Annotated in this window: 51 protein-coding genes and 4 pseudogenes (1 of these 55 only partly in view); 33 read left to right on the plus strand and 22 right to left on the minus strand. The window is 62.2% G+C overall.

Going from position 1 to position 56619, the window contains the following annotated elements; genetic code table 11:
* Both RS027_RS05330 and RS027_RS05335 read left to right on the plus strand, forming a co-directional pair.
* A pseudogene (locus RS027_RS05330) lies at positions 1-104 on the plus strand (IS5/IS1182 family transposase); the annotation flags it as partial.
* Positions 105-242: 138 nt separating this feature from the next.
* Positions 243-1631, plus strand: coding sequence for an IS1380 family transposase (locus tag RS027_RS05335; RefSeq protein ID WP_311954892.1), 1389 nt, complete (start codon positions 243-245; stop codon positions 1629-1631).
* 255 nt (positions 1632-1886) lie between these two features.
* On the opposite strand, the pseudogene RS027_RS05340 reads toward RS027_RS05335, so the two are convergent.
* From RS027_RS05340 to RS027_RS05345, 3 genes and pseudogenes are all read right to left on the minus strand, one after another.
* A pseudogene (locus tag RS027_RS05340) lies at positions 1887-2177 on the minus strand (transposase); the annotation flags it as partial.
* Position 2178: 1 nt separating this feature from the next.
* A pseudogene (locus RS027_RS13525) lies at positions 2179-2280 on the minus strand (IS30 family transposase); the annotation flags it as partial.
* A gap of 313 nt (positions 2281-2593) precedes the next feature.
* Positions 2594-3505, minus strand: coding sequence for a LysR family transcriptional regulator (locus RS027_RS05345; RefSeq protein WP_311954893.1), 912 nt, complete (start codon positions 3503-3505; stop codon positions 2594-2596).
* Between the two features lie 296 nt (positions 3506-3801).
* Between RS027_RS05345 and RS027_RS05350 the strand changes: the two genes are divergently transcribed.
* The 6 genes from RS027_RS05350 to ltrA all read left to right on the plus strand — a co-directional run bounded on the left by RS027_RS05350 (position 3802) and on the right by ltrA (position 9890).
* Positions 3802-4095 (plus strand): GNAT family N-acetyltransferase, encoded by a 294-nt coding sequence (locus RS027_RS05350; RefSeq protein WP_376717580.1) that lies wholly within the window; start codon positions 3802-3804, stop codon positions 4093-4095.
* On the plus strand, positions 4092-4487 hold the full coding sequence (locus RS027_RS05355) for an ectoine synthase (RefSeq protein WP_311882924.1): 396 nt from the start codon (positions 4092-4094) through the stop codon (positions 4485-4487). Before RS027_RS05350 ends, RS027_RS05355 begins: the two co-directional genes overlap by 4 nt.
* A 5-nt stretch (positions 4488-4492) precedes the next feature.
* Positions 4493-5347, plus strand: a complete 855-nt coding sequence (locus RS027_RS05360) for an EamA family transporter (protein WP_311954895.1) — start codon at positions 4493-4495, stop codon at positions 5345-5347.
* Positions 5340-6656, plus strand: a complete 1317-nt coding sequence (locus tag RS027_RS05365) for a phenylacetate--CoA ligase family protein (RefSeq protein ID WP_311954896.1) — start codon at positions 5340-5342, stop codon at positions 6654-6656. The genes RS027_RS05360 and RS027_RS05365 overlap by 8 nt, the downstream gene beginning before the upstream one ends.
* Positions 6657-7125: 469 nt before the next feature.
* Positions 7126-7979 (plus strand): IS5 family transposase gene (locus RS027_RS05375; RefSeq protein WP_311954897.1). Its coding sequence is split into 2 segments (ribosomal slippage): positions 7126-7468 and positions 7468-7979, totalling 855 coding nucleotides; the frame shifts between segments, so codons are not numbered across the junction.
* A gap of 645 nt (positions 7980-8624) precedes the next feature.
* A complete protein-coding gene (ltrA, locus tag RS027_RS05380) occupies positions 8625-9890 on the plus strand; it encodes a group II intron reverse transcriptase/maturase (protein WP_311883597.1) in 1266 nt (421 codons plus the stop codon).
* Between the two features lie 84 nt (positions 9891-9974).
* Here the strand turns inward: ltrA and RS027_RS05385 are convergent.
* Positions 9975-11527, minus strand: a pseudogene (locus RS027_RS05385) (IS3 family transposase).
* Positions 11528-11770: 243 nt separating this feature from the next.
* Between RS027_RS05385 and RS027_RS05390 the strand changes: the two are divergent.
* Positions 11771-12160, plus strand: coding sequence for a hypothetical protein (locus RS027_RS05390; protein WP_311954898.1), 390 nt, complete (start codon positions 11771-11773; stop codon positions 12158-12160).
* A gap of 110 nt (positions 12161-12270) precedes the next feature.
* Positions 12271-12744 carry a HEPN domain-containing protein gene (locus tag RS027_RS05395; protein ID WP_311954899.1) on the plus strand — a complete coding sequence of 158 codons (474 nt, stop codon included), beginning with the start codon at positions 12271-12273 and terminating at the stop codon, positions 12742-12744.
* Between the two features lie 222 nt (positions 12745-12966).
* Here the strand turns inward: RS027_RS05395 and RS027_RS05400 are convergent, their stop codons facing one another.
* Positions 12967-14214 (minus strand): dicarboxylate/amino acid:cation symporter, encoded by a 1248-nt coding sequence (locus RS027_RS05400; RefSeq protein ID WP_311954900.1) that lies wholly within the window; start codon positions 14212-14214, stop codon positions 12967-12969.
* A gap of 313 nt (positions 14215-14527) precedes the next feature.
* On the opposite strand from RS027_RS05400, the gene RS027_RS05405 reads away from it, so the two are divergent.
* The 3 genes from RS027_RS05405 to RS027_RS05415 all read left to right on the plus strand — a co-directional run bounded on the left by RS027_RS05405 (position 14528) and on the right by RS027_RS05415 (position 16877).
* The gene (locus tag RS027_RS05405) at positions 14528-14902 is read left to right on the plus strand and encodes a DUF6746 family protein (protein ID WP_311882911.1); all 375 of its coding nucleotides are present in this window, start codon (positions 14528-14530) and stop codon (positions 14900-14902) included.
* Between the two features lie 101 nt (positions 14903-15003).
* Positions 15004-16032 (plus strand): CNNM domain-containing protein, encoded by a 1029-nt coding sequence (locus RS027_RS05410; protein WP_311954901.1) that lies wholly within the window; start codon positions 15004-15006, stop codon positions 16030-16032.
* A 68-nt stretch (positions 16033-16100) separates the two neighbouring features.
* The gene (locus tag RS027_RS05415) at positions 16101-16877 is read left to right on the plus strand and encodes a ZIP family metal transporter (protein WP_311954902.1); all 777 of its coding nucleotides are present in this window, start codon (positions 16101-16103) and stop codon (positions 16875-16877) included.
* A 30-nt stretch (positions 16878-16907) separates the two neighbouring features.
* Here RS027_RS05415 and RS027_RS05420 read toward each other — a convergent pair whose 3' ends face one another.
* Positions 16908-17840 (minus strand): NAD(P)-dependent oxidoreductase, encoded by a 933-nt coding sequence (locus tag RS027_RS05420; protein WP_311954956.1) that lies wholly within the window; start codon positions 17838-17840, stop codon positions 16908-16910.
* Positions 17819-18838 (minus strand): isocitrate dehydrogenase, encoded by a 1020-nt coding sequence (locus tag RS027_RS05425; protein WP_311954903.1) that lies wholly within the window; start codon positions 18836-18838, stop codon positions 17819-17821. The genes RS027_RS05420 and RS027_RS05425 overlap by 22 nt, the downstream gene beginning before the upstream one ends.
* A gap of 182 nt (positions 18839-19020) precedes the next feature.
* Between RS027_RS05425 and RS027_RS05430 the strand changes: the two genes are divergently transcribed.
* The 5 genes from RS027_RS05430 to cfa all read left to right on the plus strand — a co-directional run bounded on the left by RS027_RS05430 (position 19021) and on the right by cfa (position 24593).
* Positions 19021-19860, plus strand: a complete 840-nt coding sequence (locus RS027_RS05430) for a slipin family protein (RefSeq protein ID WP_311954904.1) — start codon at positions 19021-19023, stop codon at positions 19858-19860.
* The gene (locus RS027_RS05435) at positions 19857-20774 is read left to right on the plus strand and encodes a DMT family transporter (RefSeq protein WP_311954905.1); all 918 of its coding nucleotides are present in this window, start codon (positions 19857-19859) and stop codon (positions 20772-20774) included. Before RS027_RS05430 ends, RS027_RS05435 begins: the two co-directional genes overlap by 4 nt.
* A 103-nt stretch (positions 20775-20877) precedes the next feature.
* Positions 20878-22362 (plus strand): SulP family inorganic anion transporter, encoded by a 1485-nt coding sequence (locus RS027_RS05440; RefSeq protein WP_311954906.1) that lies wholly within the window; start codon positions 20878-20880, stop codon positions 22360-22362.
* An 81-nt stretch (positions 22363-22443) separates the two neighbouring features.
* A complete protein-coding gene (locus RS027_RS05445; protein ID WP_311954907.1) occupies positions 22444-23304 on the plus strand; it encodes a universal stress protein in 861 nt (286 codons plus the stop codon).
* Between the two features lie 140 nt (positions 23305-23444).
* Entirely contained in the window at positions 23445-24593 is a 1149-nt protein-coding gene (cfa, locus tag RS027_RS05450; RefSeq protein WP_311954908.1) for a cyclopropane fatty acyl phospholipid synthase, read from the plus strand.
* 7 nt (positions 24594-24600) lie between these two features.
* Here the strand turns inward: cfa and RS027_RS05455 are convergent, their stop codons facing one another.
* Together RS027_RS05455 and RS027_RS05460 are read right to left on the minus strand one after the other, a co-directional pair.
* On the minus strand, positions 24601-25707 hold the full coding sequence (locus RS027_RS05455; RefSeq protein ID WP_311954909.1) for a pyridoxal phosphate-dependent aminotransferase: 1107 nt from the start codon (positions 25705-25707) through the stop codon (positions 24601-24603).
* Between the two features lie 37 nt (positions 25708-25744).
* On the minus strand, positions 25745-26917 hold the full coding sequence (locus RS027_RS05460) for a UbiH/UbiF/VisC/COQ6 family ubiquinone biosynthesis hydroxylase (protein ID WP_311954910.1): 1173 nt from the start codon (positions 26915-26917) through the stop codon (positions 25745-25747).
* A 95-nt stretch (positions 26918-27012) separates the two neighbouring features.
* On the opposite strand from RS027_RS05460, the gene RS027_RS05465 reads away from it, so the two are divergent.
* The 4 genes from RS027_RS05465 (at position 27013) to RS027_RS05480 (ending at position 30813) form a co-directional block, all read left to right on the plus strand.
* Positions 27013-27879 (plus strand): NAD-dependent protein deacetylase, encoded by an 867-nt coding sequence (locus RS027_RS05465; protein WP_311954911.1) that lies wholly within the window; start codon positions 27013-27015, stop codon positions 27877-27879.
* A 63-nt stretch (positions 27880-27942) separates the two neighbouring features.
* Positions 27943-29412 (plus strand): protein adenylyltransferase SelO, encoded by a 1470-nt coding sequence (locus tag RS027_RS05470; RefSeq protein WP_311954912.1) that lies wholly within the window; start codon positions 27943-27945, stop codon positions 29410-29412.
* Positions 29413-29445: 33 nt separating this feature from the next.
* Positions 29446-30492, plus strand: coding sequence for a DNA polymerase IV (gene dinB / locus RS027_RS05475; protein WP_311954957.1), 1047 nt, complete (start codon positions 29446-29448; stop codon positions 30490-30492).
* Positions 30493-30561: 69 nt separating this feature from the next.
* Complete coding sequence (locus RS027_RS05480; protein WP_311954913.1) at positions 30562-30813, plus strand: YkoF family thiamine/hydroxymethylpyrimidine-binding protein; 252 nt, start codon at positions 30562-30564, stop codon at positions 30811-30813.
* 7 nt (positions 30814-30820) lie between these two features.
* Here RS027_RS05480 and RS027_RS05485 read toward each other — a convergent pair whose 3' ends face one another.
* On the minus strand, positions 30821-32086 hold the full coding sequence (locus tag RS027_RS05485; RefSeq protein ID WP_311954914.1) for a cytochrome D1 domain-containing protein: 1266 nt from the start codon (positions 32084-32086) through the stop codon (positions 30821-30823).
* Positions 32083-32499, minus strand: coding sequence for a c-type cytochrome (locus tag RS027_RS05490; RefSeq protein ID WP_311954915.1), 417 nt, complete (start codon positions 32497-32499; stop codon positions 32083-32085). Before RS027_RS05490 ends, RS027_RS05485 begins: the two co-directional genes overlap by 4 nt.
* A gap of 350 nt (positions 32500-32849) precedes the next feature.
* Here RS027_RS05490 and RS027_RS05495 point away from each other — a divergent pair, with 350 nt between their 5' ends.
* From RS027_RS05495 to RS027_RS05535, 9 genes are all read left to right on the plus strand, one after another.
* Positions 32850-34574, plus strand: a complete 1725-nt coding sequence (locus RS027_RS05495) for a cytochrome D1 domain-containing protein (RefSeq protein ID WP_311954916.1) — start codon at positions 32850-32852, stop codon at positions 34572-34574.
* 75 nt (positions 34575-34649) lie between these two features.
* Positions 34650-35216, plus strand: coding sequence for an Lrp/AsnC family transcriptional regulator (locus RS027_RS05500; protein WP_311954917.1), 567 nt, complete (start codon positions 34650-34652; stop codon positions 35214-35216).
* A complete protein-coding gene (gene ahbB, locus RS027_RS05505) occupies positions 35213-35704 on the plus strand; it encodes a siroheme decarboxylase subunit beta (RefSeq protein ID WP_311954918.1) in 492 nt (163 codons plus the stop codon). Before RS027_RS05500 ends, ahbB (RS027_RS05505) begins: the two co-directional genes overlap by 4 nt.
* Positions 35701-36186 (plus strand): Lrp/AsnC family transcriptional regulator, encoded by a 486-nt coding sequence (locus tag RS027_RS05510; RefSeq protein ID WP_311954919.1) that lies wholly within the window; start codon positions 35701-35703, stop codon positions 36184-36186. Before ahbB (RS027_RS05505) ends, RS027_RS05510 begins: the two co-directional genes overlap by 4 nt.
* Positions 36161-36706 carry a siroheme decarboxylase subunit beta gene (ahbB, locus tag RS027_RS05515; protein ID WP_311954920.1) on the plus strand — a complete coding sequence of 182 codons (546 nt, stop codon included), beginning with the start codon at positions 36161-36163 and terminating at the stop codon, positions 36704-36706. Before RS027_RS05510 ends, ahbB (RS027_RS05515) begins: the two co-directional genes overlap by 26 nt.
* A 16-nt stretch (positions 36707-36722) precedes the next feature.
* The gene (nirJ, locus tag RS027_RS05520; RefSeq protein ID WP_311954921.1) at positions 36723-37925 is read left to right on the plus strand and encodes a heme d1 biosynthesis radical SAM protein NirJ; all 1203 of its coding nucleotides are present in this window, start codon (positions 36723-36725) and stop codon (positions 37923-37925) included.
* A 27-nt stretch (positions 37926-37952) separates the two neighbouring features.
* A complete protein-coding gene (cobA, locus tag RS027_RS05525) occupies positions 37953-38804 on the plus strand; it encodes a uroporphyrinogen-III C-methyltransferase (protein WP_311954922.1) in 852 nt (283 codons plus the stop codon).
* Positions 38801-40381 (plus strand): cytochrome D1 domain-containing protein, encoded by a 1581-nt coding sequence (locus RS027_RS05530; protein WP_311954923.1) that lies wholly within the window; start codon positions 38801-38803, stop codon positions 40379-40381. Before cobA ends, RS027_RS05530 begins: the two co-directional genes overlap by 4 nt.
* A 97-nt stretch (positions 40382-40478) precedes the next feature.
* Positions 40479-40871 (plus strand): ribonucleotide reductase subunit alpha, encoded by a 393-nt coding sequence (locus tag RS027_RS05535; protein WP_311954924.1) that lies wholly within the window; start codon positions 40479-40481, stop codon positions 40869-40871.
* Between the two features lie 23 nt (positions 40872-40894).
* Here RS027_RS05535 and RS027_RS05540 read toward each other — a convergent pair whose 3' ends face one another.
* From RS027_RS05540 to RS027_RS05570, 7 genes are read right to left on the minus strand one after another with little or no spacing between them, the layout of a single operon-like run.
* On the minus strand, positions 40895-41425 hold the full coding sequence (locus RS027_RS05540) for a nitrous oxide reductase accessory protein NosL (protein ID WP_311954925.1): 531 nt from the start codon (positions 41423-41425) through the stop codon (positions 40895-40897).
* 39 nt (positions 41426-41464) lie between these two features.
* Positions 41465-42289: an ABC transporter permease subunit gene (locus RS027_RS05545; protein WP_311954926.1), complete on the minus strand. Its 825-nt coding sequence runs from the start codon at positions 42287-42289 to the stop codon at positions 41465-41467.
* Positions 42286-43200 (minus strand): ABC transporter ATP-binding protein, encoded by a 915-nt coding sequence (locus RS027_RS05550; RefSeq protein WP_311954927.1) that lies wholly within the window; start codon positions 43198-43200, stop codon positions 42286-42288. Before RS027_RS05550 ends, RS027_RS05545 begins: the two co-directional genes overlap by 4 nt.
* A complete protein-coding gene (locus tag RS027_RS05555; protein WP_311954928.1) occupies positions 43197-44537 on the minus strand; it encodes a nitrous oxide reductase family maturation protein NosD in 1341 nt (446 codons plus the stop codon). Before RS027_RS05555 ends, RS027_RS05550 begins: the two co-directional genes overlap by 4 nt.
* A 5-nt stretch (positions 44538-44542) precedes the next feature.
* On the minus strand, positions 44543-46417 hold the full coding sequence (gene nosZ, locus RS027_RS05560) for a TAT-dependent nitrous-oxide reductase (RefSeq protein ID WP_311954929.1): 1875 nt from the start codon (positions 46415-46417) through the stop codon (positions 44543-44545).
* Positions 46418-46420: 3 nt separating this feature from the next.
* Entirely contained in the window at positions 46421-48559 is a 2139-nt protein-coding gene (nosR, locus tag RS027_RS05565) for a transcriptional regulator NosR (RefSeq protein ID WP_311954930.1), read from the minus strand.
* 34 nt (positions 48560-48593) lie between these two features.
* Complete coding sequence (locus RS027_RS05570) at positions 48594-48788, minus strand: c-type cytochrome (protein ID WP_311954931.1); 195 nt, start codon at positions 48786-48788, stop codon at positions 48594-48596.
* Positions 48789-49215: 427 nt separating this feature from the next.
* Here RS027_RS05570 and hemN point away from each other — a divergent pair, with 427 nt between their 5' ends.
* Both hemN and ubiT read left to right on the plus strand, forming a co-directional pair.
* Complete coding sequence (gene hemN, locus RS027_RS05575; protein ID WP_311954932.1) at positions 49216-50601, plus strand: oxygen-independent coproporphyrinogen III oxidase; 1386 nt, start codon at positions 49216-49218, stop codon at positions 50599-50601.
* 19 nt (positions 50602-50620) lie between these two features.
* On the plus strand, positions 50621-51109 hold the full coding sequence (gene ubiT, locus RS027_RS05580) for a ubiquinone anaerobic biosynthesis accessory factor UbiT (RefSeq protein ID WP_311954933.1): 489 nt from the start codon (positions 50621-50623) through the stop codon (positions 51107-51109).
* On the opposite strand, the gene RS027_RS05585 is transcribed toward ubiT, so the two are convergent.
* The 4 genes from RS027_RS05585 to RS027_RS05600 form a co-directional block, all read right to left on the minus strand.
* Entirely contained in the window at positions 51079-52014 is a 936-nt protein-coding gene (locus tag RS027_RS05585) for a U32 family peptidase (protein WP_311954934.1), read from the minus strand. The two genes, ubiT and RS027_RS05585, sit on opposite strands and share 31 nt — an antisense overlap.
* A gap of 8 nt (positions 52015-52022) precedes the next feature.
* On the minus strand, positions 52023-53018 hold the full coding sequence (gene ubiU, locus RS027_RS05590) for a ubiquinone anaerobic biosynthesis protein UbiU (protein WP_311954958.1): 996 nt from the start codon (positions 53016-53018) through the stop codon (positions 52023-52025).
* Between the two features lie 145 nt (positions 53019-53163).
* The gene (locus tag RS027_RS05595) at positions 53164-55116 is read right to left on the minus strand and encodes an aconitate hydratase (protein ID WP_311954935.1); all 1953 of its coding nucleotides are present in this window, start codon (positions 55114-55116) and stop codon (positions 53164-53166) included.
* A 168-nt stretch (positions 55117-55284) separates the two neighbouring features.
* A protein-coding gene (locus tag RS027_RS05600; protein WP_311954936.1) for a penicillin-binding protein 1A crosses the window boundary here: on the minus strand, positions 55285-56619 show its 3' portion. The gene runs 1170 nt beyond the window's last position; only the last 1335 of its 2505 coding nucleotides appear in the window; its start codon lies off the right edge, out of view; its stop codon occupies positions 55285-55287.

Genomic DNA, 56619 nt, shown 5'->3' on the forward strand with positions numbered 1-56619 from the left:
GATTGAAACCGTATCGCGCCATTGCGACGCGCTACGATAAGCTCAAACGAAATTACGAAAGCATGGTGGCCTTGGCATGCGGCTTTTTATGGCTACCAATGTGAAACGTCAACAGGCCCTAGGGTATTGCACATGATCCCTGGATATTCACCGGGCAGTCCTGGAAAAGAAGATGGCGGATGGTATCCTCTTGATAAATCAGAAAATTCGACCAAGAGCCTGATTCCAGAGGACCAACCGCCATGGGTGAAACCCTAACGACCTGGTCGCCCTCCTGCAACGGCTCCATCAACGTCCAGCTCAGCGGCGCCGCGACCACCAGTGATGCCGGCACCTTGTTGCTCCGTGAAGCCCTCGATCGCAGCGGTGTCATCGAGGCCATGGAAGACCACCTCATCGACCCGCGTGACCCGCTGCGGGTCCGCCATTCGTTGGCCCGTCAGATCCGCACCGTGGTGCTCCAGCGCGCCATGGGCTGGTACGACCTGAGCGATACCGGCACGCTCCAGCAGGACCCGCTCTGGCACTTGGCATGTAGCGATGCCCGTGGACTGACCCCCCTGGGCCAGGCGTGTCCCTCCCAAGCGACCCTGTCACGGCTACTCGGCTGTCTGGGGATGGATGACAACATCGATACGCTCCACGAGGGCTTGCTGCGCCTGGCCATCTGGCGACTGCGCTCGCTATACAGCGGTAAACGGCCCAAGCACTTGACCCTGGATATTGACGGCCTGCCGATCGAGGTCTTTGGTCACCAAGGTGGCTCCGCCTTCAATCGCTATGCCAGGGCCCGCATTTACTCGCCGCTGATTGCCTCCATCGCCGAGACCGGCGACATGCTGGGCGGCCTGTTGCGCGAGGGCAATGTCGGACCGGCCGAGGATGCCGATACCTGGATTCCCCATCTGGTGCAGCGCATGGCGGAAGGCCTGAATCTGGACGTGGCGCAGATCCGGGTGCGCCTGGATGCCGGCTTCACCGATGGCGAGACGCTGCGTGCCATGGACGCCCGGGACATCGCCTATCTGGGGAGGCTGAAGAGCAACTCGGTATTGCAGGCCAAGGCAGAGCCTTACCTCACCCGGCCGCCTGGCAGACCGCCCGAGACACCCCGCGAATGGTGCCATGACCTGGAATACCAGGCGGAGAGTTGGGCGTCACCGCGCCGCGTGGTGCTGGTGGTTCAGGAGAATCCCGACAATCTGTTGTTCCACGCCTTCTTCCTGGTCACCAACCTCAACAAGCTCGATTATCCACCGGAGACGGTGTTAGCGCTGTACCGCAAGCGTGGCAAGGCCGAGGCCCACATGGGGGAGCTGAAGTCGGCCCTCAACGTTCACCTCTCGTCGACGGATCGCGGCGCCTCCACGGTGCAGGACGTGATGGCACGCAACCAGGTCAACCTGTTGCTGAGTCTCTGCGCCTACCAGGTCTTGCATGGGCTGCGCTGCCTGATCGAGGGTCAGACGCAGCAGGGCTGGAGCCTGATACGGCTGCGAGAGCAACTGCTCAAGGTCGCGGCGACGATCACGGTGCACGCCCGGCAGATCACGCTGCGGCTGGGCGCCGCCGCAAACCGATGGTGGCCCTCGGCGCTGAAGGCGCTACCCCGATGGGGCGCCTTAGCGTAGCTCACGCCACGACAGCACGAATAGCTACCGAGATCGGCGTCTCGCCGAGCATCGCCCGTGGCCGATCGACAGCGATCAATAGCTGAGGGCAATAAAATCGACAGAAATGAAAACTAAAGGCTATCAATGCCGCGCTGTTCGGAGACGGAATTCAGCGGTCACTCAGTCAGCACCGTCGGGAAGCCCCGAAATGCCGCTCGGCGAAGGCTGTGATGAAATAGGCGGGATAGACCACTACACCTCGGGACTAAACAATTAGGTTTTGTCTGAAAAGTCGACTCTCATACACCGCTCAATGCAAGCCAGCGTCACCATCGCTCTGTAACTGCTGGCGAGCTTATCGTACCGAGTATTAAGTTGGCGTTTTTCCTTGAGCCAGCCAAAGAGCCACTCTACCATATTATGCTGGCGATACTTGGGCCGGTCAAACTGATGCGGTAGGACTGGCCGTGGGCGTCGATCCAAAAGGCGTCGGGGGATAATCGGGCGCATGCCGTAACGTGTGCAGTAATGTCGTAATGCATTGCTGTCGTAACCCTTGTCTGCCGTGGAGCCCGAGCTCTCTAGCGATCTGCCGCTGGCTCATATCTAAGTCATCACGAGCGTAAATCTGGTATCGTTGTGTCTGGGTCAGCTGTCGGAATCCCATGTTCTGCTTCACTTTGGTCGGTAAAGCAGGGAGGGCAACGGTGCAGACCCTCCTGCTTCTATCTTGTGGTCCAAATGGTTGTAGTTATTTTATGAATCTAAGTACGCTGTTTCAGATATCGGTACGTGTCGTGAATTCAGGAAAATCACCCTATTCGCTATAGGTGCCTCGATATTTATACATGTTTATCTTCATGCGGGTACTTCTTAGTAATTGTTGAGTGCTCTTCCGCAGAATAAAGTTATCAGGCGCATCAACAATGTGATTTTTCAAATAGGCTAATTTATCGCCTGTTTTATTTCATTATTAGTAATTATTTTGACTCGCTCTTGAAGTTTTCGAAGAAATATTTTACCTCAGGACGATCCATATTTATCGTCAGTCCGAAAACTATGATAGATCTATACAAGCTAGGCTTTAGGCTTAGTGTCTCAATGCCTCTACTGTCTTCCTTGCGTAGTGCAAGTCTAGGAACAATAGAGGCGCCAATGTCACTTCTAACCATTTGAATTAAAGTGCTGAAATTATTAACCCATAAGCGAATCAAAAGTTCATTTCGTGAAACCCCTGATTCTTCGAAAAATTTATATACTAAATCCTCGCATCCACCTGAAGAAATTATTAGTGGGAAGTCACTAGCTTGATCAAGGGAAACCTCAAGGTTACTAGCTAGAGGGTGTTCTTTGGGGACCACCACAACAAGCTCGTCTTGGAATGCAACTTTCCCATAAAACGTCCCTTTCCACTTTTGCGAGACAGTATTTGAAATATCAGTTGTAAATCCGACATCAGCTATTCCATCCACGACCCACCTTTCAACTTCATGCTCAAAACCAGTGAGTATGTTTCCAATACAGCCCTCAACTTTTTTGTTCTTTATATTGTTTAGATATGATGTGGCAACGCTATTGATTGAAGCGATATTAAGCCGTTCCTTGGGCGAGCTTCTGGAAAAATCTGCAAGTGTATTAATATTGTTTAGTTCTACTATAATGTCTTCAGAACAAGTATATAGTTCGATTCCGACAGGAGTAAGTCCAGAAATGTTTCGTCCATTGTAGGAAAAAAGTGGAGTCTCAAAAAAATCCTCAAGCCTTTTTAAAGAGTGACTTATGCCCGACTGGCTTACTCCCATACATGAGGCAGCTTTAGTGTAAGATTGTGTATCTGCAACACTTTTGAAAGCGCGAAGCTGTGACAGGGTTATTTCATTTTTTTTGCTCATCGAATCACCTCATATTAAAGATGACGTGGATTGATTTTATATATCCTAATTTTTGCGGCATCCTAAATCAAACAGAAATTAATCAGGTGTTGCAATGAACCAAAGTGGAATTAGATTCGAGCATCCGTCGGTAGGTGATGCTAAAAGCTTGTTTCGAATGGCAGCATGCAATGATGATTTGGATTTGTGTCCTGAGTATTTTTATCTTGTTTGGTCGCGAGATTTCAGAAATACATCTCTGATGGCCAAGTCTGGGAATAAATTATTTGGTTACATACTTGCATATATCAGACCCGATGGCAAGACACTTTTTTTTGTGGCAGATAGCTGTTGATCCTGATGTAAGAAGTTATGGTTTGGGTTTTGCTTTAGTGAAAAGATTGATCGATAGTTTAGGCGAAAATGTTAGGGCATTTGAAGCTACAATTGATATTGGTAATGATGCAGCATACAACACGTTGATATCACTTGCCAAAACTTATAACGCTAATATAACTCAAAAATATTTATTTTTAGAATGCGATTTTTTTAGCAATCATCATAAAGAAACTCTGATACGACTTGAAAGGAAAGAGGAGTTGGCTAAATGAGGGTGTGGAGCAAGGATAAGATAAGGAAATCTTTTCAGCATGTAGATAATCATCACTTTGATAGCTATAGACTTCTTGTTAGTGATGACGGCGCTATATATTCGGTGCATGATACGATCATACGCTCTGGTGAAACTTTAAATATTTGTTACAAGTATCAAGAAGAATTTGTTTATATAATTTCTGGAACTGGGTATGTTGATGACTTTTTTAGTGGAGTCAGGCACGTGCTATATCCGGGGGTGTGTTATTACCTGAGTATCGGTGATGGGCATGAGTTGCATGCCATTACTGATCTGCGGGGGATCTGTATTTTCACGCCACCGACAAGAGGCGATGAGGTACATGATGAAGCAGGGGGGTATCCTCCAATAGATGACCTGGTGGAGTAGACGGATTGTCTATTTTTATTTCAATTATAGCAATGGCGTGTCTAGGGCTTACTCACTTTATAAATGGTATGTTGTCTAGGCATTATGAGGTGAAGAAGATAAGCTTCTTTACACATATGGGCGGTTTTTTAATAGTATTAATGGCCGCTATTTTTTTCTCTAATTTTACCTTTAGTTCTCTTTATTGGGGGGCGTTGTCAGGTATTGCTTCAGCATGGGGCGCAATTTTTCTTTATCGAGGCATGAGTACTGGTGCCGTTAGTGCCATTGTCCCGCTTAGCGGCGTTTCAATGGTAGTTTTCTCTCTAATTATATCCATTTTATTTCTTGGCGAACGTATTGGTTTATTCAGTAGTCTAGGGATTGTTTTTTCAATCCCAGCAATTATACTTATGACTTTGAATACTGATCATTCTAATAGTAACTATATAACTGAGCGGAAAAAAGGTGGAGTTAGTCAAGCTATTTTTTCTGGGCTTGGATTTGCATGTCAATTAGTAACATTAGGGAATGTACCTTCTTCAGGAGCCTTAGCTGCTGTCGCAGTGAGTATGTTTGTTGGCGCCACAGCAATTTTTCCCTATGCAAAGCCTAGTATTTTTGAGGTGACCAGGAGTCAGGCAAGAAAAGCTATGTTTGCCGGTGCAACAAGCGCTCTTGGTCTTGTTCTCTATACTATCGCTAAAGAAGGACAGTTAGTTATAATTAGTGTTCTGATTATTTCAATGTACCCTCTAATTCCTGTGATTCTCGGTGTGATATACCTTAAGGAAAGAGTTAGCCGTATTAGAGTTTTAGGTATCGTTTTTTCTATTTCAAGTATCGTTGCTCTGACTTTGGGAGGTAATAGCAATGTTTGAAATTTCAGATTTCAATGGGGAGAAAAATTCAAACCATATTCTGGAAGAATATTATGTGAACTGTATTTCGAATGCTCTGAAGAGGATTCATTTCGGTGGTTCAGTTTATCAGTCAAAACTCCTGGATTTCGACGTATCATATCAAAATGTTACCTCTTTGAATGATATAGAATCCCTTCCATTTACTACGAAAGCAGATTTCCAAGATAATTACCCTTATGGATTATTCGCCGTTCCGACTTCTGAAGTCATTAGGATTCATTCTTCAAGTGGCACAAAAAGTAAGCCAAAGATTGTTGGATATACCAAGAATGACATTAGGAACTGGGGAGCACTTGTTCTTCGCTGTCTAATGATGCATGGGTTATCAAAAGAGGACATTGTACTTAACTCGTTTGGGTACGGGATGTTTACCGGTGGCCTAGGTCTTCAGCTTGGAGTTGAAGCTAGCGGCGCAACTTTGATACCTGCTTCTACTGGAAAAACAGCAAAACAGATAGACCTATTACGAGACCTTGGAGCCACCGTTCTTTTGAGCACCCCTTCCTTTGCAATGCATCTTTCTGATGAATCAGAAAAAATAAATTTTGACATTGCGAAAAGTCCTCTAAGACTAGGTTTTATGGGGGCCGAACCATGGCCAGACAACATGAAAAGTCAAATAGAAAAAAGACTTGGTATTAAAGCTGTGAATATATATGGCTTGTCAGAAATAATGGGGCCAGGTGTTGGGATTGAAGACCCGGATGATAGTGACAGCCTTATATTGTGGGGTGATCATTTTTATGTGGAGATTGTGAACGAAAAAGGTGAATTAGTCCCTGATGGATGTTATGGAGAGTTAGTGATTACGAGTTTTTTGAAAGAAGCGATTCCGCTTATAAGATATAGAACTGGTGACATTACTCGTATTATAAAGAGAAATGGGCTTTATGGTGTATGGGTGGAACGTATAGCCTCTCGGTCTGATGACATGCTGATTGTCAAAGGGGTTAATATATTCCCAAGCCAAGTGGGGGCTGTTTTATGCAACTATTCAGACCTATCGCCATATTACTTGTTGGAAATAGAAAGGCGTGGGTTTTCAGATAATGTTATTCTCAATGTGGAGCTAGCACGAGGAAAACACAATCTTGAAAGATCCCATATTTACAATGTTTCAGAAAATCTCAAGAAATATTTAAAGGATGAGTTAGGAATTTATATAGATGTGAAAATGTACAACCCAGGTGTTTTGGAGCGATTTACATCAAAGCGACAAACTGTCAATGACAAGCGTGAGAATGCGGGATCAGGCTATATCGTCTGAGATCATATTCTTTACGAGCATATAGGTTATATCCAATCTTTAAGAGATGCAGTCAACTTAGTACTACAGCCGTAACTGTATAAGCTACAATGCATGTGGTTGATATGGAAGCAATTACAGGGTAAAAGGTGCAAGAACTGGATTTCTCTTTTTCAGCATTATTGGATGACCTGGCAGCGCGGTTAGGCCCGCTCTTTGTGCGATCCGAGACACTTGATCGTGCCTTACGTTACCTTCAGGGACTGCTCGGTCAGTGCGAACGCAAGAATAGCTAGCATTTGGCCGAGTGGCTCGGTGATGCCACTCCCGATGGCGTGCAGTGCCTGTTGGATCGTGCTCGCTGGAGTGCGGAGGCGGCATGTGATGTCTGATCTTGCCCACCAACAGTGGTCCCCCCGTTAGGTTTTGTCTGAAAAGTCGGATTTGCTAATCTAGCCGATGTCGCAGCTGCATAGGTGGAGCATGGCAAATGGTAGGACGCTACGAACTCTCCGACGCAAGCTGGCAGATGGTCGAAGACATCGTGTCACCTCCTCAGCCCATGGGTCGTCCACGCCGAGATGACCGCCAGATGTTGAACGGAATCTTCTGGATCCTATGCTCCGGCGCGAAGTGGTGTGATCTCCCGGAGCGGTATGGTCCTTGGAAGACGGTCTATGACCGCTTCCGCCTGTGGCGCGATGACGGCACGTTCGAGGCGGTGCTGGAGCGCCTCCAGTTCAGGCTGCGTGAGGATGGGCTGATGGATCTCGACACCTGGATGGTTGATGCCACATCGATCCGCGCCACACGTGCCGCCTCGGGAGGTGGCAAAAAGGGGGATCGGAAGAACCCGTAGACCATGCGCTGGGACGCAGCCGTGGTGGCCTGAGCACCAAGATTCACATGGTGTGCGACCGCCATGGCTGGCCACTAACGTTCACCGTATCACCAGGGCAGGAGGCGGATAGTCGCCATTTTATGTCTACCCTGGAGCAGATCCACCTGCCCGGCTCCCGGGGGCGGCCAAGGAAGCGTTGCCGTTTCATCGTGGCGGATAAAGGCTATGACAGTGAGGCGCTGCGCCGCTACTGCGATCGCCATCGGATGAAGCCGATCATCGCCAAACGCCAGATGCACCGCAAGCCACGCCCCGGACTGCCCAGGGGCTTCGACAAGCCCCTATACCGAGAGAGGAATATCATTGAGCGCTGCATTGGCTGGATCAAGGAACTCCGTCGAATCTGCACGCGTTACGACAAACTCGCCAGCAGCTTCAAAGCGATGGTATGCCTAGCCTGCATAGATCGGTGCTTGCGTGCAGACTTTTCAGACAAAACCTAATACCTGTTAGGCGGCAACATTGCATACAAAAGGGAGCTTCGTAGTGAGCACAAAAAATCATCGGGCGGTAGTACTTGTACCCTTGACATCGCTAGAAACCGATGCCTGTCAAGCTTGTTGGAAGTGTGCCCTGAAGGCTGAGCATGAGTAACGTGCCAGTCATGCTGTATCTGTGATGAGGGCGGGCCCCTCGGATACGCCGATCAGGCGGTGTGTCCAAACCACCCTGAGCTGCTGGCGTCAAGAGCGTCGGTGGTGAGCGTCAGTGGAAAAGGCAAGGCGAGACCTTGTCAGGTGTGAATAGCGGAGACGAACGAAAGTGAACCACCGACGAAGTGTCGATAATTGCAACCGATATCAAAACTGGGGTCTTTCCAATGCCCCAGGACAAGTCAGGCGGCAACCTGAACGTGGGCCTGGCGGTATCCGGCATAGAGGTGGCGTGACCGTTATTCAGGCGCAGATACGGAACAGGGGAACCTGTCACGTCGATGCCAAGGGAGCGATTCAATCAGAAACCCTGAGAGAATCTGAGTACCAATGCGACGTACAGGGGCGGAGTCGTGCGTAGTAGCGATGAAAAGGCTGTAATGGCCTTGGAGCGAAGGCACGGCCCTATCCAGCCTGAGCAAGGAGGCAACTGTCATGAGGCAGGATGACCTTCGTGTGATGGCAAAACCCTTCGAGATACCCAAGCGGACGCTCTGGGAGGCCTGGAAACGCGTGGCGGCCAACAAAGGTGCGCCGGGCGTCGACAAGGAGAGCATCCCAGCCTTTCAGGATAAGCTTGGTCCCAATCTGTACAAGTTGTGGAACCGCATGAGTTCGGGCAGCTATCATCCTGCACCTGTTCGCCAAGTTCTGATACCGAAAGGTGATGGGCAGTTCAGGCCGCTGGGGATTCCTACGGTCGGCGACAGGGTTGCGCAGATGGCAGTAAAGATGATCCTGGAGCCCAGGCTCGAAAGACTCTTCCACACGTCGTCATTCGGCTATCGCCCAGGGCGTGGTGCACACCAGGCGGTGATGCAAGCACGTCGAAACTGCTGGCGATATGACTGGGTGGTAGATCTGGATATGAAGGCATTCTTCGATACCATCGACCATGATCTACTGATGAAAGCGGTGGAGAAGCATGTGCCTGAGCCCTGGATTCGCCTTTATATTCGCAGATGGCTAAAAGCCCCAGTGATGCAGGAAGATGGGTCGAAAGTAGAGAGGGATAGAGGCACGCCGCAAGGCGGTGTCATTTCACCAATATTGGCGAACCTTTTCCTGCATTATGCCTTTGATGCCTGGATGGCACGCACGTTTCCTCATCTTCCCTTTGAAAGGTACGCCGATGATGTGGTCTGCCACTGTCGGACAAAGGAGGAGGCAGAGGCGCTGCTGACCGCCTTGCATTACAGAATGAGCGAATGCCGCCTGGAATTGCATCCTGAGAAGACTAAAGTGGTGTACTGCAAAGACGGCCGCCGAAAGGGTGGTCACCCGCATACTCGCTTTGATTTTCTGGGGTTCAGCTTCCACGCTAGAACCGTGCAGGACAAGCAGGGAAATCTATTTACTGGGTTCAACCCCGGGGTGAGCCGCAAGGCACTTAAGCGGATACATGAAACGCTCCGACGTATGAATATCAATCGAGCGACATGGGCAGACCTTCGTCAACTGGCGGATTGGCTCAACCCCATGGTGCGAGGTTGGGTGACATATTATGGAAAGTTCTATCCGCAGCCTCTGGAACGAGCGCTGGTGAAGATCGACCTCCGTCTGGGCCGTTGGGCACGCAACAAGTACAAGCGTTTGAGAGGGCACAAGCGCCGGTCATGGGCTTGGGTAAAGAAGGTCCGTGAAGCACAGCCAACTCTCTTTGCGCACTGGGAGTTCGTCTACTCGAAGAAGGTTGGATAGGAGGAGCCGTATGAATCGAGAGGTTCACGTACGGTTCTGTGAGAGCCTGAGGGGGCGGTTCCCTCGGGCTACTCGACCCTGTAATCAGGCGGCTTCTAATCGCTGATCGCGTTGAACCAGCGGGTCTTCTCGGTCCGGGTTCAGCCAGACCGTACGGCGCGGTGTCCAGTTGCGGGTGGCGCTGCTCCACCGCCCGGGATGTTGTCGTTTCGCCTCGGCATAGATGGCCTCTCGCCTTGCCAGCACCTCGTTATCCTGGCCGGCATGCCGCTCACCCGGGGTGACGAACCGTATGGCGCTGTGGCGGTGCTCGTGGTTGTACCAGTGCACGAATCGCGTCACCCATTGCTGCGCCGCTGACAGGCTCTCGTAGCCATCCATCGGGTAGTCGTGCCGGTACTTGCAGGTCCTGAACAGCGACTCCGAGAAGGCGTTGTCGTTGGAGACCCGGGGGCGGCTGTACGACGGGGTGATGTTTAACCGCTGCAGCGTCGCCTGGAGCGTCGAGCCTTTCATGGCGGAGCCATTGTCGGCGTGTAATACCAGTGGCTGGTTGATGCAGCCTTCGCGCAGCACGGCACGCTGGATGACCTCGCTGCTGTTGGCCATGGATTCCTGGTCGAAGACCTCGGCATCGACGATCTTGCGGCTGTAGATATCGACGATCATGTACAGGTAGTAAAACTGCCCACGCACCGGGGTCGGTAAGTAGGTCACGTCCCAGCTTCAACAGGCATTGGGGCGTGTCACCCGGTGTCGTTGAGGATCGCCCTGGGGACGTGGGGCACGAGCGCGGCCACGGTGGTGCTGCTCGCCATGCGCCCGGAGGATGCGGTAGTAGCTGGACTCTGACGCCACGTAGCGGCCTTCGTCGTCCAGCAGCCGCGGCACGATCTGCCCGGGCGGCAGGCTGGCGAACTCAGGACGATGGCAGATCTCCAGCACCTGCTGACGTTCCTCAGGCGACAGGGCATGGCGCGGGACAGGTCGCACGGCCTGAGGCCGGCGATCCTGATCACCCCGCACCCAACGGCGGTAGGTGTTGGTGCCGATGCCGAGCGCTGCGCACGCGGCTTGCAGGCGGGCTCCCTCGGCACGCGCCTCATCGATCAGCTGTGCGGCGTCCTGGCGATCTGCGGTGCTGATCATTCGTCCTCGTCCCCCCAGATCGCTCGGGCCTTTTTTCTCAACGTCAGCAGCGCCGCGGTTTCCGCGAGGGCGGCCTCCTTGCGGCGGAGCTCACGCTTGAGCTCCTTGTTCTCCCGGCGGTCCGCCTTGCGGGCTTCACCCTGCTGCCTGGAGGCGGCATCACTCCGGTCGTTGGCGCCTTCGCAGCTCGCCCGCCAGCGCTGGATCTGCTCGGGGTAGCGGCCACGCTGGCGGCAATACTCGGCACGCTCGGCTTCGCTCATAGCCGCCGTCTCCAGCACGGCGTGGAACTTGTCCTGCGAGCTCCATCCCTCGGGATCATCGCCCTGGTCAGGTAGCAAACGGCCTGCTTGCCGAGCCTTCTTGCGCCAGTGGTACAGCGTCGCCGCGGAGATGCCTTCTTCCTGGGCGACTTCCGTCACCGTGCGGTTGTGCGGCGGGAGCAGCTTCTTGAGGATGGCTTCCCGGCGCTCGTCGGAGTACTTCATCGGAACCTCATCACGCCCCATATGGTTCAGAGTCTAACAGCCGCTGAAACTCCAACTAGCGTGACAGTGGGGGAAACCGAATTGCAGCTGATGGTTAGAACTATCAGAAATGAGGAAAATGTCCGTAAATGGATGTATACGGATCACGTTATCAGCGAGAAGGAACATCTGCGCTGGATAGAGCGGCTGCAGCAAGATGAGCGACAACTTGTCTTCGTGGTTTAACGTTGTCCACTGGGGGTGGTGAGCGTCAATGCAATAGATCGCCTCCACAAGAAGGCTGATTGGGCATACTATTTAACGGAGGCTGCGAGAGGTGGTCTTGGCTCATGCCTCGAGTACTCATTCATCGATTTTGTTTTTGACGGTTTGGGCCTCGATAAATTGAACTGTGAAGTAATCGAAGGGAACGATGCCGTTGTAAAGTTGCACCGGAAGTTCCTATTTGAGGAGGAAGGTTTTAGGCGGTCGAATATCCTAAAGAATGGAGCGCGTATCGGTGTTTACCTCCTGGGGTTAACCAAGGATGATTGGATATCTGGAAAAGCCGGCGTGAAAGAGAAATATGATCGCGTCCTAAAAAATTACTCGGTATCAGTTGAATATGAGCAAAATCAAGGCGTAACAGCCTAACGAGGCGCTGCAGGTGACGCCCAACCCGCTGTCGCGGCTTGGGTTCCCTCCGCGCTACGCGCTCCGGCGCACCTGAGCTTAGGCGTTAGGCAGGGGGAGGCCCACGAGCTATGAGCGAATACAACCTCGAATTTGCCGAAGCTATGGCTGAGTCCAGTGCTCTGATTCTTCGTAGCGACTCTTTGCCTGAGGAAGCTCAGCGGGCAGCTTTGTATACTGCCCTCGTTGCATGCGAGATAGCACTGAAATATGTTTTGTCTGAGGCCGGTGTTTCTGTCCCAAAGACTCATGACCTCTCAAGACTAATTGGCCTCGTGTCGAATTGCTCGATTGAGAGAGAAATTTCAACGGGTGTCATCAGGCGTATTCCGGCAAGTTGCATTCGAGGCATCAAGGCAGCCGACGAATACAGTGACGCTACACTGGGTAAGTTGCTTGAAGCAGAGGAGTTCGGGGCGTCCAAATTCCCGAACGAAATTCGCTACGGCCATACGCTGACGCATTTCCCTGCATCGGTTATGCAACGGGCAAGTGTTCGGCTTATTTCGTGGGTCAAGACCTATGTTCTAAGCGTACAAGCCTAACAATTTCATCAAATTCGCTCCGACCCAAAGGGTCTCCACCGGACGGCTTTTTCTCCGCTTCGCTACGTAAAAGCAGCCGTTTATGCAGGCGTTATATTCCAAACAATGCACCGCCGCACCGCTGAGCCACCCAAAAAGCCCCCTTAAACGTGAAAAGCGCCCCCTTCGCTGCATGAACCGCACAACGAAGGGGGCGTTTTTCTTACCAAGCCAACTAATCTATCAAGCCTGGTTCGGGCCGTTGTAAACGTCTTCGTCCAGTTCGCCTTCGCTTTTGCCCACTAGCGTGGTCACCATCAGGTCGCCGGCGACGTTGACGCTGGTGCGGGCCATGTCGAGGATGCGGTCGATGCCCGCGACCACGGCGATGGCCTCAAGCGGCAGGCCGACCTGGGAGAGCACAATCGAGAGCATGATCAGCCCCGCCCCTGGGACGCCGGCGCTGCCGATGGAGGCCAGCGTGCCGGTGAGGATGATCATGCCGTAGTCGGCCACGCTCAGGTCCACCCCCAGCATCTGGGCGATAAAGAGGGCCACCACGCCCTGATAAATGGCGGTACCGTCCATGTTGATGGTCGCACCCACCGGCAGCACAAAGCCCGAGACGCCCTCGGAGACGCCGAGGTTTTTCTGCGCGCAGCGGATCGACACCGGCAGCGTGCCCGAGGACGACGCCGAGGAGTAGGCCACCACCAGCGCATCGAGAATGCCGCTCAGGTAGCGTTTGGGGTTGAGCCGGCCAAGCAGCGCCAAAAACCCGCTGTACACCACCAGCACGTGAATCACACTTGCGAGATAGGCCACGCCGATCACCTTGGCCAGCGGCAGCAGCACCTCGAGCCCGTAGTTGCCGGCGACAAAGGCAATCAGCCCGAACACGCCGAACGGCGCAAAGGCCATGACGATTTCGGTGAGCTTGTACATGGCCTCGGCGAAGCTTTCGAACAGGCGCACTACCGGCTCGCCTCTTTCGCCAATCAGCATCAGCGAAATGCCCAGGCCCAGGGCAAAGACGATGATCTGCAGGATGTTGCCCTCGGCCAGTGCGTCGATGGGGTTCTGCGGGACAAGGTCGACAAGAATCTCGACCAGCGAAGGCGCGTCCTTGGATTCCATGGGCTTGTCAAAGCTCATGTCCACGCCGGCGCCGGGCTGGAAAATCGTCGAGGCCAAAAGCCCGATGGCGATGGCAAAGGCGGTAGTGAGCAGGTAAAGCCCAATGGTGCGCGCGCCGATGCGGCCCATTTTCTGCGGGTCGCGCATGGCGGTGATGCCCACCACCAGGGTGGAAAACACCAGCGGCACGATCAGCATCTTGATCGCGCTAATGAAAATGTCCCCCAGCGGCTTGAACACGCCGGCGTTTTCGCCCATCAGGGCGCCGGCCACAATGCCCAGAAACAGGCCGGCAAGAATGCGCTGCCAGAGCGGGATGCGTCGCCAGAAATTAAAAGCGGAACCGGCTGCCATGATGCGTCTCCTGTGAAGGTTATCACTGTTGTTTTGCGCTAAAGGGCGGCGATTTTAACGGTCAAGCTCTGCTGAAGAAACGCCTTTTTTACAGCGATATAGCGAGGTTAACTGCCGCCGGCGCCGTTTGTTGACGGCAAACCATGACCTGGATCATAGCCCCGCGTTGCGGCGAACGAAACCGCTTGCGCTACGCCTTTCGTTGTTTACTATAGTTAATGCGAATTGTTCGCCTTACCTTGTTCATTCGCTGTGTGGCCACCGGCCGCGCGATTTATTGTTAACGAGAACCGCTTTTCAACGGGAGACAAAGATGAAAAATTTTGCCATGACGCTGTTCGCCGCGCTGTTGGTCACCGGCACCGCCGCCGCAGATGACAACGACCGCCCCGATCATTTCGACGGCAAGCCCGCAGAAACGCTGGAAGCCGCGGTAACCAACTTCTCCGAGGGCAACCAGCGCCTGGCCGAGCTGCTAAAGGCCGATACGCTGGACGACGAGCAGCTGGCCGAGATCCATCAGCTGAGCTATACGCTGGAAAACGCCCTGGCGAAAATCGATGATGAGGTGGAGGGCATGGCTGTATCGCTCGAGGAAGTTCACGTGGGCTCGGAAACCGGTGCGCCGGAGCAGGTGGCCGACAGCGGCCAGACGTACCTGGAAGCGGCACAGACCCTGATACCCTGAGAAGAGGAGGGAAGCAAGGCTCGGTATCGCAACGGCCGGGCCTTGACGGTCAACGCACGGGCCGTCTATAACAGCGCGATACCTGACCGCGCCGAGGGCCCATGCTGCTGCTGATCATCATTGCCGTTTTCGCCATCGGCTTTTCGTTTCTGTGCTCGGTGCTCGAGGCTGTCCTGCTGTCGATCACGCCGAGCTTCATTGCCCGCCAGCGTGAGGACAACCCGGGGCTGCACGCCTCCCTCGAACGCCTTAAGGCCAATATTGATCGCCCGCTGGCGGCGATTCTCACCCTCAATACCATTGCTCATACGGTAGGCGCCACGGCCGTGGGGGCCCGGGCGGCAGCCGTCTTCGGCGAGTCCTGGGTGGGTATGGTCTCGGCAGTGATGACGTTTTTGATCCTGGTATTTTCCGAAATTATCCCCAAGACCCTGGGCGCTACCCACTGGAAGCGTCTGGCGGTCATGCTGCCGCCGGTGCTGCGCGTGATGACCGCCGTGCTGCTGCCGTTTATCTGGCTGTCCGAACAGATTACCCGGCGTCTGGGCGGGCAGGAAGAAAACGCCATCGACCTGCGCGACGAGATCAAGGTGCTGGCCCGGGTAGGCCAGGAGAAGAACGTGCTCGACGCCGACGAGACCCGCACCATTACCAACGTGCTCAACCTGCACGAAATCCCCGTGTCCCGGGCGATGACGCCGCGCATCGTGTGCCAGACGGTGCTGCCGCACATGACGGTAAAGGAGTTCGAGCAGGAATACGGGCAGGCGCCGTTTACTCGCTTTCCGGTGATGGACGAAGGCGAACAGGCGTTTGGCTACGTGCACAAGGTGGATATGTACCAGGCCGAGCCGGACGCCACCATGTCCTCGATGATGCATCCCATTGGCCGGCTGGAGGCGGAGCAAAACGTCGAGCAGGCGTTTGCCGCCATGCTCGGCGATAACCACCACATGCGCGCGGTCTACGATGCCCACGGAAGCTTCGTGGGGCTGATCACCCTGGAAGACGTGCTCGAAACCCTGCTGGGCCAGGAGATCGTCGATGAGACCGACCGCGTGGACAACCTGCAGAGCTACGCCCGCCAGCGCTGGCTGCAGCGTATTCAGCGGGCACGCAAATCGCCCTGAAGCCCCGGGCGCGTTAAACTACGCGCCCACGCCGCGACGGCAAAAGCAGGCAACCGGGCTGATGTATCATGCAAAGTACACTTTTATTGGGATTTCTGGGCAGCCTGGTGGCCGGCATGATGACCGCCGTGGGCGCGCTGCCGGTGCTGGCAGGCAAAGCGCCCGGGCGAGCATTTCGTGATCTGGCGCTGGGCTTCGCTGCCGGGGTCATGCTGGCGGCGTCTTTCTTTTCGCTGATTATTCCCGCGCTGGCGGCGGCCGATGAGCACTATGCCAACGGTGCCGTGCCGGCACTGATCGTATGCCTGGCGATTCTGTTCGGCATGGGCGCCATTGCTCTGTTAAACGAGCGCCTGCCCCACGAGCATTTTACCCAGGGACGCGAAGGGCCGGAAGCGGCATCCCTGCGCCGGGTATGGCTGTTCGTGTTCGCCATTTCTATCCATAACCTGCCGGAAGGGCTGGCGGTGGGCGTGGGCTTTGGCGCGAACGGCCTGACGGGCGGCATGCCGCTGGCTATCGGGATCGGCCTGCAAAACATGCCCGAGGGGCTGGCGGTAGCCGTGGCGCTGATGGGCGAAGGATATTCACGCTGGCGCGCGGTGGGTATTGCCACGTTAACCGGGCTGATTGAGCCGCTGGGCGGGCTTTTTGGCGCCGGCGTGGTGACGCTTTCACAGATGCTGCTGCCCTGGGGGCTGGCATTTGCCGCCGGCGCCATGCTGTACGTCATCAGCCATGAGATTATCCCCGAAACCCACCGCAGCGGGCACCAGAACAAGGCCACGCTGGGCCTTGCGCTGGGGCTGGTGATCATGTTGTTTCTTGACGTCTGGCTGGGTTGAGCGGTTAGCCGCCCCATAACGCGAGCGGGCTCAGCTTTCAGGCGCACGGTAGCTTTTCACTAGCGTTGCCGGGTCGTCATCGGCGTGGCCGTGGGTGGCGTGGGTGCGCATCAGCTGGGCGGCCAGGCCGCTCATGGGGGTGGCGCTGTGGCTGCGCTGGCTCTGGGCCACCGCCATGTCGAGATCCTTGAGCAGGGTGCGCAGGTGCCAGGGCGGCGCGGCGTAGTTTGCCGCTGCCATGCGCGGGGTGAGGATCTGAAACGGCTTGGAGTCGGCAAAGCCGCCGGATAGCGCCTCCACCAGCAGGGTGGCGTCCACGCCGCTGGACTCGGCCAGCGCTACCATTTCGGCCAGCACCGCCGCCTGGCAGCCCACCACCATCTGGTTGCACACCTTGGTGACCTGGCCGCTGCCCACCGCCCCCATGTGGGTGACGCGGGCGGCAAGCGGGGCCAGCAGCGGCTCAACCGCGGCCATGCTTTCGGCCTCGCCGCCGCACATGATGGCGAGACTGCCGGCCTCGGCGCCGGCAACGCCGCCGGAGACCGGGCTGTCTACCCAGGCCATGCCGCAGGCCTCCTGCAGCTTTTGGGCAAAGTCCCTAGTGGCCGCCGGGTCGCTGCTGGAGAAGTCCACCAGCGTTTGCTCCGCGCTGCCGGCATCGGCCACGCCGCCTTCGCCAAACATCACCTCTTCCACCACGGCGGTGTTGGCCAGGCACAGCATGATGACGTCAACGCTTTGGGTGAGCTCGGCAACGCTTGATGCCACCCGCGCGCCGTCAGTTTCGAGCGCGCGGGCCTTGTCCGCCGAGCGGTTCCATACGGTGACGTCAAAGCCCGCCCCGAGCAGACGGCGGGTCATGGGGGCGCCCATCAGGCCGATGCCGATAAATCCGAGGCGGGGTGTGCTCATGGCGTGTCTCCCTGACGGTTGGCGTCTCAGGCGCGGGCGGTGGCGTATTCCACCAGCGCGTCGGCGAAGGTATCGGTGGTGCCGCTGCCGCCCATGTCCGGGGTGACCATGTCGCGGCGCTTTTCCAGCACGTCGCGGATGCCCTCGCGGATGGCGGTGCCCTTGTCGTTCATCCCCAGGTGGTCGAGCATTTGGGCGGCGGCCAGCAGCAGGGCGCAGGGGTTGGCGATCTTCTTGCCGGCGATGTCCGGCGCCGAGCCGTGAACGGCTTCGAAGATGGCCGCGTGTTCACCGATGTTCGCCCCGGGCGCCAGGCCCAGCCCGCCAACAAGGCCGGCGCAGAGGTCTGAAGTGATGTCGCCGAACAGGTTGGTGGTGACCACGACGTCGAACTGGTAGGGGTCCATCACCAGCTGCATACAGGCGTTATCCACGATCATTTCCTCGAACTCGATCGACGGATATTCTTTGGCGATTTCCCGGGCCACGTCGAGGAACAGGCCCGAGGCGGTCTTGATGATGTTGGCCTTGTGCAGCGCGGTGACCTTCTTGCGGCCGTTTTTCCTGGCCAGCTCGAAGGCGTAGCGGACGATGCGTTCGGAGCCCTTGCGCGTTACCTTGATTTGCGAAATCCCGGTATTGCCGTCGTCGAGCATTTCCTGGCCGTCGGACATGTAGGCGCCTTCGGTGTTTTCGCGCACGGTGATCATGTCGATATTGTCATAGCGCGAGCGGGTGCCGGGAAAGCTGACCGCCGGGCGCACGTTGGCGTAGAGGTCAAAGTGGCGGCGCAGCTGCACGTTGATCGAAGAAAACCCCTTGCCGATGGGCGTGGTCAGCGGGCCCTTGAGCGCCAGGCCGTGCTTTTCGATGGCGTCCAGCGAGGACCGGGGAACCAGCGTGCCGTGCTGCTCGAGCGCCCCCAGGCCGGCATCAACGATGTCGTAGGTAAAGCCGCAGTCCAGCGCGTCGAGTACGCGCAGGGTGGCATCCATGATCTCGGGGCCAATGCCGTCGCCCTTGATGACTGCAATAGACTGGCTCATTTCGTGCTCCTTAAACTGATCGCTGAAGGGGGTGAACGCGCGGCGGCGAACGCTGCGTAATGGTACGCCAAGCGGGCGGAAAACGTCACCCTGCCGGCCCGCGGCCACGGCAGGGCGCATTGCTGCTAGGCTGGGAGACAGCGTCAGGCCTTTGACGAATCGTTAACTGAAGGAGTTGACTCATGATGCTTCCGTATCTTGTCCCCGTCGTTCTACTGGTCCTGCTGATCGCGCTGTCGATTCGTATTCTGCCGGAATACAAGCGCGGCGTGGTGTTTTTCCTGGGGCGCTATCAGGCGGTCAAGGGGCCCGGGCTTATCATCGTGATTCCGCTGATTCAGTCGATGCAGAAGGTCGACCTGCGGGTGATCACCATGGACGTCCCCGAGCAGGACGTCATCTCCCAGGACAACGTCACGGTGAAGGTCAACGCGGTGCTGTACTTCCGCGTGGTGGACCCGGAAAAAGCCATTATCCAGGTGGAAAACTACATCGTGGCGACCAGCCAGCTGGCGCAAACCACCCTGCGCTCGGTGCTGGGCAAGCACGACCTGGACGAAATGCTCTCCGAGCGCGACAAGCTCAACGACGACATCCAGGAGATCATCGACAGCTCCACCGAGAGCTGGGGCATCAAGGTCGCCAACGTGGAGATCAAGCACGTGGATCTGGACGAGAGCATGATCCGCGCCATCGGGCGCCAGGCCGAGGCCGAGCGCGAGCGCCGGGCCAAGGTGATTCATGCCGAGGGCGAGCAGCAGGCCGCGGCGAAACTGGTGGAGGCGGCCAACGTCATGAACGAAAACGCCGCCGCGCTGCAGCTGCGCTATCTGCAGACCATGAGCGACATGAGCAATAAAAATGCCTCGACGATTGTGTTTCCACTGCCCATGGATATCATGGAGGCATTTAAGCACATGAAAACAAAAGGAACTTCATCAGATGGCGGCGCGGGCGCTGGTTCCGACTCCGGCCGGGGGCCTGACTCAGGGATTTCAACCGAGGTAACACCCGACGCATGACGCAATCGCTTTCCCGCCGCCAGAAGGGTCTTCTGATCACCGCGGCGGGGCCCTTGATCATTTCCCCGGATGCGCTTCTTATCAAGCTGATCGATCTGCCGGACAGCCAGATGCTGTTCTGGCGGGGGCTTCTGACGGCGATCGGATTCTTTACCATCGTGGTACTGCGCAGCGGTCGCCGGACCTTGACGGTGTTTCGTCGCTGTGGCCTGGTAGGGCTCGGCGTGGTGGGGCTTTTTACGCTTTCCAACTTTGGCTTCGTGCTGGGCAATCAGTACACCAAGGGCGGCAACGTGCTGATGATCCTGGCCGGGGCGCCCTTGATCGCCGCGCTGCTGTCGCGTTTCTTCTTGCATGAGCGTCAGCCACTTCGCACCTGGGTCGCTATCGTCCTGTGCCTGTTCGGCACCTCGCTGATCGTCTTCGACGACGCCGGCGCGGGCTCCTGGATCGGCAATGGTTTCGCCCTGCTGGCAGCGCTTTCCCTGGCGGCCAACTTTACCCTTTGTCGCACCCGTCCGGGCGTGGACATGAGCCCCATGCTGGTGCTGGCGGGGCTGATGGTGGCGCTGCTGTCCCCTTGGCTCGCCAGCGGCGGCTGGGCATTGCCTAACGCAGATCAAGCCAAATACTTGATTCTGCTGTGCCTGATCCTGATTCCTATCGGCTTTACCTTGATCCAGCGCGGCCCGCTATATCTGCCCGCCGCGGAAGTCAGCCTGCTGTTCCTGCTGGAAACCGTCACCGGCACTCTCTGGGTCTGGTGGCTGCTCGGCGAGCAGCCCTCCAGTCTTGCCTTTATCGGTGGCGCTCTGGTGATCGGCACTCTGGTGATCAAGAGCCTGATCGAGCGGCGTATGGAAATGCGCTGGCGTCGCTATCTGGCCAACCAGGGCTTTCCGCCGGACGCGTAAGGCGCCCGGGAGCCCGCACATGCAAGAGGCGTGTCGGGCAGGTAGAATGCGCGGCCCTGTTGCTCTTTTACGTGCTTTAACCTTCCAACCGCGGGACGGATCAATGATCGAGTCGTTCAAGCAAACCTGGCTTTCCAACCTGAAAGCCGATGTGCTGTCGGGCATCGTCGTCGCGCTGGCGCTGATTCCCGAAGCCATTGCCTTTTCCATTATCGCCGGCGTCGACCCCAAGGTGGGGCTGTACGCGTCCTTTGCCATCTGCGTGATCATTGCCTTTGCCGGCGGGCGTTCGGGCATGATTTCGGCGGCCACCGGGGCCATGGCGCTGCTCATGGTCACCCTGGTCAAGGAGCACGGGCTTGAGTACCTGCTTGCCGCGACGCTGCTCACCGGCGTGCTGCAGATACTCGCCGGCTACCTGCGCCTCGCCGATCTCATGCGCTTTGTCTCGCGCTCGGTGGTCACCGGGTTTGTCAACGCCCTGGCGATTTTGATCTTCATGGCCCAGTTGCCCGAGCTCACCGGCGTGACCTGGCACGTCTACGCCATGACCGCCGCGGGGCTTGCGATCATCTACGGCTTCCCCTACCTGCCCCGGGTGGGTACTTCAATTCCCTCGCCGCTGGTGTGCATTCTGGTGCTCACGGCGGTGTATCTGGCGACCGGCATGGACATTCGCACCGTGGGCGATATGGGCGAGCTGCCCGACAGCCTGCCGGTGTTTCTGTGGCCCGATGTGCCGCTTGACCTGGAAACGCTCAGGATCATTTTTCCCTATTCGCTGATGCTCGCCGTGGTAGGGCTTCTGGAGTCGATGATGACGGCGACCATCGTCGATGACCTGACCGATACCCCGAGCGACAAGAATCGCGAGTGCAAGGGCCAGGGCATTGCCAACCTCGGTGCCGGGCTTTTGGGCGGCATGGCCGGCTGCGCGATGATCGGCCAGTCGGTGATCAACGTGAAATCCGGCGGGCGCCAGCGTACTTCCACGCTGGTGGCGGGTATCGGCCTTTTGTTGCTGGTGGTATTTCTGTCGGACTTTGTCTCGCTGATTCCCATGGCCGCCTTGGTGGCGGTGATGATCATGGTTTCCGTGGGCACGTTCAGCTGGGAGTCCATCCGCGACCTGAGAAAACACCCCATGAGTACCAACATGGTAATGCTCGCCACGGTGGCGGTAACCGTGTTCACCCACAACCTGGCGCTGGGCGTTTTCGTCGGCGTTCTGCTGGCGGCGATGAACTTTGCCAACAAAGTGGGCAATATCCTCTATATTGGTTCGCACGAGGTCGAAGCCGGCAGAGCCCGGGAGTACCAGGTCGTAGGGCAGGTGTTCTTTGCCTCCTGCGAACGCTTTGGCGCGGCGTTTGACTTCAAGGAAAGCGTCGACGAGGTGACCATCGATCTGTCCCGGGCGCATTTCTGGGATATCAGCGCGGTACAGGCCCTGGACCGGGTGGTGATCAAGTTCCGCCGGGAAGGCACCAGGGTGAACCTGGTGGGGCTGAACGAAGCCAGCGCCACCATCGTTGACCGCTACGCGATCCATAACGACGCCGAAGCGGTAGAAAAGCTCATGGGCTAGCCTACACGCCCTACAAGGCCCGGCAGGCAGCACGCCGGCAAGCCGGACCCGCCCAACGGGGCCGCCAATCTGGAGACCAGGATGACCGAACACGTAGTGGCCGCGATCGACGGCTCGTCTTTTTCTGCAAGCGTCTGTGATTACGCCGCCTGGGCCAGCCGGATGCTAGCCGCGCCGCTGATGTTTCTGCACGCCGTGGATAACCACCCGCCAACGGTGGAAGATCCCGATTTGTCCGGCAGTCTGCGCCTGGGCGCCCGGGAAACGCTGCTCAACGAGCTTGCCGAGCTTGACGAAAAGCGCGCCCGGATCAATCGTGAGCAGGGACGGCTGATGCTTGACGAGGCCTGCCGCCGGGCCGGCGACAAGGGCGTGAGCGATGCCCGACCGCGCCAGCGCAACGGCACCCTGGTGGATACCCTGGCCGAGTACGAAAGCCAGACGCGCCTTCTGGTGCTGGGCAAGCGCGGCGAAAACGCCGACCAGGCCAGCGGCCATCTGGGGTCGAACCTGGAGCGCGTGGTGCGCGAGCTGCGCCGGCCGATTTTGATGGTGCCGCGTACCGGCTTCAAGACGCCGGAAAACGTCATGATCGCCTTCGACGGTAGCAAGACCGCCCGCAAGGGCGTGGAAATGCTGGCCAAAAGCCCGCTGTTTCAGGGGGTCGCCTGCCACGTGGTATCCGTGGGGGCGGATACCGCCGAGCACCGCATGGCGCTCGCCTGGGCGGTGGACCTGCTGCAGCAGGCCGGGCTTCATGCCGAGGGCACTATCCGCGCCGGCGAAGTGGAAGCCACGCTGCATGCCTTTGAGGCCGACAACAACATCGACATTACCGTCATGGGCGCCTACGGTCATTCGCGTATCCGCCATTTTCTGGTGGGCAGCACCACCACCAGCATGCTGCGCAACGCGCATGTTCCGGCGCTGATTTTACGCTAACGCCGGCTACCGTTGACGCCGATTGCCGTCGACGAAAGTGAGGTGGTCCAGGGGTGAGCAAGTAGGTAGCATGCTATGCAAGGGCATGTTGCCTGGATAAAGCTTAAAGTTTCTCACGATGCTTGGGTGGTCTTGTTCCAATGACAGTCAAACGAGATACGTATTTTGATCCGGCCTCGTCGACCCACCGCTATGCCGAGGCGCTGCTGGCCGAAGCCGATATCCGCATCAACGGCGACCGCCCCTGGGACATTCAGCTAAAGGCGCCGGGGGTGATCGAGCAGGCCCTGTCCCGGGGCAACCTGGGGCTGGGCGAAAGCTACATGCACGGCGACTGGGAAGCCGAGGCGTTGGACCAGTTTTTTTATCGCCTGATGCGTGCCCGGCTCAACCGCCGGGTCAAGTCTACCCAGCTTGCGTATCACGCGCTGCGCGCCCGCCTGCTCAACCTACAAAGCGCCAAGCGCGCCTGGCAGGTGGGCCAGGAACATTACGATCTGGGCAACGAATTCTACGCCGCCATGCTCGATGGGCGCATGACCTACACCTGCGGCTACTGGAAAGACGCGGCCACCCTGGACGACGCCCAGGCCGCGAAGCTCGAACTGGTGTGCCGCAAGCTGGGCCTTGAGCCCGGCATGCGCGTGCTGGATATCGGCTGCGGCTGGGGCAGCTTCATGGCCTACGCCGCCGAGCACTACGGCGTTGAGTGCGTGGGACTGACGATTTCCACAGAGCAGGCCGAGTTCGGCAAGCGGCTGATGAAGCAGGGGTTACCGGTGGCGTTTCGCCTGCGCGACTATCGCGAAGAAACCGAAAAATTCGACCGCGTGGTGAGCATCGGCATGTTCGAGCACGTGGGGCGCAAGAACTACCGCGAGTTCATGGAAGTGGCCAACCGCTGCCTGAAAGAGGACGGCATGTTTTTGCTGCACACCATCGGCAAGAACGTGGCCTCCACGCCGCCGGATCCCTGGATCGACAAGTATATTTTCCCCAACGGCGAAATTCCCTCGTTCAACCGTATCGCCGAGGCCGTCGATGGCCTGTTCGTGCTCGAAGACGTGCACAACTTTGGCGCCGACTACGATCACACTCTGATGGCCTGGCACGACAACTTCTGCGAGAGCTGGCCCCAGTTCCGCGAGGCGTACGGCGATACCTTCTACCGCATGTGGCGCTATTACCTGCTGAGCTGCGCCGGGGGCTTCCGCGCCCGGGAACTGCAGCTGTGGCAGTTGGTGCTGAGCAAGCACGGCGTCGAGGGCGGCTACACTCGGGTCAGTTAGGCCTGAGTCAGCTAGCGCTTAGTTCCGCTTCCAGCGTTGCCAGCCGGCCGGGGGCCAGGGCGTCCTCCACGGCGGTAATGCGCAGCAGGCTGGCGATGTCCGGGTGGCCCGGGCGGGCGATGAGCTTGCCCTCGCCCAGCAGCGCCTGGTGGACCCGCGCCGCCGCCTCCGCGCTTTTCAGCCGCAGGGCGACGAAGTTGGTGGCGCTGGGCAGCACTTCGCCGCCCAGACGCTGCAGATGCGCGGCAAGGCGCTCGCGGCGCTCCTTCACCCCGTCGATATGCGCCCGGGTCTCGTCCGGGTGGTCGAGCACGGTTTCGGCCATGGCCTGGGTCAGCGTCGACACCGCGTAGTGGATCCTCACCTTCATCATCAGCGCCACCACCCAGGGCTCGGTAATGGCGTAGCCGACTCTTAGCCCGGCCAGGCCGTGAGCCTTGGACAGGGTGCGCAGGCGCACCACGCCGGGTAGCGCCCGGGCAAGAGAGCCGTCTGAGGCATCATTACGAAAGTCGCCGTAGGCCTCGTCGAGCAGCAGCCAGCAGTCCTCGGGCAGCCGTTCGCGCAGGGCGGCCACGTCGGCGTCGGTATGCAGGTGCCCGCCGGGGTTGTCCGGGTTGGCCAGATAGACCAGCCGGGCTTTGTGGCGTCGGGCGGCGTCCGCCAGGGCCTCGAGGTCCGGGGCGAGCACGCCGGGGGCCTGACGGTAGGCGACTTCCACCACCTCGGCGCCGTGGCCCCGGGCAAAGTAGCCAAAGGTGGGGTAGGTGCCCGCGGTGGCGATGACCGCGTTGCCCGGCGCCACCAAAGCGCGCAGCGAGAGCGCGATCAGGCTGTCGGCGCCGGCGTCGACGATCAGGGTCTCAAGGTCGATGCCCTGCTGCGCGGCAAGCCGTTGGCGCACGCCCAGAGCCTCGGCGTCACCGTAGCCGTAGGCGTGCTCGACGGCGGCGTCGCCGAAGCGCTCGCGCAGGGCGCGGTGGGGCATGTCCAGCCCCTCGTTGGCGCCCAGCCGGTGGGGGATGGCGTGGCCGAGCTTGCGCTCCAGCACCCTGATGCCGGGGAAGGGATTGTGCGGGCCGTCGCCGTCAAGGTGATGCGGATAGCGGGGCATAAACGCTCCAGAACTCTGTGGTTAGCCTGTCGTCGCCTCAGCGGCGGGAAAACGGGTTCAGCCCGTTGGCCTGGCGCGACATCATGCGCTTGGCGGCGGGCAGCCGCTCGGCCAGGGTCAGGCCGCAGTCGCCGAGCTGGCGCAGCGGCCGGGCGCCGGTAAAGAGATGGTGGAAGCTGTCCGTGGCGGCGAGCATGGCCTGGTTGGCCAGCCGGCGCTTGATTTCAAAGCGGCGCAGGGCGCGGGCGTCGCCGGCGTCGCGTCGGGCAAGAATCAGCTCGGCCAGGGTGTCGGCGTCGTGCAGGCCGATGTTCAGCCCCTGGCCCGCCAGCGGGTGGACGACGTGGGCGGCGTCGCCGATCAGCGCCAGGCGCTTGCCGACGTAGCGCCGGGCGTGCTGGCGCTTGATGGGAAAGCTCGCCCGCCCGGTCACGCGCAGAATGTTGCCCAGCCGCGGGGGGAAGGCGGCCTCGATGGCGCGGGCAAGCGCGTCGTCGCTTAGCATCTCCCGGGCCCGGGTGGTGCTGTCGCGGTCGTACCAGATCAGCGAGGCGTGGTGGCCGGGCAGCGGCAGCATGGCCATGGGCCCGGTAGGCGTGAAACACTGCCAGCTGACGTCCTGCTGGGGGAGCTCGGTTTCGACGTTGGTGATCAGCGCGCGCTGGCGGTAGTCGTAGGTGCTAACTTCGATGCCGGCCAGCTCGCGCAGGCGCGAGCTGGCGCCGTCGGCGCCGACCACCAGCGCGGCGGAGAGCGTCTTGCCGCTGTCCAGCTCCAGCAGCCGGGCCTGGTGGCCGGCCACCGTGGAAAGCGGCGCGCAGCGGGTGTAGAGCGTCACGCCGGGCAGGCGCTTAAGCTGCTGCCAGAGGGCGTACTGCAGGGCCTTGTTTTCGACGAAGCGGCCGAAGTCGTCAAGGCCGCTGTCGGCGGCGGAAAAGACGCTGTGGCCGCGCCCGTCCTGGTTCCAGCCTTCGATATGGCGGAACACGCAGCTGCGGTCCGGAGGAATCCGGGTGCCCCCGGCTTCGATAAAGGCAAGCGAACGGGTGTTCAGCGACGAGATACGCAGGTCAAAATCGCCCCGGGGCTCGGCGGGCGCGTCGCCGCGTTCGACAAGCCCCACGTTGACACCCGCGTAACCCAGCCGAGCAGCCAGCGCAGCGCCTACCATGCCGCCGCCGACGATAACGATTTCATGATCGCGCTGCATGTTACATCCTCCGGTAAAAACGAGTCATAGCGTAGTATAACGGGACCTGAGCCCAGTATCGTCGAGGGGAGCCTGCCTTGCCTAGGGGGAAATTGATGCAAAGCGTCCACACCGCAGAGGCCGTTGCCCGCGCCGGCGAAGCGCTGGCCGACTTTATCCGGCGCGAAAAGCGCCTGTGGATCATTACCGGCGCCGGGGTGAGCACCGACAGCGGCATCCCCGACTACCGCGACGCGCGGGGCCAATGGAAGCGCTCGCCGCCGGTGCTGCATCGCGACTTCATGACCTCAAGGGCGGTGCGCCGGCGCTACTGGGCGCGGGCGCTGGTGGGCTTTGAGGCCATGCGCGAGGCGAGAATTGGCGGCGCTCACCGGGCGCTGGCCGAGCTTGAAGCCATGGGCTTTGTCGAGCAGCTGGTCACGCAAAACGTCGACCGTCTGCACCAGCGCGCCGGCTCCCGCCGGGTCATCGACCTGCACGGCCGCGCCGATACCGTGAGCTGCATGAGCTGCGGCTACAAGATGATGCGCTATGCTCTGCACGCCGAGATGGCGCGCCACAACCCGGCCTTCACCGGGCTCGACGCCGGCCACGCCCCGGACGGCGACGCCGACCTGGAGCTCGACTTCAGCACCTTCCGGGTGCTTGACTGCCGCCGCTGCGGCGGCATTTTCAAGCCCGACGTGGTGTACTACGGTGACGTCGTGCCCCGGGCGCGCCGGGAGGCCGCCCTCGACGGGCTTTTCCGCGCCAACGCCGGCCTGGCCGTGGGCACCTCGCTGATGGTCTTCTCCGGCTACCGGTTTTTCCGCGAGGCCCACGCCCGGGGCATGCCGCTGGCTTCACTGTCGCTTGGCGTGACCCGGGCCGACCCGCTGCTCACGGAAAAGTGGCGCGCGCCGCTGACCCCGGTGCTGGAGCAGGCCGTGGGCCATTTGAAGCAGGCCAGCGGCGCGGCCTGAGCGGTCGGCTTTTGTTTTACCCCCTGTCTGTTTTGCCCGACGACTTTGATCGAGGAGAGCCTTGTGTTCACGCTTCACCACCGCTACGCCGAGCTTCCCGCCTCGCTGTGGGCCGCCTGCGAGCCGGCGCCCGCCGCCGATCCGCGCCTGATCGTCTTCAATACCGCGCTTGCCCGCGAGCTGGGCATGGACGAGCAGCCCGACGATGCCACCCTGGCGCGCTATTTCAGCGGCAGCGAGCTGCTGCCCGGGGCCAGGCCCATGGCGCTTGGCTACGCCGGCCACCAGTTCGGCAACTTTGTGCCCAAGCTCGGCGACGGCCGGGCGCTGTGGCTGGGCGAGGCGTTTGACGCCGACGGCGAGCGTCGGGACATTCAGCTCAAGGGCAGCGGGCGCACGCCGTATTCCCGGGGCGGCGACGGCCGCGCGCCGCTGGGGCCGGTGCTGCGCGAGTACCTGGTCAGCGAAGCCATGGCCGCCATGGGCATTCCCACCACTCGGGCGCTGGCGGCGGTTGCCACCGGCGAGCGGGTAATGCGCATGCCACCGGCGCCGGGGGCGGTGGTCACTCGGGTAGCGGCGAGCCATATCCGCGTGGGCACCTTTCAGTTTGCCGCCGCCCGGGGCGATATGGAGGCGCTCGGAGCGCTGGTGGAGCACGCCATCGAGCGTCATTACCCCTCGATACGGGAAGAAAGCGGCAACGCCCGCTACCTGGCGCTGTTTGACGCCGTCATGCGCCGCCAGGCGTACCTTGTCGCGCGCTGGATGGGCGTGGGCTTTATCCACGGCGTCATGAACACCGATAACGCCAGCATCGCCGGCGAAACCATCGACTACGGCCCCTGCGCCTTTATGGAGGCGTTCGACCCGAACAAGGTGTATAGCTCCATCGACCAGGGCGGGCGCTACGCCTTTTCCCGCCAGCCGGCCATTGCCCAGTGGAACCTGGCCCGGCTGGCCGAGTGCTTGCTGATGCTCATGGAGGGCGAGGAAAACGAGCGGGTGAACGAGGCCACCGCGGTGCTGCGCCGCTTCGACGAAGTCTTTGCCGAGGCGCGCAGAAAAGTGAGCGCCGACAAGCTCGGCCTTGCCGCCGACAGCGAGCGCGCCGCGCCGCTGATGGAAGCGCTGGAAGACGCCATGCAGCGGGGCAAGATGGACATGACCGCAACGTTTGACGCGCTTTATCACTTCGCCGCCGACCCCGGTGAGGCGCGCCGCGACGATCTGCTGGCGCTCGGCGAGGCGCCCGGGGAGGTGGCGGAATGGCTCGCACGGTGGCAGGGCGAGCAGGTGGCCGGCGAGGACGCCGAGCGGCTTGCCGCCATGCGCCGGGCCAACCCGATCATCATCCCGCGTAACCACCGCGTGCAGGAGGCCATCAGCGCCGCCGAAGAGGGCGACTATCAGCCGTTTTACGCGCTGCTCGCCGTGGTTATCGCGCCCTTCGACGACACGGCCGACGCCCGGCGTCTGGCCGCGCCGGCCACCGCCAGCGAGCGCGTGCTGCGCACCTTCTGCGGCACCTGAGCCGGCCCGGGTATGACACTTTCCGCGCCGCCGGTGCGCAAGATCATCCACTGCGACTGCGACTGCTTTTATGCCGCGGTGGAGATGCGCGATAACCCCGCGCTTGCCGACATCCCCATTGCCATCGGCGGCAGCGTCGAGCGCCGGGGCGTGGTCGCTACCTGCAACTACCCGGCCCGAGAATACGGGATTCATTCGGCCATGCCCACCGCCCAGGCGCTCAAGCGCTGCCCGCACCTCACCGTGATTCGCGGCGACATGCCCAAATACAAGGCGGTGGCCCAGGAGGTGTTTGCCATCTACCGCGACGTCACCGAGCGCATCGAGCCGCTGTCGTTGGATGAAGCCTACCTCGACGTGACCGGGGTGAACGCCCACCAGGGCAGCGCCACCCGCATGGCCCAGGCGATCCGCGCCCGGGTCGCCCGAGAGGTGGGCATTACCGTGTCCGCCGGCGTGGCGCCCAACAAGTTTCTGGCCAAGATTGCCAGCGACTGGCACAAGCCCGACGGGCTCTGCGTGGTCCCTCCTGACGCCATCGACGACTTTGTCCGCGCGCTGCCGGTGAACAAGATCCACGGCGTGGGGCCGCGCACCGGCGAAAAGCTCAGGGCGCTGGGCATTGAAACCTGCACGGATGTGCGCAAGCGCACGCTCCCCGAGCTTGCCGAGCACTTCGGAAGCTTTGGCAAGCGGCTTTACGAGCTGAGCTGGGGCATCGACGAGCGCCCGGTGAAAACCCGCCGCGAGCGCAAGTCGGTGAGCACCGAGCAGACCTACCCCCGGGATTTGCCCACGCTTGCCGCCTGCCACGACGAGCTGCCGACGCTGATCGACGATTTGGCGCGCCGCTACCGGCGCCTGGACCCGCCGCCCGGGGTGCGCGGGGCCATGGTCAAGATCAAGTTCAACGACTTCACCCAGACCACCGTGGAACACGCCGGCGCAGTGCTGGACGACGCCCCCTTTGCCGCGCTGCTCGACGCCGGCTGGCAGCGCGGCCGCCGCCCGGTGCGGCTATTGGGCGTGGGCTACCGATTGGCCGAGCCGGCGCCCGAGGCGCAGCTGTCGCTGTTTTGAGGCGGTGGCGCCGCCGGCGCTCCCTTCTGTGTTAGCGTGGAGCCTGCCACAGGCAACCTAGGAGGTGTTATGTATCTATCCGTGCAGCTTAGCTACTATCCGCTGAAAGACGATTACAAGCAGCCGGTTCGGGAAGTGGTCAAACGCCTGGAAGCCAGCGGGCTTGAAGTCTACTCCAACCGCATGAGCACCCAGGTATTTGGCGAGTTCGACGCGGTCATGGACGCGCTTTCCGCGCTGATGAAGTGGTCGTTCGAGACCTACGGCAAGGCCGCCTTTACCGCCAACTTCCTCGAAGGCGACCGCCGCCCGCGCGGCTGATGTCCGCCTAAAGCCCGATGCGGTGCGCCCGGTGGGTGAAAAATATCCCGCTGGGCGACTCGCTTTCCAGCCGGGCGACTTCCTCAAGGGTGCGGGTGTCGTACACCGTCACCCGGTCGCTGTCCCTGGCCGATACCCACACCTGCTCGCCCTTGGGCGAAAACTCCATGTGCAGCACCGCTTCGCCCGGCGAGAGCGTGGCGATCACCTCGCGTTTTTCGGTGTCGATCACCTGCACCACGTCGTTGTCCGGGTGGGCAAAATTGACCCACAGCTGGCGCTTGTCCGGCCGGCTCATGACAAAGATCGGCTGGCCGTGGACGGGGATGCGCTCGGCAAGCGACCAGTCGGCGGTATCCGCCACCAGCACCTCGTGGCGGCCAACGGCGGGGAAGAACGCCTGGCGCCCGGCCATGGTCCAGCCTTCCAGATGGGGCATCTTGTACACCGGCAGGCGCTCCTCGCCGCGGCCGTAGTCGGGGAGGATGCGCTTGACGCCGTCTTCCGGATGCCATAGATCCAGCAGTGCCAGGCCGTCCTCGCCGAACAGCCCGGCGATGTAGTAGCGCCCGTCCGGGCCGATCAGCGCGTCGTAGGGCTTTTTGCCGATGTCGGCAAAGCGCGTGACGTCAAACGCCTCCTCGCCGCCCTCAGCTTCCCCCGCGCCCGGCTCCCGATTCATATCCACCACGCGGATTTCGCCGGCGTCAAACAGGCTGTAGACAAAGCGATTGCCCGGCGCGTCCACCAGCCCCACCACCCGGGAGCGCTGCTCCTCGCCGCTTTCGTCCTCGTAGAGGGCGGGAAACTCGGCCACCGGCGAAAGGGTCCGGCTGTCGAACACCCGCACGCCGCCGGGCTCGTAGTTGGCTACGGCGACAAGCGAGCCGTCCTGGGAAATCGCCCCGCCGATGCTGTTGCCCGACTGGATGATGCGGTGGGTGATCTCGCCGCTCAGCAGGTCCACCCGGCTGAGCCCGCCGTCGCGGCCGAAGATAAACGCGAAGCGCCCGTCCCGGGCAAACTTCACCGAGGCGTGGGAGAGATCGCCCAGGCCGTCGATCCGCTCGAGCACCTCCCGGGCGCTGGTGTCCACCACGGCCACGCGGCCCGAAGCGCGCTCGACGATCACGCCCAGGTCCCCGGTGCCGCGCAGTTCGTCGGCGGCGACCGCCGGGGCCCCGCTTGCCAGCAGGGCGAGGGCCGAGGCGGCGACCAGCGCCCCAAGGGGGAAAGGCCGGCGGCGGATAAAGCGGTGGGGCACAAACGTCATGGCGTGTCTCCTGTGGCGGCCGGTTTTTCAGAACCTGATGTTTTCAAGGCATTGTGATGCTGGAGCTGGTCGGCCAGCCAGCGAGCTTCCTGCTCGCTTAGCAGCGACTTCCAGGCGGGCATGGCGGTGCCGGGGACGCCGTTGAGAATCAGCGCCGTCAGGCCGTCTTCGCCGTAGGCCCGCATGCGCTCGGCGTCGAGCGCCGGGCCCAGCCCGCCCCGCAGGGTCATGCCGTGGCAGGAGCCGCAGTCCTGATAGAGCAGGGTGTCGAGCTCGGCCTTGCGCGCGGCGGAAAGCCCGCCGTCGGCGGCCGCGCTTCCCGCCAGGGCCGCTGCCAGCAGGCAGGCGGCGAGCGCTGCGCCTGCGGCGTGACGCGCCTTTCGCGCGGGGTGACGAGCAGTGCCTGACGCCATGGTGTCTCCTGAATGTCGAGTGGGTTCCGGGCAGGTATCAACCCCGTGCCGCGAATGCCTCTTTACAGTCTTGCCGGCTAGCGCCGGCCTTGCCTTGATGCACGTCAAGAAAGCGCCGCTGCCGTTCACGCTTCACAAGTCCTTAGACCCCGCAACGTTTCCTCCCGGGTGGTAGCCGGGTTGTTGACGCACGTCAAAAAGCCGGCGGATAACGGCGAGAAACGCGCGAACAGGCATGAGAGAGGCATCTTTGTGCGTCACACTGAGCCCAGATAACAACAAGCATCGCAACCTGACGAAAACCGTGCAGTTTGATGACGCAGTCAGTCTCATGACACAGAGGTGGAACGATGACGATGAAAAAGGGATACCGGACGCCGCTAGCCGTGGCCATTGCCGCACTGGCGTTGGGAATGGGAACCGCAAGCGCCCAGCACAAGGACATTGACGAAGCTGAGGCGGCGTATAAAGGGGGCGAATCGGCCGTAGACGCGGAGTCGGCGAAGGTGGTGAAAACGCCCGGCGCGCCGGATTTGACCGAAGCCGAGTTCGAAAAGGCCAAGGAGATTTATTTTCAGCGCTGCGCCGGCTGCCACGGCGTGCTGCGTAAGGGGGCCACGGGCAAGCCGCTGACCACCGACATTACTCAGGAACGTGGGATCGAGTACCTCAAGACCTTCATCAACTACGGCTCGCCCGCCGGCATGCCCAACTGGGGTACGTCGGGCGATTTCACCGAGGATGAAGTCGAGCTCATGGCCAAGTACGTGATGCACGAGCCGCCGGTGCCGCCGGAGTTTGGCATGTCCGATATGCGCGACACCTGGGAAGTGGTGATCGCCCCCGAAGACCGGCCCACGGAGAAGATGAACGACTGGGATATCGAGAACCTGTTCTCGGTGACCCTGCGCGACGCCGGCCAGATCGCGCTGATCGACGGCGAGACCAAGGAAATCGCCAAGATCCTCGACACCGGCTACGCCGTGCATATTTCACGCATGTCGGCGTCCGGACGCTACATCTTCGTCATCGGCCGCGACGCCAAGGTCGACATGATCGATCTGTGGATGGAAGACCCGGACATCGTCGCCACCATCAAGATCGGCATGGAAGCGCGCTCGGTGGAGACCTCCAAGTTTGAGGGGTACGAAGACGACCTGGCCATTGCCGGGGCCTACTGGCCGCCCCAGTACGTAATCATGGACGGCCAGACCCTGGAGCCGAAGAAGATCGTCAGCACCCGGGGCATGACCGTAGGCACCCAGGAGTACCACCCGGAACCGCGCGTGGCGGCGATCGTGGGCTCGCATCAGCATCCCGAGTTCATCGTCAACGTCAAGGAAACCGGCAAGGTACGCCTGGTCAACTACGAGGACATGGACGCCATCTCCACCGTTGAGATCGACACCTCGCGCTTCCTGCATGACGGCGGCTGGGACGCCTCGGGGCGCTACTTCCTGACCGCGGCCAACGAGTCCAACCAGATCGTGGTGATCGACGCCAAGGAGCGCGAGCTTGAGTCCATCGTCGACGTCGGCAAGACCCCGCACCCGGGTCGCGGCGCCAACTTCGTCGACCCCGAGTTCGGGCCTGTTTGGGCTACCAGCCACCTGGGCGATGCCAGCATCCAGCTGATCGGCACCGACCCCGAAGGGCATCCGGACAACGCCTGGAAAGTGGTGCGCAGCATCGACGGTCAGGGCGGCGGCTCGCTGTTCGTCAAGACCCACCCCGAGTCCGACAACCTCTACGTGGATACCGCGCTGAACCCCGGTGAGGACATCAGCCAGAGCGTTGCCGTCTTTGATATCAACAACCTGGAGGACGGCTTCGAGGTGCTGCCCATCGCCGAATGGGCCGACGTGGGCGAAGGCCCCAAGCGCGTGGTGCAGCCGGAGTACAACCAGGCCGGCGACGAAGTGTGGTTCTCGGTGTGGAACACCATGGACCAGCAGTCCGCGCTGGTGGTGGTTGACGACACCACTCGCGAGCTGAAGAAGGTCATCAAGGACGAGCGGATCGTCACGCCGACCGGCAAGTTCAACGTGATCAACACCCAGAAAGACATCTACTAAGCCGTAAAACCGGCCGGCGGGCGCCCTGCTCGCCGGCCCCGGCACACAACGGATGAAGAGAGTAGGGGAGAGCCTATGCCGAATCAAATGCACGATCAGACGCGCCGTTCTGGTCCGGGCAAGCTTGATCCGGGCGAGCTTGACGCCCTCGATCGCCGCCTGCTGGATACCTGCCAGCGCGACCTTCCCGTTGAAGCCAGGCCTTACCGTGCGCTGGCCGAGCGCCTTGAGACCACGGAAGGAGACATTCTAAACCGCCTTGAGCGGCTGCACGCCCTGGGCGTGATCAGCCGGGCAGGGCCGGTATTCGACCACGCCCGGGCCGGCGCCAGCCTGCTCGCGGCGGTGGCCGCCGATGATGTTGAGCGCGACGCCGTGGCCGCCGAGATCAACCGCGCCCCCGGCATCAACCACAACTACCTGCGCGACGCCGCCCGGGGATTCAACCTCTGGTTTGTGATGACCGCCCCCGACGAAGCCGAGCTTGAAGCCCGCCTCGCAGCGCTCGAGCAGCGCCTCGGGCGTGCGGTGCTGCGCCTGCCCATGCTCGAAAGCTTTCATATCGACCTGGCCTTTCCGCTGCCCTGGGACGAATTGGAAAGCCCTGAGCTTGACCGTCACGCCGTCACGGAGGGTGTATGACCCGGACTGACGCCGAGCAGCGCCTGCGCGGCCTGCTGGAAAAAGGCCTGCCGCTGGTACCGCGCCCCTGGGAGGAACTGGCCCGCCAGGCCGGCATGAGAGAAGACGAGGCCATGGCCTGCGCCCGGCGCTGGCAGGACGACGGCCTGATCAAACGGATGGGGCTGGTGGTGCGCCACCGCCGGCTGGGCATGGCGGCCAACGCCATGGTGGTGTGGGACATTGCCGACGAGCGCGTGGGCAAGGTGGGAAGAGCGCTTGCCGCCGAGCCCGCGGTGACGCTTTGCTACCGCCGCCCGCGCCGCCTGCCGGACTGGCCCTACAACCTTTTCTGCATGATTCACGGCGTGCGCCGGGAGCGCGTGCTGGCCGAGCTTGACGCCATCATCGCCCGCCAGGCGCTGGCTGATACCGCCCATCAGGTGCTGTTCAGCCACCACGCCTACCGCCAGCGTGGCGCCCGCTACACCCGGGAGGAACACTCATGAGTGCCGCCAGAACCGCCGCCAATCAGGCACCAATGGCGCTTGACGCCACCGACCGCACGATCATCAATCGGCTGCAGGACGGCTTGCCGCTGGCTGAGCGGCCCTTTGCCCGGGTCGCCGAGGAGCTTTCCCTGAGCGAAGGCCGGCTTTTGTACCGGCTGGAGCAGCTGCGCGACAGCGGCGTGCTCAGCCGCTTTGGGCCCATGTATCACGCCGAGCGCCTGGGCGGCGGGCTGACCCTTGCCGCGCTCCGGGTGCCCGAGGACGACTACGAGCGCGTGACCGGCATTGTTAACGCCTTCCCCGAGGTAGCCCACAACTACCGCCGGGAGCACGCCCTCAACATGTGGTTTGTGCTGGCTACCGAGACGCCCGAGCGCATTGCCGAGGCTATCGACGAGATCGAAGCCGCCACGGGCCTTGCCGTCTACAACATGCCCAAGGAGGAGGAGTTTCATGTACGACTCCATCTGCCGGTCTAAGCCGGACAGCCCAACGGCCGTGCCGGCCTTTGCCCCGGACGCCATCGACCGCGCGATAGTGCTTGCCACCCAGGCGGGGCTGCCGCTTTACCCCGACCCCTGGCGCGCCGTGGGCGAGCAGGTGGGCGTTAGCGGCGGGGAAGTGCTTTCGCGCATGCAGGCCATGCAAAAGGCCGGGGTGATCCGCCGGGTGGCGGCGGTGCCCAACCACTACCGGCTGGGGTATGTGGCCAACGGCATGAGCGTGTGGGACGTGGACGATGCTGACATCGACCGCCTGGGCCGGGAAATCGCCGGCGTAGACGGCGTCAGCCACTGCTATCGCCGGCCGCGGCACCTGCCGCACTGGCCGTACAACCTCTTTGCCATGCTCCACGGCAGGACCCGTGACGAGGTGGAGCATCAGGCTGAAGCGTTGCGTCTTCGCCTTGGCAGTGCCTGCCGCGACTACCGCATTCTCTACAGCTCGCGGATCTTGAAAAAGACCGGCCTGCGCCTGGCGGGCGCGGGCAAATCATAACGGTGGGAGAGACGCCATGTTTCGTGTAACGCGCTATATGCAGTCGCTGATGACGCCGGGCCCGGTGCCACCGGCGCGCAAGCCCAAAGGGCCGGTGGTGATCTGGAACCTGATCCGCCGCTGCAATCTGACCTGCAAGCACTGCTACACCACCTCGGCGGATATCGACTTTGCCGGGGAGCTCGATACCGCGGAGGCGCACAGGGTGCTCGACGACCTCAAGGGGTTTCACGTGCCGGCGCTGATTCTCTCCGGCGGTGAGCCCCTGATGCGCCCGGATATTTTCGAGCTTTCTCGCCGCGCCCGGGAGCTTGGCATCTACACCGGGCTTTCCACCAACGGCACGCTGATCACCGAAGACAACATCGACGAGGTCGCCGAGGTGGGCTACGACTACGTGGGCATCAGCATCGACGGCCTGGAAGACACCCACGACGTCATTCGCCAGCGAAAGGGCGCGTTTCGCGAGTCCATGCACGCGGTCAAGCTGTGCAAGGAGCGCGGTATCAAGGTGGGTCTGCGCTTTACCCTGACCCGGGAAAACGCCGACCAGCTGGGCGACATCCTCGAGCTGATCGACTACCACGACGTCGACAAGTTCTATCTTTCTCACCTCAACTACGGCGGGCGCGGCCGTCGCCACAGCAAAAACGACGCCTGGCACGAGATGACCCGGGTGGCGATGACCCAGCTGTTCGACCACTGCCGCGACGAGCTTGAGCGCGGCATCACCCGGGAGTACGTCACCGGCAACAACGACGCCGACGGCCCCTTCATGCTCATGTGGGCGCAAGAACACTTCCCCGACCAGGTGCCGGCGCTGACCGAGCGGCTGACCCACTGGGGCGGCAACGCCTCGGGGGAATATATCGCCAACATCGACAACCTTGGCAACGTCCATCCGGACACCTTCTGGTGGGACCATGACCTTGGCAACGTGCGCGACCGCTCGTTTTCCGAGATCTGGCGCGATACGCAGGACCCGCTGATGCTCGGCTTTCGCCAGCGGCTGCGCCCGGTCAAGGGCCGCTGCGGGGAATGCCAGTATCTGCCGATCTGCAACGGCAATACCCGGGTGCGGGCGTGGAAGGTGACCGGGGACCCCTGGGAAGAGGATCCCGGCTGCTATCTTACCAACGCCGAAATCGGTCTGCCTGATGCGCCGGACCGGCAGCTCTACGCGCCGTTTGCCCCGATCCAGGCCGTGGAAATCTTTTAGCGCCGCGGGCGTTCAAGGAGTGATGACATGTCGTTACATCGCGTTGTATATGACGTGGCCGGGGCGACGCTTGCCCCCGGCGAGGTGGCCATTGTCGGCGCCGGCCCCGGCGATCCCGGACTTTTGACCCTGCGGGCGCTGGCGCTGATCGAGCAGGCCGACTGCCTGGTGTTCGACCGCCTGGTGTCGGCCGAAGTGCTGGCGCTGGCCGGCGCGGACGTGCAGCGCTTTTACGTGGGCAAGGCGTCGCGCTGCCACGCCCTGACCCAGGACGAAACCAACGCCCTGCTGGTGCGTCTGGCTCGGGAAAACCGACGCGTGGTGCGGCTCAAGGGCGGTGACCCTTACATCTTTGGCCGCGGCGGCGAGGAAGCCGAAGCGCTGGTGGAGCACGGCATCGGCTTTCACGCCGTGCCGGGGATTACCTCGGCCCAGGGCTGCGCGGCCTACGCCGGCTTCCCGCTGACCCACCGCGACTACGCCCAGAGCGTGACCTTCGTTACCGGCCACTGCAAAAGCGACGGCGAGCTGGCGCTGGACTGGCAGGCACTGGCGACCCCGCACCACACCTCGGTGTTTTACATGGGGCTTTCCAACGCTGCGCTGATCAGCCGGGAGCTTATGCATGCCGGCCTGCCGGCAAGCCACCCGGTGGCGCTTATCGAGCGCGGCACCACTCCCGAGCAGCGCCGAGTCATCACCTGCCTTGGCGAGATGACGCGGGTCATCGAGCGTGAAGGCCTGACCCCGCCCACGCTGATGGTGGTGGGTGAGGTGGTGGCGCTTGCCGATACGCTGATGCCGGCCCAGGTCGAGGCGCCGGTGCCCGCCACGGTCCCCGCGCTGGCTTCTGTCTACCGGGAGAAAGTCGCCCTATGACCCTGTTACGCGCTGCCTTTTCTCCGCTGCGCCTTGCCCTGGCGCCGCTGATGCTGGCCGCCGCGGCGCCGGCGTTCGCCGCAGACGACGATGACACCGCCGCGCTTTATCAGACCCACTGCGCCAGCTGCCACGGCGAGGCCCGCCTGGGGGGTATCGGGCCGGCGCTGTTGCCGGGCAACCTGTCCCGGCTCAAGCCCGACGCCGCCGCTGAGGTGATCGCCAACAGCCGCGCGGCAAGCCAGATGCCCGCCTTTGGCGAGACGCTTGCTGTGTCGCAAATCGAGGCGCTTGCCGAGTGGCTCTACCGCCCGCCGGAGACCGAGCCGCGCTGGGGCGAGCCGGAGATCGCGGCAAGTCATGCGGTCTTGCACCCCGACGGCAGCCTGCCCGACACGCCGATTTTTGATGCCGACCCGCTGAATCTCTTTATCGTAGTGGAAACCGGCGACCATCACGCCAGCGTCCTCGACGGCGATACCTTTGAACGCATCCACCGCTTTGAAACCCGCTACGCGCTCCACGGCGGGCCCAAGTACACCCCGGACGGGCGCTACGTGTTCTTCGGCTCCCGGGACGGCTGGATCACCAAATACGACCTCTACAACCTGGAAACCGTGGCCGAGGTGCGCGCCGGCATCAACATGCGCAACATTGCGGTGTCCGCCGACGGCCGCTACGTCATGGCCGCCAACTACCTGCCCCACCGCCTGGTACTGTTCGACGCCCACAACCTCGACCTGATGAAGGTCTACCCGGTGGAAAACGCCGCGGGGGAAAGCTCCCGGGTCAGCGCGGTGTACGCCGCACCGCCCCGGGGCAGCTTTATCGCCGCGCTCAAGGACATCAAGGAGGTCTGGGAAATTCCCTGGCCGCTGCCTACGGAGTCGGTGGTGTCCACCGGGCATATGAAAACGCCGCTGGCGCCGAGCCGGGACCCGTCCCTGGAAAGCTTCAAGGTGCGCCGCATCGAGGTGCCGGACTACCTTGACGACTTCTTTTTTGACCCGGGCTACGCGCACGTCATCGGCGCCTCCCGGGGCGGGCAGGGCGGCATGGTGGTTAACCTCGACCGCGGCGAGAAAGTGGCCGACCTGCCCCTGGAGGGCATGCCCCACCTGGGCTCGGGGATTACCTGGGAGCACGACGGCCGGCGGGTGATGGCGCTTCCGCACCTGGGCCGGGCCGAGGTGTCGATCATCGACATGGAAAGCTGGGCGCTGATCAAGACACTGGAAACTGACGGCCCGGGCTTTTTCATGCGCAGCCACGAAAACTCGCCCTACGCCTGGGTGGACGTCTTCTTTGGCCCTAACCGCGATCGGGTCCACGTGATCGATAAGCAGAGCCTTAAGATCGTCAAAACGCTGACGCCGGAGCCTGGCAAGACCGCCGCCCACGTGGAGTTTGACCGCTATGGAGAAAAGCTTTTGCTGAGCCTTTGGGAAGACGACGGCGCGGTGATCGTCTACGACGGCGACAGCCTGGAAGAGCTCGAGCGCATTCCCATGAGCAAGCCCTCGGGCAAATACAACGTGTGGAACAAGACGCGCTATGAAGAGGGAACCAGCCATTAATCCGGGCTGGCATTAAAGGCACGGCCGACGGTAGGCTTGCCCGGCTTCGGGCGTTTATACTGGTCGGCCCGATCGATATCTACAAGAGGATCCCGCTATGGCCATTTCCAGCTTCAACGATCTTCTCGGTGAGGCGCGCAGCCAGCATCGCCCCCAGCGGCTTTTACTGGTCTTTGCCAGGGCGGAGCTGCCGGACTTCCCCGACGACGAGCAGCGCCGACAGTTCGAGCAAAGCGAAGGCGGCGTGCTGGCCCCCACGGTCTGTGTGGATAAAACCCCGGACGAGCTCGAGGACATGAACACGCTGGTCAAGGAAGCCGAGAAGACCGGCGCCGAGTGGGACCTGTTCTTCGTTGCCGCCATGGACGATCCGAAGGACGACGACGAAATTCAAAAGCAGCTGACCAAAATGACCGAGTCGCTGCAGACGGGCAACGTCGGCTCCTATATCGCCTTCGACAAGAATGGAGAAGCGCTGAGCCTCAACTAAGCACTCCCGCCGCGTCTTGCCTTTTATCGGTGCTGGGCGAGCCGCTCAAGGGTGATGTCGTCAAAGGCCACCACCTTGCCGCCGCGGTCCTTTACAAAGGCCTCGGCGGCGTTTTTGTCGGCGAAGGGCGCAAGGGTATGGCCCATGCTGCCGCGGCGGTCGTGGCCGATGACGTAGACGGCCTCGTCGGCGCGGATGAAGGCGTCATCCTCGGGGGTTTCCCAGTCGGTCCGGCCTACGTCGTGGACGTAGGCGTGGGAGAGCTGCGACTCGTTTTCCGGCTGGCGCAGAAAGGTGAAGAGCTCAGCGGTGGAGCAGAACTTGAGCGGGGCCTCGTCGCGGCCCATGAAGGCTTCGCCCTTGGGGCCGGGGTGCTCGCGGATGGTCATGCCGCAGACGTGGCAGCTGTCCCCGGAGGCGATGGGCTCGGCGTCAGCCAGCGCCTTGGGCGTGGGCTCCTCGCAGCCGGCAAGCAGCAGCATCGCGGCCAGAAGCCAGGCAAGGGCGGAATACGCCAGCAGGCGTTTGACGAAGGTGTTGGCGGCATAGCTCATGGGGCGTTCTCCCGGAAAAGTTGAAGGCAGCCGGGCGGATCAGGCCGCGCGGCGCTGAAAGCGCCACAGCGCCAGCCCCAGCGGCAGCGCCGCCCAGCCCAGCAGTAGCGCCACCAGGGTGGCGGGATGAAACGCTCCCGGGGCGGCAATGGCGGTGACGCCGGCGTGCTCCCGGGCGGCGGCAAAGCCTGCCAGGTTTAAAAGCCGGAAGCATTCGGTGGGGTTCAACAGCAGCAGCCAGGCCAGCCAGTCGCCGCCCTGCTCAAGGCTTACCAGCAGCGCCAGCAGCGCCAGATCAAACACCAGCACGAAGAAAAACCATACCCCCAGCGCCAGCCCGGCGGCGCGCTGCTTTTCCACCGCGCCGACGCTGATCAGGTAGGCAAAGGCGATGAAGATCCAGCCCAGCAGCACGGTGCTGGCAATCAACAGCCCCATGCCCCGGGCAAGCTCCCCAAGCGCGACGCCGTCAGCGCCCAGCGCAATGGTCACCCCGGCGATGCCGAAGCCAAGCGTCGTCGCCGCGCCGAGAATCAGCCCGTGGCCGCAGAACTTGCCCAGCAGAAGCGCCGAGCGGCTGATGGGGTAGGTGAGCAGCAGCAGCAGGGTGCCGGATTCGCGCTCGCCGACCACGGCGTCGTAGGCCAGCAGCAGGGCGATCAGCGGAATCAAAAACACCGCAAGCGTTGTCAGGCTGACCAGGGTGCTGGCAAGGGAGGTAAAGCCCAGGCCGCCGCTGGCCGCCGCGCCCGCCCAGGCAATGCCCACGGCGAGCACCGCCAGCACCAGGGTAATGGAGAGCACCCAGCGGTTGCGCAGGCCGTCGCGGAACTCCTTGCCGGCGATAATCATGATGGCGTTCATTGGTTGGCCCCCCGGGAAAAGTGCTGGTACAGGTGCTCAAGGGTCGGCGGCTCCACGGCGATGTCGGCGACGCCTGCCATGCCGGTGAGCCGGCGCAGGGTGTCGAGCTTGGCCGTCTCGGGGGCGGCGAGGTCGGCACCGGCCTCGTCCTGGGCCAGCAGCGCATGGTCCGGCCGGCTGATCAGCGCCTGCCAGTCGTTCCCGCCAAGGCGGCCGCGCACCCGGATGACCAGCGGCAGCGCCGCCTCCCGGCGCAGCGCCTCCATGTTGCCCAGCGCCAGGCGCCTGCCGTCGCCGAGGATCAGCGCGCGGTCGATGTAGGGCTCTACCCCCGGCAGGATATGCGACGACAGCACCACGGTGCCGCCGCGGCCGCGCAGCTCGTCAAGGGTGGTGTAGAAATCCCGGGTGGCCGCCGGGTCAAGGCCGGTGGTGGGCTCGTCGAGCAGCAGCAGTTGGGGCTCGCCCAGCAGCGCCTGGGCCAGCCCCAGGCGCTGGCGCATGCCCTTGGAGTAGGTTTTTACCCGACGGTGGGCGGCGTGGCCCAGGCCGACTTTTTCCAGCAGCGGCGTGATCTGGCCGCGGTCGGCGCGCTTGAGCCGGGCAAAGTAGGTCAGCACCTCGAAACCGCTCAGCGCCTCGTAGAAGCTGACGTTCTCCGGCAGGTAGCCAAGGCGCTTGCGCAGCACGGCGGCGTGGCGGCTGTCCGGCGCGCCGGACAGCACGCTAACCCGCCCGGACGCCGGCGACAGCAGCCCGAGTATCAGGTGCATGGTGGTGGTCTTGCCCGCGCCGTTGTGGCCTAAAAGCGCAAGCACTTCGCCCTGGCTGGCGCTGAAGCTCAGGGAGTCCAGCCGGGTAAGCCGGCCGTGGCGGTGGGTTACCTCGTGAAAGTCGATCACCTGGGTCATGGCGTGGCGTCTCCAGCGTCACTGGTAAGAGGAGCGGGCTCGGCCATGAGCGGCGCGCTGTCGCGCACGCCCTGGGGGCGAAACACCGGAAACTGGCGCTGCACCCAGCGCAGGGCGAGCACCGCCGGGCTGTCCATCAGCAGCTTGGCGGCGGGGTAGCGCCACAGCAGGCGGTCCATGGCATCGTTGGGCTCGAAGGCGGTGTCGCCCACGCCGTCGTCGTCCAGGTCCCAGCCCAGGTAGTTGCTCCAGTAGTTGCCCTCCCACTCCTGAGCCCGGGTGGCCACGTACTTGACCTGCTGGCGGTTGTCGATGAAGGCATTGCCGGTGACGTCGTTATCCTCGGAGCCCGCCGTCAGGTGGATGCCGATGTCGCTGTCCGCCAGGCGATTGCCCTCCAGGCGATTGTACTGGGCGTTGTAGACGAACAGCGCCTTGCCGTCGTTGCCGCTGATGGCGGTGGCGCCGTCCGGCTCCTGCTGGCGAATCCCGCGGATGCGGTTGCCGCGCAGCGTCGACTGAGTAATGTTGTTCAACAGGATGCCGTAGCGCCGGTCGTTGTGCGAGCGGTTATTCAGCACGGTCAGACGCTTGGACTGCATCAGCGCGTAGCCGGTGCGGGTGTCGGTGGTGCTGTTGTTTTCCAGGCGGTTGTCGTGGGCGTACATGTAGTGCACGCCGTAGCGCAGATCCTCCATGTGGTTGCCCCGCAGCAGGCTGTGGCTGCTGGTATCGATATAGATGCCGTCCCGGGTGCGGCGGATGTCGTTGCCCTCGACGCGGACGTTTTCCACGTTGAACAGATGCACGCCGTTGCCGCGGTCCTGGGAGCGTCGCTCGGCGTCGCCGCGGATGACGTTGTTTTCGATCACCGCGTCGTGCACGCCGTCAAGCCAGATACCAAAGCCCGGCCCGTCAAGTCGGGCGTTTTTGACCACGCTGCCGGTGGCCTTGCGGGCGATGAAAATGCCCGCGTCCATGGCGGTGAGGTCGGCGCCCCAGTTTTCCACGTCAACGCCGTCGATGACGGTGTCGGCGGCGTCGATGACCACGGCGTGGCCGGCTCCGCCGCCGTCGATCACCGCGCCGTCTTCGCCGCGTAGCTCAAGCGTGCGGTCAATCACCAAGGGCCCTGTATAGCGGCCCTTGGCCAATAGAATACGGTCGCCGCCGGCGGCGTTTGCCACCAGCGGCTGCAAAGGTTGCCCGGGCGCTGCCGTCCAGTCGGCGGCACGCGGGGCGCCGCCCGGCCAGAAACTTGTCCAAAGCCCTAGCCAGGCGGCAATCAGCCCGATACCGACGCCGCGGATATTCACCACGAAAGTGCGTCGTATCATCGGCGTTAGGCCTTTTCAACCAGCATGCGGCCGGTCATTTCCATGTGCATGGCGTGGCAGAACCAGTTGCAGTAGTACCAGTGTACGCCGGGCTGGTCGGCGATAAAGGTGACGCTCGACGTCTGCTGGGGGGAAATTTCCATCTGCACCCCGTGGTTGACCACGCAGAAGCCGTGGGTCAGGTCTTCGACCTGGTCAAGGTTGGTGACGACCACCGTGACTTCGTCACCCTGCTTGACCTTGAACTCGGTGGTGCCGAACTGCGGCGCGACCGAGGTCATGTAGACGCGTACCTTGTTGCCGTCGCGCACGACCTTGTTGTCGCCTTCCAGGTTGATGCCGTCATCCTCGGCCATTTTCCGGGTGGTGGCAAAGAACGGATCGTCGCGGGACCAGGTACGGCTGGGGGTGAGCTGATCGGCGCGCAGCAGGATACAGTCGTGGGGCTCGGCGTAGGTCGGGCCGTCGTGGACGAGCTTCATTTCCTCGCCGGAAATATCGATCAGCTGGTCGTTTTCCGGGTGCAGCGGGCCGACCGGCAGGAAGCGGTCCTTGGAGAACTTGGACAGCACCACCAGCCACTTGCCGTCGGCGTCCTTGGTTTCGGTGAGGCTGGCGTGGTTGTGGCCGGGCTGGTAGTGAACGTCGAGCTTCTGGCGCAGGTAGTTGACTTCGTCGCCCTGGTAGGCGCTGATAGCGTCTTCGATGTTCCACTTGGCGATCTGGCTGTCGATGAACAGCGTGGTGTAGGCGTTGCCGCGGCCGTCAAAGGTGGTGTGCAGCGGTCCAAGACCCAGCTCCGGCTCGCCGACCACGGTGTCCCGGGGCTCGATGGCGTCGTCAAAAAGCTCAGGGAGCTTGTCGATGGCGATGATCGAACAGGTGGGCGAGAGCTTGCCGTTGGCAATGAAGTACTTGCCGTCCGGCGAGGTGTTGAGGCCGTGGGGGTTCTTGGGCACCGGGATGTAGCGGGTGAATTTGGTGCCGTGGCGGCCGTTGAGCACCGGCACGTCGGAGTCGCCGAGGGTTTCGTAGTCGCCCGCTTCCACGGCGGCTTCGATGGCCTCGACGTCGAATACCACTACCCAGTCGCGCTCGGCGCGCATGGTGTCGGCAAGGGTCATGCCCATTTCCGAGTTGTAGCAGGTCGAGGCGACAAAGCGGCCGGTGTAGTCGGCGTCGGTGTTGTCGAGGTTGCCGTCGACGATCACCTGCCAGGCGACTTCCATGGACTCGGCGTCGAGGCCGTTGAACATGGTGGCGTAATTGTCGGGGTTTTCCAGGTCGCGGCCGTCGTTGAGCTGCGGAATCGGCAGTTCGGCGTTGGCGAAGACGTACTTGGTGTGCGGCACTTTCTGCAGGCGCAGGCCGTGAATCGCCTGGACGTTGGGAATGGTGGTGATCTTGTCCGTCTTCATGATGTCCAGACGGATCCGGGCCACGCGGGTGTTGGCCTTGTCGTTGATAAACAGATACTTGCCGTCATAGCTGCCGTCGGTCATGGAGATGTGCGGGTGGTGGGCGTCGCCGTTGAGAAAGCGGGCGGACGCGCCCAGCACTTCCCGGGACTCGTTGGTGATGCCCCAGCCGGTGGCGCTGTCGACGTTGAACACCGGGATGCGCATCAGCTCGCGCATGGAGGGTACGCCGAGCACGCGCACCTCGGCGGACTGACCGCCGCTCCAGAAGCCGTAGTATTCGTCAAGCTCGCCGGGGGCAACCTCGATGCCGCTTTCCGCGGCCTTGGCCTGGCGGCTGGTCATCAGCGCGCCGGTGCCGAAGCCGCTGGCAAGGCCCGCGCCGGCGACGCCGGTGACCGCGCTGTTGCGCAGAAAGTGGCGGCGGCCCAGATTTTTCACGTCGTTTCTCTTCTCGCTCATGTCTTACTCCTGTTGCAGGGCGGGAATACGCTCTAATTTGCTTTTCCCGGCCTTGCCGGGGTCATGGGTGGCAACGACAGGTCGATCCTCGGCCATGCGCGTTGCCTTTTCCCGACGCTTGCGCCGCTTCACCATGGGCGGGCAGCGATGCTCGTCGTGATAGAGGATCTGGCAGTCGAGACAGTAGTGGCACTCGTTGGCGTTGATGTGCCCGTCCGGATGGATGGCGCCGACTTCGCACTCGTGGGCGCAGATCTGGCAGGGCGTGCCGCAGCTGCCGCGGTGGCGCTTGAGCCAGTCAAACAGGCGCAGCCGGGCAGGAATGGCCAGCCCCGCGCCCAGCGGGCAGACGTAGCGGCAGTAGAACTTGTGGTTGAAGGCGGAGACCACCACCAGCCCGATGGCGTAGGCGACAAAGGCCCAGTCGCGCTGGAAGCGCAGGGTGATGGCAGTTTTGAACGGCTCGACCTCGGCGTAGCGCTCGGCGGTGCCCAGCGAATGCAGCGACACCGCAAACAGCGCCAGCAGGATAAGATACTTGATCGCCCAGAGGCGCTCGTGCAGGCCGAAGGGCACTTCGATCTGCTTGACGCCGAGCTTGCGCGCGGCCTGGTTGACCAGGTCCTGAAGCGCGCCGAAGGGGCACAGCCAGCCGCAGAACACGCCCCGGCCCCAGAGCAGCAGAGTGACCGCCACGAACGACCAGAGGATGAACATCATCGGGTCGATCAAGAAAGCGCCCCAGCTGAAGTCGGTGATCAGGGCATGGCTAAAGGTCAGGATGTTGACCACCGACAGCTGGGCCAGCGCGTACCAGCCGATGAAGAACAGCGTGTAGAACTTGAAGCCCAGGCGCAGCGGGTTGAGCATGCGCGGATGGCGCGCGAGCACGTCCTGGAACAGCATGATGCCGGTGAGCACGATTAGTCCGGCGCCCAGCACGCCGATCTGGAACGCCTTGTCGCGCCAGACCTGTACCCAGATGGCCTCTTCCACCGGCGGCTCGGGGCGCTCGATGTAGGCCTCGGGGATCGAATAGTCGGCGTTGAAGCGGGCAAACTCGGTGTCCAGCGGGCCGGAGGCGCGGCGCACGAGAAGCGAGAGCTGCCAGGGAGCGCCGGGGTCGAAGGCGGCACCTTCGCGGACGATGAAGATGTCGCGCTCGCTGAAGGCCGGGGAACCGTCGATGGCAAGCTCCCCCAGGCGGATGTGATCGCTGTCGTGAAAGCTGATCGAGCTTCCGTGCTGGGCAAGCTCGACGCGGTCGAAAATGCCGCCGCGCACGTAGCCCGAGCCCTTGAACGAGTAGTCGCCGCGTCCCATCAGCGCCACGGCGTGCTCGCCGGGCTCAAGCTCGTCCATCAGCGAGGCGTAGCCGCTGTCGCCGAGCAGATTGCGCCCGGCGGTGGGGGCGTTCAGGTAGGTATAAAAAAGCTCGATGAAGGTATTATCCGCGGGCTCCGGCGTATGCATGTAGTCTTCCGCCGGAGTGCCGACGAAGGCCTCGTCGACCTCGCCGTGGGTCAGGTGCAGGCGGCGAACGGTGCCGTCGCCCACCAGGGTCTGCCAGTCGGCCGGGTCATACACGCCGTCAAGCACCTCGGCCGGCGGCATGGCCGAAGGATCGGCAATCAGCCCCCGGTCGGCGGCCACCAGGCGCGCGGAGCGCATGATGGTGTCGCCGGCGACGATCACCGTGACCGTGGCGCCGGAGACGGCGTCAAGCTCGCTGCCGACCTTGAGATGATCGCTAACGTGGGCGCCGATGTGCTTGTCGGCAAAGTTTTCCAGCTTCGACTCGGGGATGCCCACCAGCATGATCGGCTCTTCGTGGCCAAGCACGTCGGTCTGGACGATTTGCCCCTCCGTGTCGATGCCCACCAGCAGATTGATGGGCTTGCCCGAATAGGCGGGAATAGGGGCTACGTCGATAGATTCAAAGGCGTAGCCGAGCAGGGTGTCGTCCTGCATCACGCGGCTGACCGGCCACTGGGAGTCAGCCGGCTCCAGCCGGTTGGCCGAGGGAAACCCCGCCTTGAGTGAAGAGAGTTCGACGGCCTGGCTCGCCGTAGCGATGAGCAGCAGGCCGGCGGCGATAAGCCAGACGCAGGCGGCGCGTAGCCGGCAGACGGGGCGGGGCATGGGGTCCTCCTCGGACTGGGGGCCGGAGACGGCGTTACAGCGTCGGTTCGAGCATGTAGTCCACGGCGGCTTTGACGTCGTCGTCGCTCAGGCTGACCTGGCCGCCTTTGGGCGGCATGGCCTGGAAGCCGTTGATGGCGTGGTCGTACAGGGTGTCGATGCCTTTTTCCTGGCGCGGCGCCCAGGCGTCGGCGTCGCCGCGCTTCGGCGCACCCGCGGCCCCGGTCATGTGGCAGGCTATAGGTGGCTTCGCCGTCGGCCTGGGCGGCGGTGGCGGTGAGGGCAAAGGCCAGGGGAAGCAGCGTTACGGCAAGCAGTTTCATAATGAGTGTTCCTTATGCATCTTTTTGGGGAAAGAGAAACGTTATTGAGGTAGCCGGGTCGGAGGCTGCCCGAGTGCGTGGTCCTAGACTAGAGCGCCTGAATCCGGCGGACGTTGACGTGGATCACTTTTTGCGCCGGCTACTCTCATAAAATACGGCCATTACTCCCAAGGAGGTAGCCCCCGGGCCGCGTGGCATTCGGTCGCATAACGCCTCTGCTCGGACGGGTAGCCCCGGCCCGGCAGAGGCGCTATGTTGGGCGGCATTGACCGCCGCCGTTGCCCGGCGGCGGTACAGATCCGAGAGCGCAAAGACGAAAAGGGCCTTGATGCTATGCAAGACGAGCTGTTGTTTGATCGCGGACTGGTGGAAAAGTACGACCGCCCGGGGCCGCGCTATACGTCCTACCCCACCGCGCCGCAGTTTCACACGGCCTTTGCCGAAGACGACTACCGCGCCGCCGCGGCGCGCAGCAACGCCGCGGACCGTCCCAAGCCGCTGTCGGCCTACGTGCACATCCCCTTCTGCGAAAGCCTTTGCTACTACTGCGCGTGCAACAAGATCATCACCCACAACCGCGAACGGGCGGCGGAGTATCTCGACTGGCTCAAGGATGAAATCCGCCTGCAGGGCGAGCTTTTTGACGAGTCCCGGCGCATGACCCAGCTGCACCTGGGCGGCGGCACGCCGACGTATCTGAGCAACGATCAGCTGGCCGAGCTGATGGCCGCCCTCGATGACGCCTTCCACTTTGCCGCGCCGGAGGAGCGCGAGTTTTCCCTGGAGGTCGATCCGCGCACCGTCACCGCCGAGCAGATTCACGAGCTGCACGCTCTGGGCTTCAACCGCCTGAGCTTCGGCGTGCAGGACTTCGACCCCGACGTTCAGCGCGCGGTCAACCGCGTGCAGAGCGAGGAGCAGGTGGTGGGGCTGATGCAGGCGGCGCGCGATGCCGGGTACGACTCGATCAGCGTGGATCTGATCTACGGCCTGCCGCTGCAGACGGTGGCTAGCTTCGACGCCACCCTGGACAAGATCGTGGCGCTTAAGCCCGATCGCATCGCTACCTACAGCTACGCCCACCTGCCGTCGCTGTTCAAGGCCCAGCGGCTGATCCGCGATGAGGACATGCCGCCGCCGGAGCGCAAGCTCGAGCTTCTCGAGCTGATCATCCAGCGGCTGATCGCGGCGGGCTATGTCTACATCGGCATGGACCACTTTGCCCTGCCCGAAGACGAGCTGGCGCTTGCCCGGGACAACGGCACCCTGCAGCGCAACTTCCAGGGCTATTCCACCCACGCCGACTGCGACCTGATCGGCCTGGGGGTCACCGCCATCGGCAAGGTGGACGACACCTACAGCCAGAACGTCAAGGAAACCGCCCAGTACCAGCACCGCCTGGAAAACGGCCGGCTGCCGGTGATGCGCGGCTACCGGCTGAGCGACGACGACCGCCTGCGCCGGGACGTGATCAGCACCCTGATGTGCCACGGCGAGCTCGACTTTGCCGCCGTGAGCGCCGCCCACGGGATCGATTTCACGCGCTATTTTGCCGACGCCCTGGCATCCCTTGACGAAATGCAGGCCGACGGCCTGGTCGAAGTCGGCGAGCGGCGCCTTGACGTGCTGCCCGCGGGGCAGCTGATGATGCGCAACCTGGCTATGGCCTTCGATGCCTACCTGAACCCTGCCGAGGCGCGCTATTCGCGCACGGTGTAAGGCGACCTAAAGGATTGTTATGTCTGCTCTGCCGTTTTCTCACCTGCCATTCACCGGTGCCGTGCCCGCGCCGTCGCGGCTGATTGCCCTGCTGGACCCCCGGGTGCCCCTGGCGCTCAAGCGCCGGGTGGTCGAGCCGCTGCTCAACCGCACCTTTGCCGAGCCGCTGGCTGAGGGCGAATTCGACGCCCTGGAAGGGCGGCGGGTGACCCTCGAGGTGGCAGACCTGGGCGTGCGCCTGACGCTTGCGCTTGATAACGCGCGCTTTGCCCTGAGCCGGGAAGACGGGGAAGCCACCATCCGCGGCGGCTGGCGGGAGTTTTTATGCCTGGCCACGCGCCGGGAAGACCCGGACGCGATGTTCTTTCAGCGAAGGCTTTTGATCGAAGGCGACACCGAGCTTGGGCTCACGGTAAAAAACCTCCTCGACGGCCGCGAGGAGGGGCTTTCCGAAGGGCGTTTGGGTGCGGTATTGCGTCAGCTGGATGCGTTGGCCGCCCGAGTGTGATCCATGCCCGGGCGGCCGTGCCAGTAGCCGTCGCAGACGTCGGCGTCCACCAGCGCCAGCGGGTCCGGGGCGGCAAGCTCGCCGCGCCTGGCGGCGTCAAATCCGGCTACCACATCAGCCATGCCTTCGGCTCGGGGGCTTAAGCGCGCCACACTCGCGCCCGAGGCGGCGATGGAGGCGGCGTCATAGCGCAAATCCTGGCAGGCGCCGGAGAGCGTCTGGACGCCGTTCAGGGTAAACACTTCTTTCGATTCCTGGGAGCGCAGCGTCATGCCTTCCGGGTGCTTCTGGCAGACGAACTGGCAGCGATCCTTGGGAGTTTGGTAGCGCCGGGCGGTAAAGCAGCGCGACGACCAGGCAAGCGGCAGGTGGCCGTAGGCAAACACTTCGCAGGCGGTATTAACGCCCTGTTCGCGGCAGTCGGCCAAAAGCCGGGTGACGTCCTCCCCGGACATCTCTACCGGGGCGTTGAAGCGCGTCATCCCCGCGCGGGCAAGCACGCCGATGGCCGCGGCGTTATACAGGTTGAGCGCGGCTCCCGCCACAAACTCAAGGCCTGCGCTTGTACACCGCTGCACCGCGCTCTGGTCGTTGGCTTCCACGCTGAATTCGCCGTTGTCGCACAGCTTGCGCAAATCGCGCAGGTCGGCCTCGGATTCGATCAGCGTCTGGCTTGAAAGCACCACCTCCTTGCCGCTTTGGGCAAGCTCGCGGCCTATCCCCAGCCAGTCGTCGAGCTTCATGTCCCGGCGGCGCGAGCACACCGATTCCCCGAGATAGACGATATCCACCGGCCAGTCGGCGGCGTCGCGGTAAAACTGCGCGTAGCGTTCGCGCGTCCAGTAGAACAGCACCGGCCCCAGCGCTAGCCGCAGCGCGTCCGCCTTGGATGATGTATCCGCCATGTTTCCTCCTATTTCCAGCGGCGCTCGTAGGCGCCAAGGGTGGTGGTGGTGCCTTCGGAAACCTCGCCGAGCCCCGCAGTCCACGCAGGGTCTGGGTGAAAGCGCCCGGGGGCGGCCTCCAGCCGGTCGATGGCGGAGCGCCAGATGCCGGCGACTTTGGACACGTAGGCGGGGCTTCTTTGGCGGCCTTCGATCTTCACCGCGCTGATATTCAGTTCGGCAAGCTCGGGCAAAAGCTCCAGGGTATTCAGGCTGGTGGGCTCTTCGATGGCGTGATAGGTCTCGCCTTCGACCTCGAAGCGGCCCTTGCACAGGGTGGGGTAGCCGGCGTTTTCGCCCGCGCCGTAGCGGTCGATGAGCACGCCGTTTAGCCGCGACTCGAGCCCTGAGTCGGTTTCTTCCCAGCGCACGTGGGCCGCCGGCGAGCACACGCCCCGGGTATTGGGCGACTCGCCGGTAAGATACGACGACAGATAGCAGCGCCCCTCGGCCATGATGCACAGGCTGCCAAAGGCAAAGACCTCGAGCTCTACCGGCGACTGCCCGGCCAGGTCGCGCACCTGGGTCATCGACAGCACCCGGGGCAGCACCGCGCGGCGGATGCCGAACTGCTCGTGGTAGAACCTGAGCGCCTCATGGCTCGTCGCCGAGCCCTGGACGGAAAGATGGCGGGAAAGGTCGGGGTAGCGCTTGGCGGCGTAGTCGAGCAGGCCCATGTCGGCGAGAATCAGCGCGTCCACGCCGAGCTCGGCAGCGTCGTCCACCGCGCGGGTCCACATGGCAAAGCTCTCGGGCTGGGGGTAGGTGTTGATCGCGCAGAATACCCGCTTGCCCCGGGCGTGGGCGTAGTCGATGCCTTCCCGTGCGCGCTTGTCGGTAAAGTTGAGTCCGGCAAACTGGCGGGCGTTGGTGGTGTTTTGAAAACCGAAATAGACGGCGTCGGCACCTTCGTCTACGGCGCGCTTGAGCGCGGGCAGATTGCCGGCCGGGCAGACAAGCTCCATGTTAAGCCTCCCGTGATAGGTAAGGCCGTCATGGTAAGGCGAAGCCGAGAGGTCGCAGTTGACCTGGATCATGGTGCGACCCCTGGCTTGCGGCTTGCCGGTGCGATCAACCCCCGGAAAGAAGCCGGGTTCTACAAAGCCGGCGTCAGGCCGCTTTCTTGTTGGCCCGCATCCAGTTGATCAGCCCGCCGGCGAGCAGCACCTCGACCTGGCGGCTGCTCAGGCCGTGCTTCAGGGCTATCTCGCCGCTTGCGCCTCTGGCCTTGAGCGTATCGCCCTGCTTCAAGGCCTCGTGCAGGCCTTCGAAACTCAACGTCTGGTCGGCTTCCAGCTTGGCGTAATCGTCGTCGCTAACGAAGGTCAGCGGCAGGACGCCGAAGTTGATCAGGTTCTGCCAGTGAATGCGCGCGAAGCTCTTGGCGATCACGATGCGCAGCCCCAGGTAGCGCGGGGCGATGGCGGCGTGTTCCCGGCTAGAGCCCTGGCCGTAGTTGTCGCCGGCGACGATGATATGGTCGCCTTTTGCCTTGGCCTGCTCGACGTAGTTCTCATCGACGCCGCGCAGGGAGAATTCCGCGATCTTGGGGATATTGCTGCGATAGGGCAGCACCTCGCTGCCCGCGGGCATGATCTCGTCCGTGGAGACGTTATCCCCGGCCTTGACCAGGAGGGGCAGTTCGGCGCTGTCTTCGATGGGCTCGAATTCCGGCAGCGACTCGATGTTGGGGCCCTTGATCAGCTCGATCTTCCGGGCCTTCTCCTCCTTCAGGGGCGCAAATAGGTTCTGGGTGTTGATGATCGGCGATTCGGGCTCCTCGATAGAGGGATAGTCAAAATCCAGGTCCCGCGGGTCGGTGATCTCGCCGCGCAGCGCCGAGGCGGTGGCGGTTTCCGGGCTGCACAGGAAAACGCTATCTTCCCGGGTGCCGGAGCGGCCGGGGAAGTTGCGCGGCGTGGTGCGCAGGCTGTTGGTGTCGTTGGCCGGCGCCTGGCCCATGCCGATACAGCCGTTGCAGCCGGCCTGATGCAGCCGCGCCCCGGCAGCCAGCAGGTTCGCCACGTGGCCGTCGCGCACCAGAGTCTCGAGGATCGAACGCGAGGTGGGGTTGATATCAAGGGAAATCCAATCGTGGATTTGGCGCCCTTCGACCATGGCCGCAGCGATGGCCAGATCTCGATAGCCCGGATTGGCGGAGGAGCCGATGTAGGCCTGGGAAAGCGGCTCCCCGGCGACCTCGCTTACCGGCACTACGTTGCCGGGGCTCGAGGGCTTGGCGATCAGCGGCTTGACCGTGGACAGATCAATGGTCTCGTGGACGTCGTATTCAGCGCCCGGGTCCGCCTTGAGCTCCTGCCAGTCGTCCTCGCGGCCTACCGACGTCAGAAAGCGCTTCACCGCCTCGTCGGAGGGAAAGACGCTGGTAGTGGCGCCGAGCTCTGCGCCCATGTTGGCGATCACGTGGCGGTCCATGGCGGACAGCGTCTCAAGGCCCGGGCCGTAGTATTCGATGATGCGCCCGCTGCCGCCGTCGACCCCGTGACGGCGCAGCATCTCCAGAATGACGTCCTTGGCGCTGACCCAGTCGTTGAGCTTGCCGGTCAGCTTGACTCCCCAGATTTCCGGCATCTTGAGATGGAAGGGCTCCCCGGCCATGGCCATGGCCACGTCGATGCCGCCGGCGCCGATGGCCAGCATGCCCATGGAGCCTGCTGCCGGGGTATGGCTGTCCGAGCCCAGCAGGGTCTTGCCGGGCTTGCCGAAATGCTGCTGGTGGGTGGGGTGGCTGACGCCGTTGCCGGCCCGGGAGAACCACACCCCGAGCCTGGCGGCGGAGCTCTGCAGGAAGAAATGATCGTCGGGGTTCTTGTTGTCGCCCTGGATCAGGTTGTGATCCACGTACTGGGCGGAAAGCTCGGTCTTGACCCGATCAAGGCCCATGGCCTCCAGCTCCAGCATCACCATGGTGCCGGTGGCGTCCTGGGTGAGGGTCTGGTCGATGGCGATGGCGATCGGCTCTGTGGCGTTCATTTCGCCTTCCACCAGGTGGGCCTCGATCAGCTTCTGGGCAACGTTTTTGGCCGTGCTGTTTTTAGACATGAGGGCTCCTTGCTGCGTTGTTCTGTCGAAACTCCTCGACTCAGTGTAGCCCCTTGGCGGCCGCCCCGTCTTGGCCGGTGTCCTGGTCGGATAGTTGCATGGGCCCTCGATCAGGCAGCGGTCGCGGCGCCCACGCAGGCACAGCGACCGTGCAGGATCAACGGCGGATCAGAAGATCGACTCGGCGGTGCCGGAGCCTTCGGAGCCGCTGACTCTTTCCAGCTCGCGGCTGACGCGCCGCGGCTGATAGCTGGGCAGGTGCTCCTCGTCGAAAAGCTCGCTGATGCCCCCGGACTCGTCGTCGCGCATGCGCAGCCCGGTATCCGGGTCGACCCGCATGCTGACGACGGTTTCCGGCTGCTCCGGCCAGGCTTCGGGGGTGCCCTCAAGGGCGCCGCCCATGAAGTCCTTCCAGATCGGCAGGGCCGCCTGGGAGCCGTATTCGGCGATGGTCTGGTTGCTGTCCTTGCCCACCCAGACGGCGGTGGCGATATTGCCGTTGAAGCCGGCAAACCAGGCGTCCCGGAGGGCGTTGGTGGAGCCGGTCTTGCCCACGATGTCGTCGCGCTCAAGGGTCAGCGCGGCGCGCCCGGTGCCGTGTTCGATGACGTCGCGGAGCATGTCGCGGAGAATGTAGACGGCTTCCTTGTCGGCGATGCGCTGGGCTATGCGGTAGCTATCGCCGTCGATCTCCACGGTCTCTTGCCCCTCGGCGCAGTCGCGACAGGCCGCCGTGGGGTCGGCCTTGTAGACCTCGGTGGCGCTGTCCTCCTCGCCGCGCTCGATGCGCTTGATGTACCAGGGCGACACCTTGAAGCCGCCGTTGGCGAGGATGGCGTAGGCGTTGGTCATCTCCAGGGGCGTCAGGCTGGCGCTGCCCAGCGCCAGCGACAGCCCCCGGGGCAGGTGATCGGGGTTGAAGCCGAAGCGCTCGAGGAAGTTGATGGTATAGCCAAGCCCCATACTTTGCAGGATGCGGATGGTGACCAGGTTGCGCGAGCGGGCCAGCGCCGGGCGCAGGCGCATGGGGCCGTTGAAGTCGCGGCTGGAGTTCACCGGGCGCCACAGCGAATCGCTGCCGTCGTCGATGACGATGGGGGCGTCGTTGACCACGCTTGCGGCGTTCATTTCGCCGTCGTTGAGTGCTGGCAGATAAATGAACGGCTTGAAGATCGAGCCGGACTGGCGGCGGGCCTGGATGGCGCGGTTGAATTTGCTGGCGTCAAAGTCAAAGCCGCCCTGCAGCGCCACAATGGCCCCGGTGCGCGGCTGCTGGGCAACCAGCGCGCCTTCGGCTTCGGGGCGCTGGGACAGGCGCAGGGTGTCTTCCTCGTCGTCGATGATCACGCGGATCAAATCGCCGCGCTTGGCGATCTGTTCAGCGCTTCCCTTGCCCGTCCATTTCATGCCTTCCCAGTTCAGGGTGTAGACGTTTTCCTCATCGGTGAGCACGCGCATTTCCCGCTCGCCGCTTTCGACCACGATGGCAGGCTCGAGCAGGCC

Source organism: Halomonas garicola, assembly GCF_031935715.1.
GTDB classification, from domain to species: domain Bacteria; phylum Pseudomonadota; class Gammaproteobacteria; order Pseudomonadales; family Halomonadaceae; genus Vreelandella; species Vreelandella garicola.

What these genes read in the sequence shown, in the direction of transcription:
- RS027_RS05430 (WP_311954904.1), top strand. Translation starts at nt 19,021, where the DNA reads ATGATGCTTCCGTATCTTGTCCCCGTCGTTCTACTGGTCCTGCTGATC.
- nirJ (WP_311954921.1), top strand. Translation starts at nt 36,723, where the DNA reads ATGTTTCGTGTAACGCGCTATATGCAGTCGCTGATGACGCCGGGCCCG.
- ubiU (WP_311954958.1), bottom strand. Translation starts at nt 53,018, where the DNA reads ATGGAGCTTGTCTGCCCGGCCGGCAATCTGCCCGCGCTCAAGCGCGCC.
- ubiT (WP_311954933.1), top strand. Translation starts at nt 50,621, where the DNA reads ATGTCTGCTCTGCCGTTTTCTCACCTGCCATTCACCGGTGCCGTGCCC.
- RS027_RS05455 (WP_311954909.1), bottom strand. Translation starts at nt 25,707, where the DNA reads ATGCCCCGCTATCCGCATCACCTTGACGGCGACGGCCCGCACAATCCC.
- RS027_RS05500 (WP_311954917.1), top strand. Translation starts at nt 34,650, where the DNA reads ATGCCGAATCAAATGCACGATCAGACGCGCCGTTCTGGTCCGGGCAAG.
- cfa (WP_311954908.1), top strand. Translation starts at nt 23,445, where the DNA reads ATGACAGTCAAACGAGATACGTATTTTGATCCGGCCTCGTCGACCCAC.
- RS027_RS05535 (WP_311954924.1), top strand. Translation starts at nt 40,479, where the DNA reads ATGGCCATTTCCAGCTTCAACGATCTTCTCGGTGAGGCGCGCAGCCAG.
- RS027_RS05485 (WP_311954914.1), bottom strand. Translation starts at nt 32,086, where the DNA reads ATGACGTTTGTGCCCCACCGCTTTATCCGCCGCCGGCCTTTCCCCCTT.
- RS027_RS05540 (WP_311954925.1), bottom strand. Translation starts at nt 41,425, where the DNA reads ATGAGCTATGCCGCCAACACCTTCGTCAAACGCCTGCTGGCGTATTCC.
- RS027_RS05355 (WP_311882924.1), top strand. Translation starts at nt 4,092, where the DNA reads ATGAGGGTGTGGAGCAAGGATAAGATAAGGAAATCTTTTCAGCATGTA.
- RS027_RS05415 (WP_311954902.1), top strand. Translation starts at nt 16,101, where the DNA reads ATGCAAAGTACACTTTTATTGGGATTTCTGGGCAGCCTGGTGGCCGGC.
- cobA (WP_311954922.1), top strand. Translation starts at nt 37,953, where the DNA reads ATGTCGTTACATCGCGTTGTATATGACGTGGCCGGGGCGACGCTTGCC.
- RS027_RS05585 (WP_311954934.1), bottom strand. Translation starts at nt 52,014, where the DNA reads ATGGCGGATACATCATCCAAGGCGGACGCGCTGCGGCTAGCGCTGGGG.
- RS027_RS05510 (WP_311954919.1), top strand. Translation starts at nt 35,701, where the DNA reads ATGAGTGCCGCCAGAACCGCCGCCAATCAGGCACCAATGGCGCTTGAC.
- RS027_RS05400 (WP_311954900.1), bottom strand. Translation starts at nt 14,214, where the DNA reads ATGGCAGCCGGTTCCGCTTTTAATTTCTGGCGACGCATCCCGCTCTGG.
- RS027_RS05495 (WP_311954916.1), top strand. Translation starts at nt 32,850, where the DNA reads ATGACGATGAAAAAGGGATACCGGACGCCGCTAGCCGTGGCCATTGCC.
- RS027_RS05335 (WP_311954892.1), top strand. Translation starts at nt 243, where the DNA reads ATGGGTGAAACCCTAACGACCTGGTCGCCCTCCTGCAACGGCTCCATC.
- ltrA (WP_311883597.1), top strand. Translation starts at nt 8,625, where the DNA reads ATGAGGCAGGATGACCTTCGTGTGATGGCAAAACCCTTCGAGATACCC.
- nosR (WP_311954930.1), bottom strand. Translation starts at nt 48,559, where the DNA reads ATGCCCCGCCCCGTCTGCCGGCTACGCGCCGCCTGCGTCTGGCTTATC.
- RS027_RS05465 (WP_311954911.1), top strand. Translation starts at nt 27,013, where the DNA reads ATGCAAAGCGTCCACACCGCAGAGGCCGTTGCCCGCGCCGGCGAAGCG.
- RS027_RS05490 (WP_311954915.1), bottom strand. Translation starts at nt 32,499, where the DNA reads ATGGCGTCAGGCACTGCTCGTCACCCCGCGCGAAAGGCGCGTCACGCC.
- RS027_RS05530 (WP_311954923.1), top strand. Translation starts at nt 38,801, where the DNA reads ATGACCCTGTTACGCGCTGCCTTTTCTCCGCTGCGCCTTGCCCTGGCG.
- RS027_RS05595 (WP_311954935.1), bottom strand. Translation starts at nt 55,116, where the DNA reads ATGTCTAAAAACAGCACGGCCAAAAACGTTGCCCAGAAGCTGATCGAG.
- RS027_RS05550 (WP_311954927.1), bottom strand. Translation starts at nt 43,200, where the DNA reads ATGACCCAGGTGATCGACTTTCACGAGGTAACCCACCGCCACGGCCGG.
- RS027_RS05445 (WP_311954907.1), top strand. Translation starts at nt 22,444, where the DNA reads ATGACCGAACACGTAGTGGCCGCGATCGACGGCTCGTCTTTTTCTGCA.
- RS027_RS05460 (WP_311954910.1), bottom strand. Translation starts at nt 26,917, where the DNA reads ATGCAGCGCGATCATGAAATCGTTATCGTCGGCGGCGGCATGGTAGGC.
- RS027_RS05350 (WP_376717580.1), top strand. Translation starts at nt 3,802, where the DNA reads ATGGCAAGACACTTTTTTTTGTGGCAGATAGCTGTTGATCCTGATGTA.
- RS027_RS05405 (WP_311882911.1), top strand. Translation starts at nt 14,528, where the DNA reads ATGAAAAATTTTGCCATGACGCTGTTCGCCGCGCTGTTGGTCACCGGC.
- hemN (WP_311954932.1), top strand. Translation starts at nt 49,216, where the DNA reads ATGCAAGACGAGCTGTTGTTTGATCGCGGACTGGTGGAAAAGTACGAC.
- RS027_RS05435 (WP_311954905.1), top strand. Translation starts at nt 19,857, where the DNA reads ATGACGCAATCGCTTTCCCGCCGCCAGAAGGGTCTTCTGATCACCGCG.
- RS027_RS05365 (WP_311954896.1), top strand. Translation starts at nt 5,340, where the DNA reads ATGTTTGAAATTTCAGATTTCAATGGGGAGAAAAATTCAAACCATATT.
- nosZ (WP_311954929.1), bottom strand. Translation starts at nt 46,417, where the DNA reads ATGAGCGAGAAGAGAAACGACGTGAAAAATCTGGGCCGCCGCCACTTT.
- RS027_RS05345 (WP_311954893.1), bottom strand. Translation starts at nt 3,505, where the DNA reads ATGAGCAAAAAAAATGAAATAACCCTGTCACAGCTTCGCGCTTTCAAA.
- ahbB (WP_311954918.1), top strand. Translation starts at nt 35,213, where the DNA reads ATGACCCGGACTGACGCCGAGCAGCGCCTGCGCGGCCTGCTGGAAAAA.
- RS027_RS05545 (WP_311954926.1), bottom strand. Translation starts at nt 42,289, where the DNA reads ATGAACGCCATCATGATTATCGCCGGCAAGGAGTTCCGCGACGGCCTG.
- RS027_RS05570 (WP_311954931.1), bottom strand. Translation starts at nt 48,788, where the DNA reads ATGACCGGGGCCGCGGGTGCGCCGAAGCGCGGCGACGCCGACGCCTGG.
- RS027_RS05555 (WP_311954928.1), bottom strand. Translation starts at nt 44,537, where the DNA reads ATGATACGACGCACTTTCGTGGTGAATATCCGCGGCGTCGGTATCGGG.
- RS027_RS05410 (WP_311954901.1), top strand. Translation starts at nt 15,004, where the DNA reads ATGCTGCTGCTGATCATCATTGCCGTTTTCGCCATCGGCTTTTCGTTT.
- RS027_RS05480 (WP_311954913.1), top strand. Translation starts at nt 30,562, where the DNA reads ATGTATCTATCCGTGCAGCTTAGCTACTATCCGCTGAAAGACGATTAC.
- RS027_RS05440 (WP_311954906.1), top strand. Translation starts at nt 20,878, where the DNA reads ATGATCGAGTCGTTCAAGCAAACCTGGCTTTCCAACCTGAAAGCCGAT.
- RS027_RS05425 (WP_311954903.1), bottom strand. Translation starts at nt 18,838, where the DNA reads ATGAGCCAGTCTATTGCAGTCATCAAGGGCGACGGCATTGGCCCCGAG.
- RS027_RS05395 (WP_311954899.1), top strand. Translation starts at nt 12,271, where the DNA reads ATGAGCGAATACAACCTCGAATTTGCCGAAGCTATGGCTGAGTCCAGT.
- ahbB (WP_311954920.1), top strand. Translation starts at nt 36,161, where the DNA reads ATGTACGACTCCATCTGCCGGTCTAAGCCGGACAGCCCAACGGCCGTG.